Consider the following 57,671-nt stretch of genomic DNA (forward strand, 5'->3'; position numbering starts at 1 on the left):
CCCTTGTGCAAAATGCGCAAGGGTTTCTATGATTAAATATGTCGGTTATCGGCGGTACTTCGGGCGACTTCCGAAGCGATGATTGCTGTGTCTACCTTTCTTGGTTGAGAACATTTTACCAAGGCCAAAGCTGGAAGAACTTCTGCGTGCCGGCATGGCATAACCAACCTTCAGCACACCGAAGAAGTAACTATCGTTGTGTTTCGGGTCTCCTCTTTTGTCGCCGGGTTCGTAATAGGTTTCGGTTAAAGGATCATCCGTTCCGTCAATGGCAATGCGCTCTGCCGTGCGGTTAGCCAGTTCGGCAGCCGTCGAAGATAAAAGGCTGGGATCGACATACGTTGTGCTGATATCATCAAGGTAATCGGTAAATGTTTTTCTAAGTCCCAGTTCAACCCCTATGCGAAGATTTCGGTTGATGGTGCTGTAGTATCCGAGTCCCATGGGAATAATCATCGCAAAACGACTGTACTTGTCTCTGCCGTCTACAACACCCTGCCCTTCGGTTCCCAGTGGTTGCAGGGCATACCATATATTGTTGAGTTGTGCTTTGGGGTTGAAGTAGATTCCTCCCACACCCAGAAAAGTGTAAAAACTAACGTCAATTCGCGTGCGACCTCTTGTCTTGGTAAGCAAGTAACTGTGTCCGTAACGCTTGAATTTGAAGAAGGTGAATTCGCCTTGGGTGGAAACTTCAGTAATGCCGGTACGAAAGTGCAGGTTTCTGTACCGGCGTCCAAAGTTGGTTGAGTTGCTGTCGGCATTGGTAATTCTTCCGTACATCAAATTCATACTCATTCCGAATACCGGACTCATGCGAAAGCGAACATGCCCACCCACTTCATATCGGGTAGATTTAATTTTGAGATCGCCAATGAATCCTTGGCGGGCCTTTTCCTTTCCACCAATTTCGCCAAGGTAATTGCTCACACCAAGCGAGAAAGAATAATCCACCTGCTTTTGAGCAGATACAGTGAGATAACAGAAAGCAAGGAGGATTGCGGGCAAAAATTTTCTCATGGATGACATGTTTCGAGACAAAAGTAGGAATTTATGTCATTTATGTAGTTACCATTCCGAAGTTTCTTTAATTTGTATGCGGACATGTTGTACGAAGTTGTGATCGTTAGGGTTACGCCATGAATGAAGCTACAAACAGGTTGGTAAAATTGTTCGGAATCACATACCCTGTGGTTCAGGCCGGCATGATCTGGTGCAGTGGCTGGGAACTGGCTTCAGCAGTGAGCGCAGCAGGTGGATTGGGGTTGATCGGCGCAGGGTCGATGTACCCCGATGTTTTAGGCACGCATATCAGGAAATGCAGGGCATTTACACACCGGCCGTTCGGTGTGAATATCCCCCTGCTTTATCCGCAAATTTCCGATTTGATTGAGGTGGTTATTAAAGAAAAGGTCCCCATTGTTTTTACCTCAGCAGGAAACCCCGCAACATGGACTTCAAAACTAAAGGATTCAGGGATTACCGTGGTGCACGTGGTTGCCAACCTGAAATTCGCCCGAAAAGCGGTGGAAGCAGGTGTGGATGCGATTGTGGGTGAGGGATTCGAAGCTGGCGGTCACAATGGCCGCGAAGAAACAACCACCCTGTGTCTGATTCCCATGTTGAAGGAGGTTGTAGACATCCCTTTGATAGCTGCAGGTGGGATCGGTGGCGGGAGGGCCATGCTGGCGGCCATGGCGCTGGGAGCGGATGGCGTTCAGATCGGAAGCAGGTTCGTGGCATCTGCCGAATCATCTGCTCACCTGAACTTCAAGCAAAAGGTCGTGGATGCCGGAGATGGCGACACCAGACTTACATTGAAGGAACTGGCGCCGGTAAGGTTGTTGCGCAATAAATTTTTTGAAGACATTGAAGCCGCCTATCAGCGTGGTGCAGGTAAGGATGACCTGAAACAGCTGCTGGGTCAGCGCAGGTCAAAGAAAGGTATGTTTGAAGGTGAATTGGATGAAGGCGAATTGGAAATCGGTCAGGTATCGGCCCTCATCCATGATATACGTCCGGCAGCGGACATCCTCCATGGCCTGATCCGTGAATTCGATGAAGCCCGAAAAGAAATCAAACTTGATCCCAAGTATCAATTCTCATGATTGCATTTGAAAAGTTCAGACTTAACAACGGCCTGCGCATACTTGTGCATCCCGATCCAAGCACGCACCTGGCGGCAGTGAATATATTGTACGATGTGGGAGCCAGGGACGAAAACCCCGATCGTACCGGTTTTGCTCACCTTTTCGAACACCTGATGTTCGAGGGGTCGGAGAACATACGTCACTATGATCGCGCCCTCGAAGTGGCAGGAGGCACCAACAACGCTTTTACCAATAACGACATCACCAACTACTACCTGAGTCTCCCGGCAATGAACCTGGAAACCGCTTTCTGGCTGGAATCCGATCGCATGAAGGCTTTGCACTTTTCCGAGGAGAAACTTGCTGTGCAGAAGAACGTGGTGGTGGAAGAGTTCAAGCAACGTTATCTGAACCAGCCATATGCCGACGCCTGGCTACAGATTCGCCCGCTGGCATATACTTCGCACCCTTACCAATGGCCAACCATCGGAAAAAGCATTGCTCACATAGAGGATGCCACGTTGGATGAGGTGAAGTCCTTTTTCTACAAACACTACCGCCCACGCAATGCCATCATGGTGGTGGCAGGCGCCATTGAACCTGATGAGGTGTTCCGGTTAACTGAGAAATGGTTCGGTGATATCCCCTCAGGTGACCCATACGTGAGAAACCTTCCCCGGGAGCCGGCCCAGGATCAACGCCGCGAATTGGTGTTGGAAAGGGATGTGCCCTACGATGCGATTTACATGGCCTGGAAGATGCCTCCCCGAACGTCAGCTGGCTACTACCGCGGTGATCTGATTACCGATTTGCTTTCATCCGGACATTCTTCGCGTTTGTATGTGACACTTGTTCGCGAGAAGAAGTTGTTCTCCGATATTCAGGCATACACAACGGGTGAGATGGACGGTGGCCTGCTGATGATTTCCGGAAAGTTGAAACAGGATGTTTCCATTGAGCAGGGTGAGAAGGCCATCTGGGAAGTGTTGAATGGTTTGAAGTTGGCACCGGTGGATGCAGCTGCACTCGACCGGGTGAAAAACCGGGTTGAATCCATTTTTAGCTTTGGGCAGATGGATGTTGTCAACAGGGCCATGGAACTGGCATTGTTCGAATGGATGGGTGACGGCGCATACCTCAACCAGGAATTGAAAAAATATTTTGACGTTACCCCCGAACAAATCCGGGAAGAGGCAGAAAGCCTGTTGACGGAACATACGGTATCGGTGATTCATTACAAATCAAAACAGACATCATGAGCATAGACAGAACAACGATGCCCTCATTCACCGAAGTGAAAGGGATCGAACTGCTACCTATGGAGCGGCCGGGAGATGTAGGTGCATGGCCCGTGTATGCGCTCAATGCCGGTTTACAGGACGTGGTGCGCATTGACCTGGCGTTTTATCTGACCGGCGGAAGTCGCGCTGCTTTCATGGCCGATCGTGCGGCCAATGCCATGCTCAGAGATGGTACAAAGTCGCGCAGTTTTCTGGAGATGGCTGAAATACTTGATGGTTATGGCAGTCACCTCGGATTGCACACGGAAGGCAACCATGCCTTTGTAACGTTGTATGCACTGAACCGCAACCTGGCTCATGTGATCCCCGTGCTGCGTGACCTGGTGATGAATGCAACCTATCCGCAGGACCCGTTTGATGTTTACAGAAGTAACCAGGTGCAAACCATTCGGGTGAACCAGAAGAAGGTGGCCAAATGTGCACGGGAAAGGTTCCTTGATCAGCTATTCGGTGATCAGCATATGTATGGGTTCACGCCCGTGGAAGAAGATGTAAATGCCTTGAAAAGAGAAGATGTGCTGAAGGCACATGCACGCGTGTATGGCGCCCTTGGGCATTACGCTTTTGTCGCAGGTAAGCTTCCGGATACGCTGGGAGAACAGATGCGTGAACTGTTGGCCGACATACGGGTGGCAGAAAAAATGCCTGACCTGTCCGTACCCGCAGGAGCAGATCAACCTGACCGGGTGTTTATTCCTGTGGAAGGGTCTGTGCAGGCGGCCATACGAATCGGGAAACGAACGGTAAGCAAAATTCATCCCGATTATCCGGGCTTGCAGGTGTTGAACACCATCCTGGGAGGGTATTTCGGATCCAGGCTGATGACCAATATACGGGAAGATAAAGGTTATACCTACGGCATTAGTTCCGGTGTGGCATCCCTGCCCGATGCCGGTTATTTTTTCATTGCTACCGAAGTGGGAGGGGAAGTGTGCGGAAAAGCGATCAGGGAAATCAACCATGAACTGGATCGGCTTCGAACGGAACCAATCCCCGCAGAAGAACTGGATCTTGTTCGCAATTACCTGTTGGGTTCTTTGATGCGCAGTGCCGATGGACCTTTCGGGCAGGCGGATATGTACAAGGGGTTGCTGCATTATGGCCTGGATATCCGTTACCTGGAAAACCTTGTGGAAACGATTCGCGTTATTACGCCACAACAATTGCGTGATCTGGCGTTGAAATATCTGGATCCTTCAACCATGCACCAGGTGGTGGCCGGACCTGAAGGATGCATGGATTAAACCGTTTGAAACAGTGGATTCAAATAGCGTTGTGCCTGCTGGTCATGCCCCTGGCATCAACAGCACAAACACAGGAGGCTGTGCTTCACTGTATATCGGTGAATGCGAGCGGCTCGGCAACTCTTACGTGGACAGCACCCACCGATACATGCAGTGGTTTCGACCGGTATGATGTGTACGGTGCCGCTGCGCAAACCGGACCGTATTCGTTGCTGGCGCAAATCAATGATCCGGTACAGCTGAGTTATACTGATGGTGGAGCAAATGCCCAGAACGGATCCAGGTTTTATTATGTGCAAACGGTTTCCGCCTGTGGTTCCTTTTTATCGGATACCCTCAGTAGCATGTATCTGAAACTTAGCAATACCGGCGGATCCATTGCCGGTCTCAGCTGGAATGAGGTTCGTGTTCCGCTGCCCGTTACCGCCGTATTGCCATATCGGATATACCGGGAATATCCTCCGGGAAACTGGATGCTGGTTGGTACCTCTTCATCTCCTTCATTTAAAGATACGATCTCCATTTGCAACGCACAGGTCAACTACCGGGTTGAGTTGTCGGACAACAGCGGTTGTATATCTGTTTCTTCCGTTGACGGCGATGTTTTCAAAGACGTAAGCAGTCCGTCAATCCGGCAGCTGGATTCAGTCAGCGTGGATACATTAACCGGGAACCCAATATTGGGTTGGATCGGGAGTACGGAAAAAGACGCCGCCGGCTACCTCATCTATCAGTTTAAGGACGGATACTGGCAGCCGGTGGATACCATCTGGAGTGCAGATTCCACCTTTTACATGTTGAACGATACCACCTCCGGGTCTACACGGTTCAGGATTGCTGCCTTTGATAGTTGTTTCAATGTAAGTCCGTTCGGGGATGAACACCGGACCATGTACCTGTCGGCAACCTATGACCCCTGTGCACGAACCGCTTTGCTTGAATGGAATCCGTATATCAGTTGGAAAGACAGCGTCTCCCGTTATGACCTGTATGTAATGGCGGATGGTGGGGCGGCCTCGTTCCTCGCTTCGGTAACGGGAACGCAATATCTGGACACCGGACTTACGGCCTATTCCAACTATTGCTACCTCGTGCGCGCCGTGAGTGGAACCGGTACGAAAACGTCCACATCCAACAAGGCTTGTGTAACAGCCAATTCACCGCTTCAGCCGATGTTCGGCTATGTCACTACCGCTTCTGTGAATGGAAGTCAGGTGGATGTGAGGTTTTATGTGGATACAGCGGCAAGCGTGCAAGCATACCGTGTTTTGAGGTCTGACAGTCCTGGCGGAACATACACGACCGTTGCAACATTGCCCGTGACCACATCTCCGCTGATGACATACAGTGATGCGGATGTTGATGTGGCATCGGAAAGATACGCATACAAGCTTGAAGTGATCGACAGTTGCGGTATGTCGGCACTGACCTCCTCCAATTACGGTTACCCCATTCTGTGCAGTGTTGTGTCCGACTACAACTTTACAAACATGGTGAGTTGGACGGCATATGAGGATTGGCCCTCGGGCGTCGTAACGTATGGCATTTACCGTTCGGATGCGTTCAATGTGATTCCGGTACTGGTTGCTACGGTTGCAGGCGGAACATACAGCTATGCAGATGATGTGTCTGCATTGTATACCGGAGACGGGGCGTTCTGCTATACAATCGTGGCACAACCTGCAGCGGGTTATCCATGGCCTGTGGCTGATTCAAGTATGTCCAATACCGTGTGTGCCTACCAACTGCCGCGGTTGTTTATTCCGAATGCATTTACACCGAACAACGATCAGGTGAATGATGTGTTTTCGCCGGTCAGCATTTTCATTGACCCCCTGGAATATTCATTCATCGCTTTGAACCGGTGGGGGTTTGTGGTGTATGAAACCGATGACCCCAAGGCAGGGTGGGACGGTACTTACAAGGGGCATGACCAGCCCGTGGGTGTATATGTCTATTATGTGCGTATCAAGACCGTTGACGGACGGGCTTTCGAAAAACGCGGTACATTCAACCTAATCAGGTAGGTTGCTGCATTATTTTCTGACCAGTCTTTCGCGTACCACCTCCTCCAGTGTTTTGTGTTCGATTTTACTTTCGATCCAGGCCAGAAGATCAAAATAATCCAGGATGGTGCGTTCGTAGGGATTGGTCAGGTTCTCTTTCATTTGCTTGAACAATGCAGGCCATAACTTGTCGCGTTGGTCTTCATGTTCAGCAAGTTTTTCCAGGTATTTCAATAGGATAATCTCGGTGTTGAATAGCTTTTTCTTTCGTTTGAGGTAACTCTTTGTTGAGCGGATGTTGTGGTCCAGGATCATTTCATTGCCCTGTTCATAGTGGAAGATAAGGTTCAGGATTCGTGTGAAACACAAAATATCTTCCCTTAGTTTCTGCGACAGGATGTGATTGATCCAATGCAAGGTTTGCTTGCGGTTTCCCGCCTGCCAGTAAAAGAATGCAAGAAAGAACCCGATCACCAGTTCCTGTTCTTTGCTGAGCGGACGCTGTTTGGTGGAAAGGGCAGAGCTGACTTCCTGTACCAGGGTTGCTCCCTTCTCAAACTGTCCGGTAAGTCTGAAATAGTTCAATTCCAGACGAACACACAGTGAATAGGTTCGCACCTCCATGTCGCGTGTGAGTTTTCTGAGACCGGGCAAATAGGCCTTCAACTGACCCAGGGTGTGATGGGCCTCATCAAACCGTTTCAACCGCAAACACGCGATGATGAAATAACTGAGGGCATTCACGTGTACGCGCACATCCTGTACCAACAGCTGGGGATAGGAAGTGACGAACTGAAGAAGTTTTCGGGAGTATTCATAGTCCTTTTCCAGGTTGCCATGGGCATAATAATAATCCGACCACGCCATGTAGTAATAGACTCCTGCTTCGTAGCTCCAGCCGGGGCGTTCTTTCTGGAGGATGTCTTTCCGGATGATCTCATCCAGGCGTTGCAGTTCTTCCTTGCTTCGTGCAACACCCCGCTGATCAATAAAGGTTGTCAACCGGTAAAAGATGATTTTCAGGCTTACCACCTGTTGCAATTCGCCAATGATCCTGTTTTCCTCGGTGATGGTTTCGTCCAGGTTTTCCAGGTCGAACCGCGCCCGGGTGATCTTTTGCTCCCACGCCAGTACATCCAGGAGCAGGGTGTTCTTCTCATAGGTGTACGCTATTTTTTTGGCTTTCTGCACCAGCTTTTCACATTGTTTGTAGAGCCCTTTTTCAAACAGGATCTCGATGCTCTGCATGAGGTTGTACAACTCGTTGTTCTTGCTTCCGTCGGCGTGGTATGCCCTGAGGCTTTTGAGGATCAGGTGGTAGAGGTAATTCTTTTCGGAGGAAAGATGTTTCAACAGGGTCTTGCCTTTGAGCTTACCCCGGAGTCCGGATTCGCTGTACACAGTCATCCTGTCAATCGCATCGAACAGCAAAAGGTAGTTGCTGTCTTTGGTCCCATGCAGTTGAGAAAACCGTTTGAAGTATCGCTTCTCGGTTTGAGATAAGTGCTGGATGAGCAGGTGAAGGGGATCTGGACTCTTCATTTTAAAACCAATAATGCCTTAAATGTTTTTGGTGCAAAAAATTGATGATCAGGAAATAATGTCATTTAAAGCACCGGATGCACACGTGTTAGAAATCCAAAAATCGATATTTTTTTCATCATTCCTCACTGGTGCGCCCATTATTTTTAACCAGTAGCGTTCGTGTAGCGTCCTGAGAACCCAACTTCCTATCAGACATGAAACATACCTCCCTGAGTGGTAAGTTCTGGTATAGGTACATTTTTACCGCTGTGTTGTTTTTTACAACAGCCTGGTCGGCTCATGCACAGTTGACCGTGGTAGGCGGGTTGACTGCAAACAATATCAAGGATCTTCTTTTCGGTCCCGACGTGACCGTATCCAACTTCACCGTTAATTGTCCGAACGGTGCATACGGCTCGTTCGATGGAACCGCATCCAACATCGGCTTGACCGGAGGTATCCTTCTTACCACCGGTTCCATTACACTGGCCCGGGGACCCAATAACCAGGGGGATGCAGGAAGAGACAACAACGGACCGGGCGACAAAGACCTGGATGACCTGGTGAATGGTGGAACACCCTGTACCGTCGGTGGCGCCTGCACCCAACCCGGTTGCACAGGTACCATGACAAGCAACGGAACCTGTACCTGTACCCAATGTGCCAACGGGAATGAAAGTTTTGACGCGTGTTCCATCGAAATGGATATCGTTCCGACCTGTGATCAGATTCAGATTCATTATGTGTTCGGATCCGAAGAGTATCCCGAATATGTGAACTCAAACGTGAGCGATGCGTTTGCCTTTTTGATTTCAGGTCCCGGGATTACCGGCACTCAGAACATCGCATTGGTGCCGGGTACCAACCTGAACGTGGAAATCGATAACATCAATGCCAATACCAACAACCAGTATTATGTGAACAACACCAACGGTGCTACGGTTCAGTATGATGGATTTACGAAAGTTCTTACCGCCACCATGAAGGTAGTTCCGTGTGAAACCTACCACCTGAAAGTGGTCATTGCCGACTATGGCGACGGGATCTATGACTCCGGCGTATTCCTGGAGAAGGGAGGTATCAACTGCGGTACACCTACGCTCACCGTTACCGCAACCGATGCCGTTGAATGCTGCACCGACGGATCATTTACCTTTACATTGGATCAGGCGCAGGCGAAGGCACTCACCATTAACTATACCTTGAAGGGTACCGCAACGGACGGTGTAGACTTTACCGGATTGTCAGGCACGGTGAACTTTCCGGTTGGGCAAACAACCGTGACCGTTCCTGTGTCCGCTATTTGTGACCAGCTGGTGGAAGGACAGGAAACCATCGAGCTGTTCATCGGTCAGGCCATCTGCGGAGGTAGCCTGGATGCATCAGCCACGTTAACAATCAGTGACGGACCCGCTGTGGATGCAGGCCCCGACCAGGTGATCTGCACCAACAGTGCCAACCTGAACGCCACCGGCACGGGGTCATTCATATGGTCACCCACCAACGGCCTGTCGTGCACCACTTGCCCGAACCCCGTGGCCACACCCGCCACCACCACCACATATCATGTGACCCTGACCGACGGCAATGGTTGTTCGGTGGAAGACAGCGTATCGGTGATCGTCAGCTGCGGGCCGACCGTCACCGCCACCGGCGATGAAATTTGCAACGGTGATTGCGGAACTGTGGAAGCATCTGCTCTGGGCGGTGCTTTGCCCTATACCATCACCTGGAACCCGAGTCCGGGTACCGGTGCCGGACCGCATTCCGTATGTCCCGCCGCTACCACGAGATATTACGTGACAGTTACCGATGCGGATGGCAACTCCGATACCGCTTCCGCGCTTGTGATTGTCAATGAACTGCCGGTGCTTACTACCACTACCGTCGATCCGTTGTGCAATGGCATGTGCAATGGTTCCGCTACGGTGAATGCAAGCGGGAATGGCGGTTTCTCTTACGCCTGGGATGATCCGGCATCGCAAACCGCAGGCACCGCTACGGGACTGTGTGTGGGAACATACAACGTAACCGTTACCGATGCGAAGGGTTGTGTGTCTACCACAAATGCGACCCTCGCTGCACCCAACGCACTCACACTTTCCACCAGTCAGGTGGATGTGACCTGCAACGGGTATTGTGACGGAAGTGCAACGGTATCTGCCGGTGGCGGAAGTCCGGGTTACCAATATGTATGGAATGATCCCGCCACACAAACGGCTGCTATGGCAACGGGTCTTTGCGCAGGCCACTACACGGTGAGCGTATCCGATCAGAACGGATGCCAGGACACCATCGGGGTTGTTATCACAGAGCCTGCCGGTGTTACCGCCACCGTGACACACACCGATATTTCCTGCAATGGTGCTTGCGATGGAACCGCTACCGTTACGGCAAGCGGTGGTTCGGGAACCCTGACGTATGCATGGAGTGATGCAGCGTCGCAGGGTGGTGCCGTAGCTACTGGTCTTTGCGCCGGAAGCTATACGGTAAGTGTCACAGATGCGGCTTCGTGTCTAAAGACGTTGATGGTAACGGTAACTGAACCCACGGCTTTGGTGGTGACTGAAACCCACCAGGACATCGGGTGCTGGGGAGGTGCGGATGGAGGTATTGATCTGACGGTATCCGGTGGCACCCCGAACTACGGGTATCAGTGGGACAATGGTTCTGGCGTACAGGACCCGACCGGTCTGACGGCCGGCAGCTATTGTGTGACCGTCACCGATGCAAACGGATGCAGTGAGACTTTATGTGTGACATTAATCGAACCGGATGCAATCGTGCTGGATACAGCTTCTTCTCCTGCCTCCTGTGGCAATGACATCGGAACGGCTTCCGTTCAGGTCGTCACAGGAGGAACCCCACCCTTCACATACACATGGGATGATGCAGGCAAGAGTACCACGTCAACGGTGACAGGCCTTGCATCAGGCACCTATTGTGTGACGGTTACCGACGCCAACGGGTGTTCGGATCAGACCTGTGTGTTTGTGAATGACATTTCGGTGTACCCGGTGATCTGCTTCACCGATAGCCTCACGGGTTGCGTACCCCTGGTGGCAACATTCACCAATTGCACTTCCGGGGGAGGAACGTGTTACTGGGATTTCGGTGATGGAACCACATCCACCGACTGCAATCCCGAACATACATTTTCGGAACCGGGATGTTATGATATCACATTGTCAGTTACGTCTCCTGAAGGATGTACATCTTCCCTGACCAAAAACTGTTACGTGGAAGGTTATCCATGGCCATCCGCCGATTTCACCGCCGATCCATGGGAGGTGAACATCTTCTATCCGGTGATAGACTTCACCGACAAATCAACCGACGCGGTGAGCTGGCGTTGGGAGTTTGGTGATGGAGATACCAGTCTTTCCCGGAATCCCACCCACGTGTTCAGCGATACGGGGTGTTACGACGTTCGACTTGTGCTTGAAAACCAGTACGGTTGCTGGGATGAAGTCATTCGTACGGTTTGTGTAAAAGATATTCATGCCATTTATTTCCCCAACGTATTCACACCGAACAAAGATGGTAAGAATGACATCTTCATGCCGAAGTATTACAATGTTTGTGAACTTGAAATGTTCATTTTTGATCGGTGGGGAAACCTGGTGTTCAAGACAACAGGTATGGATGGATGGGATGGAAAGATCAACGGAAATGACGCCCAGGAAGACGTGTTTGTATGGCTGGCAAAGGGTACATTCTGTGATGGGGAAGATTTCAAACGAATCGGCCACGTCACATTGGTTCGTTAAACACAGACAGGAATCATGAACAAGAACTTTTTGACCTGCTTGCTGACCGGTCTCCTGGTTTCACTGGCGGGAGTTGCAAGTGCGCAGTTGAGTGCTGCTTTGGTGCAGCAGAAAATCTGTACGAAGTGGAGCTTTGATCGGGCTGTGATTCATGAGTCTGGCGTGCCTGTTGAATCACCGCAGGGAGATCAGGCAAACACCCTCGTGTTTCAAAAGGATGGTACGTATTTGCAAACGGCCAATGGCAACGTCATGGAGGGAACGTGGGAGTTCAATGAAGAGGCCAGCAGGCTTTTTCTGAAGGTACTTCGTTACAACGGCCGAGATATTCCGCAAGGGGAGGCGCGAACGTATCAATGGATCCTGGTTAAGCTGGATCAAGGGAAGATGGAACTGGTGAGGGAGGCACGGCAAAATCTGATCAGGGAAATCTACCGCACCCAATAAAAAAATCCGGGCTAGATGGCCCGGATTTTTTGTTCTCCATTCATTTCTACGTCGACGTCGGTGATGATGTCTCGGCTTCTGTTTTCATAGCGTTTTTCACATGTAATGCATTCGAGTCCGTCGCGGGTCATCTTCCATTGATGTCCGACCATTTTCCTGTCGTATGTATCGGTTGTATTGTCTACGTCGTAGAGGATTCGGTCCATGCGTTGACTCAGGTCGATGACCATGCCTTCGGGAATCCATACAATCACTTCAGCCTGCTGCACACGCCATGGTGTTTCCCGGCTGAAGGTGAAGAACGGGTCGAACAGGATCAGTGAATCACGGATGGAGAAGGCATAACGGATGTCGTCGGTATGCATTTCCGCTTCTCCCCGGGTTCTTCCGTGTGCCGATTTGATTATTTCCACGGAAACACTATCGGTCATGCTTCGGCGGATGTCAAGCCGAAGGGCGCCCATGTATACTTTTCCGTCGCCGATTTCCACAAACTCCAGGTAATCGGGATGGTAACGGTCGTAGGTTGTGGTTTTGAAATGATCGCGGTTTACATCCAGGTAAAGGGTGTCTCCGTGTGTGGCAACGGGAATCATTTCCCTGGAATCGGTTTCGTGTTTGAACTCAAGTGAAGTTCTTGAGATCAGCACCAGTCCCATGATCACGCCGGCAGCCCATAAGGCGGAAAGAATCAACCCCATTCCGCGGGTACCGGTGCGCACACCGAAAAGCAGTCGTACTCCTGCCAGGAGCAGTCCCATGATGGGTATGCATACGACCAGGATCAGGCTGATGATGCCAATCGGGAATTGCCAAGATGCCGGCAGGAAAGTGCGTTGGATATCGATCCATTCCATTCCTTCGATGCCACACCGGACGTCATCGCTGTGCCATCCGAAGAAAACATCCGAACCGAACAGGGATGCGATAAAGAAGATCAGCAGGAAGATGCCGAAGAAGGTCAGCACAACACCGATGAACTTTCCTCCGAGGCGCAGTACGCCCAATATCAGTTGACCGATGGCGGAGAAGAAGCGCTCAAAAAAATTTCCGGACCTGTCTTTGTCGGCCTGTCGTTCATGCTTGCCATCCGAACCCTGGAAGCGTTTCTTCAGGTTGTCCATTTCATCACGGATGGTTTTTTCAATGTTGCTGATGTTGACCTTTTCTCCTTTCATTTCAAGCTTTTCTGCGGTGGTAGAAGCTTCCGGAACGATCATCCAAAGGAGGATGTAGAAGAGGAAACCAGAACCGAATAGCAGGAAGGAGGCGGCAAATGCCAGGCGGAACCAAAGCGGATCCAGGTCGAAATAGGCACCGATCCCGCTGCAAACCCCACCCAGTACTTTGTCGTCGGGGTCGCGGAAGAGTCGCCGTGCTTTCCTGCGTCGATAGCTGTGACCTTCGTCGGTTGCACCATGAGCCTCGGTGCCTTCTTCTTCATGTTGTGCGAAGTCTTCAGGTTTTCCCATCACCCTGATCATTTCCTCCACGTCGGATTTTACGATCACTTCCTTCCGGTCTTTGACCTTTCCCTGGAAGATTTCGGCAATGCGGGATTCGATGTCGGCCATGATCTCGTCGCGGCCTTCGGCTTCTCTGAAATACCCGCGGATCTTATCCAGGTATTTCTGCAGGATGTCATAGGCTTCTTCTTCAATGTGAAAAATGATCCCTGCAATGTTGATCGTGACGGTTTTATTCATGGTTCTTGTTTTTGGAAGTGGTGGAATGAACGGCCTGTTCAAGTTCTTCCCAGGTGGTGTTGAGTTCTTTCAGGAATTGCTTGCCTACAGGTGTCAGGGCATAATATTTTCGGGGCGGACCGGAGGAAGATTCTTCCCAGCGGTAGCTGAGCAGTCCGGCATTCTTGAGCCGGGTCAGCAAAGGGTAGAGGGTACCTTCCACCACAATCAGTTTGGATTGTTTCAGTCGCTCGATGATGTCGGAGGCATAAGCATCCGTGTCGTTGAGTAGTGAGAGGATACAGAACTCGAGAATCCCTTTGCGCATCTGCGCCTTGGTGTTTTCGATGTTGATCATGGGACAAATGTAGATCAAAATATAGTACTATGCAATACATAGTACCTTAAAAAATGTTAACGGGAGGGCACCTATACCCTCAGAACACTTGGCTATTTGTCTGTGGTTTCTAGCGGGATGGGCACAAAAAAAGCCGCACTAGGCGGCTGGATGTTTTTAGTAATGACTATGGCTTTAGCCATTCGTCATCTGGGCGGGCGATCAGTCTGGCGTTGTTTATAGCCATATCCAAAGTCAAACACGTTCTTCCATTGTAGTATGACCCGTTCTTATAGATGGCGAGAGCTAAATCAGCTGTAGAAGGATTCGTCAGACACAAAGGAAGTAACAGTTGAATTTGGCCTTCTGGAACAAATTGCCCCCTATAGTATTGCGGAATGGCAGTCTTGTAGTTACGCATCACACGTTTCTTGGCATGTTCAATTGCGCCAGTAAGCGTGTTTATTATTTGATGCTTGGGAAGCTTTTTGATGTCCTCGGGGAATCTATCAATATTATTAGGATCATCAACTATGTGATCAATGTTAATCCTTAATTCTAATCCGAAGTCGTAAAACAGTTCTGATATGTCATCAAAATAGGTGGCTCTTTCAGGAAGCTTTGAGAATCTAGCTAAGTTTGAATCACTTTCCTTACAAAATTCAACAAAGAACCGGCCAGAACCGTCCTGTGTTTCCTTAAACAGTATGAATATTTCCTGATAATTAGGTGTTATTAGCCCTGTGTTAAAACATGAATATCTTTCATATTCAGCTATTTTTCCTTGTTCCTTGATTCGCATAAATGTGTGAATCAAGTAATTGCGAAGAATAGGAAATTGTTTTTGACACGGTGTCTTGGCATAGTCCCAATTTTCTGGGATTGCTGTTGATTGAAGCTTGTTCAATGTGTCATCAATCTTGCCAAGAGAAGCATATTGAAAAAGTGGGTTTTGGGTCTTTGTCTGAGTCTGCATGTTTAAAAGTTTTAGTTTATAGCACGAAAGCCCGCTACAAAAATGCAGCGGGCTAAGTGAAATCTCTGTATGTTCTTTATCGTTTTTTTTAAGCTGTCTTTGGGTAAATCAATGGTGGTTTAATCTTGAAATGTTCTTTTGTGTGTTTGTTTAAGCTATCGCTTTTTACTTGTTCATGTACGCAAAGGTATTATAAAAGTTTCCATTAAAACAAGCGGAATGATGAAAAATTGTGACAGGACACAAAGTTTAACAATCATGCCTTGCATATATGTAGTTGTTTGTCTGTGCGATGCTATTTATTTTTACCTCGACATAAAAAGCGTAGCTGCTCCGCTACTGAAACGACCAAATTACCATTATCACAGGAGACAGCTAAGCCCACGCATAGCGTTGGCTTGGTGTGTGTTTTGTGATAGGGCCTTGGTCGGCCTCAGTAGCAGACACCTTCAGGTTCCACGCTTTTTTTATGGTTCAATTTCCGTTAAGGGACCTACGGTAAATCTTGTGTGCCACATGAAAAAGGGTATTTTGATTATCGGGTGTATACTGATGGTCTTCTTGATCTTTACCAATCCATCTTTAAAAGACTTCAAGGACTATCTGCCATCAGAAATAACGGCTTCCCCCAAAAGAGCAATAGAGTATCATTCTAAATACAGCAATTGGCTTATATTCTCCAAGTTCGAGTACAGATGTATGAAGTGTATGCCAAATATGGGAACGGATATCCCTCCCCCAAGTTCGTTCAGATATCACCCAATGACATCAAGATATCTTGGCATTGCGGGAAATTTCTACAAGATTAAATAGCTTTGGGGATACCCAAAAGAAATCATTGATGACCACAGCCCAACTAGCACCCTATTTGGATCACATTTGCGAATTCATCCTTGAGGATGGAGAGATGTTGCACGGCACCATAGAGCAACATCAGGATGAATACGTGTTCTATTCAAAAGACGAAAAGAGGCCCATTTCCCCGGAGCAAATAACGAGTGCTGAAGTTGTTGTTAGGATGGACAACCCGGATCACCGGGAGGACTTTAACCAAGCCATACGCCAATCCATCAACCAGCCACCCTCAAAAGAAGATGATTAAACATTTCTCTTCCTAGTTCACGTTGGTTGTAGCGATAAGCGCATTCATCAATGTATCGCTGTAAGTATTCCCTGGATACAAAGATGTGTGTCCCCTTTACCATTCGCTTTAATTGGCTCCAGAATCCCTCAATTGTGTTCGTTGTGGCCCATCCATCACGGTATTGCTTTATCATGTGACTTACTGCCTTGTGTTCATATCCGAGGTCGCACAATCGCTTGTAGGCTTTGTTTTCGTCAGTCGATACCTTGGCGCTTTTGTCCACACTTTTTGTGATAATTGGCACAAGTGTTTCCTTTTTGGCATCTGGCACCACAACAGCCCATACATGCCCACGTCGTTCTACCATTCCAAACACAGTTGACTTTCTGTTAAAGTCCCTCCATCTGTATGGATACTTTTCCCATTTACTTCCATAGTCACTTGTCCGGGGAGTGCCACCCACCCAACTTTCATCCATTTCAACAAAACCGGTTAGTTTGTCCTTGTCTTTCCCGCTCATAAGCTTGCGTATCTGATGGGTCATACGCAGGGCTGTCTTGTATGTACAGCCTAAGAGTCGTTCAACCTCTTTGGACGCAACACCGTTTCGGGTGCTGGTCATTAAGAACATAACAAAAAACCAATCCTTTAAAGGTGTCGTGGATTTGTGGAATATGGTTCCGGCAGTTGGGTAGATTTGGTGGTAACAGTATCGACAATGGTAGCACTTTCGTGTTTTTACCCGAACATATTCGGCTTTGTGTTCACATTTTGGGCATTCCTTCATATGCCCGTACCTAATCTTGAACAGTTCAGCTAAACACGCGTTATCATTGGGAAACCGCTCACGAAACTGTTTGATTGTGAATTTTTCCATATCTTTGAGTGTTAAGTAAATGAGCCGGCGGACGGGATCGAACCGTCAATTCTTGGGGTGACAATTCCAGAATTAAACCTAATCACCGGCTACAAAATCAGTCCTCAGTTGCCGCTGAGGACTTTTTTATTTCCCATACAGTTCCTTTCTCATTTTGTCCTTTAAATGCTCTTCTTTGGGTATCATCTTCTTTTGGTCAAAGAATGACGGAGGCCCATAGTATTGCTTGTGGTTGTTGATTACGCTGTTTAGTTCTCCCTTTCCTTTCCTTGCTGACAACCTTGCCGATACAGAACTTTTAAGCTTGACGGCATCTATACCGGGTTCGTGAGCAATGATAAATGACATGATTTGCGTGTAGGATCCCACCTTATTGGTGGCATTAAAGTAGAAGTCGATCTTGTCGTCAAGCTTCCATTCCTTTTCATAGTCACCCCGTACAAAAGTTGGATCGTCATCCGTGCTAAGGGGGCTACTGTTAGGATCGTCTTTCACCTGTTCCCAAATCTCGTCCAGTTCTTCCAGCTCGTCTTTCAGGTCTTGAATGTTTTTCTTTATCACGTTGCGACGATAGGCTACATATTTGAGATAGTCATTCAGTTGCTTCCCGGTTAGTTTAAGTTGTTTCATGGTGGAGTATAATAGAATATATAGATAAAGATAGACAAATATATAAATCATAGCCTATATATCAAACCGTAAAATTGCTTCAATATTCCAACTGCCAGAATATCAACCTAATAAAAATCGTAAGTGTCTTGAGGGGATAGGTGCCAACGGGAGAGATGGGAGACGTTAGATAGTAGACAATAGGCAAGGGGAAGCGGGCTGGTACGCGCATGATTGGGGGACGGATAGAGAGGGCCTGACCTCGCGTGACATGGGCTTTGCCGGCCGATTGCGCAGAGCGTCGGGGCGCACGAATCCCCGCCCCAGCCTAAGTTAGGAAATACGCAAACGCGGTAGGAGCGAACATGATGTTCGGTCTTACTCCTGAAAGAAAGTACAGTGATTTGTTCGGGATGTGAACCTAATGATAGGTTGGGTGTGGGACCACAGACCGGCCCGATTCGTTATTGGTAATTATTCCTCATCGTCATCTTCCATGTCCGACTCAGGAACAATGTGTTGGGTAAGGTTTTCTTCCCGTTCAATGGTGACCTTGATCTGCAACATGTAGAATTGGAATTCATCGTTCACCCGATCGAAATCGTATTCGAGCTGGTGACCCGAACGCAGGGCGATGTCCACCAAGGCCAGGTCGGAATATCCTTTTTCGTAAAATTCTTTGTTGGTGAGTGCATCCAGGTGGAGTGATTTCAGGCTTTGTTTGTCGAGCCGGTTCACCTGGTTGAATTTTTCCCGGAGTCGTTTGGCGCGCCCGTTGCTGACGAGGTTGCCGGTGGTGATGTAGAGAAAGTCTTCGCGAATTCCCATCATAATGATGGGCAGGTGAAGGTTCTTGGTAGCATGGATGCGTTTGGATGAGAGGCCTTGCTTGTAGAGGCTTTCGAGGACTTCCACCATGATGGCATACACCTTTTTCTGGACAGCCTGTTTGATCCGGAGACTGTCCAGGTTGGTCTTGCTCATGTGCAGCAAGCTGTTGATGATTCCCCGGTTCAATTTCCCCTCATACACCAATGTCAGTTTCTTTTCTGACATGATACGGTGCAGGTCCGATATGTACCTAATCTGCGTGTTCATCTGAGAACATCCGTTTGAGAAATAATGCTAGTCCTGTGACATGTCTACGCACCTTGTTAACCCAGGGTTACGGGATACGTAGTTACGCTTAGCCTTAGAGCCAGCAGAGATCCAGAATGACGGAAGCGGCGAAAACCACGCTGGCTATGCCATTGGCGGTGAAGAATGCCAGGTCGACCCTGCTTAAGTCATTGGGTTTGACCAAGCGGTGCTGATAGATCAGCAAGCCAATGAAAAGGGCACATCCGGTCCAATAGCCTATGCCCATGTTTCCCATCCATCCTGCCATAAGCACGCAGGCAGCGGATCCGGTGTGAAGCATCTCCGACAGGCGGAGTGCACCTTTGCTTCCGAGCCAGACCGGTATGGATTTCAAGTGATGAGTGCGGTCAAAAGATTCATCCTGGAGGGCATAGATGATATCGAAGCCACTGACCCAGAACAACACGGCGAAAGAGAACATCAGCGGCATCCAGGCAAATACACCGGTGACTGCCAGATAAGCGCCAATGGGGGCAAGTGCCAGGCCGATACCAAGGATCAGGTGGCACAGTGCGGTGAATCGTTTGGTCAGGCTATAACCAAGGATCACAGCCAGTGCTACCGGCGACAACGCCAGGCAGAGCGGGTTGATGAAGCCGGTGGTTACAATGAACAGCAATGCGTTGATCAGGGTAAAAGCCAGTGCCCCGTTGGCACCTATCACACCTGAAGGGATCTCCCTGACTGCTGTCCGGGGATTTTGTGCATCGAAACGCCGGTCGGCATATCGGTTGAATGCCATGGCTGCACTCCGGGCAAAAACCATACACAGTAGTACTTTCAGCAACAGCCATCCGTCAATGCCTGCGCCCCGTTCCAGGATACCCAACGTAAAACCGATCATCGCAAATGGAAGGGCGAAAATCGTGTGACTGAATTTCACCAGAGAAAGATATTGTTTGACAGTTGCCATGTATTGCAAAAGTAGGTATTTGAAAAGACAATGCAGCGTAGGTCGGAGTGTGTTATATTTGTAGATGCACCGGCTCATTACATTTCTGATCATTGCTTGCACGGCATGGGGCACGCAGGCACAAAATGTCAGTTTAAAGGATGGTCTGTACCAGACGTTCGAGGATTTCAGGCATGCACGATGTATTCCGCTTGAACGAATTATTTCCAGCAGTCCGCAGGATGATCTCCAGTTTCTGAACAAAGAAATGACCCGTAAGTTCATTAAGTACAAGGATGACCGGGACTCGGTGCGGGAAGTGAAAAGCTCTTCCATGTGGGGATATGTGTCCAACGGTTCCCTCTTTGTGAACCACAACAGTGCTTTTAACCGTGTTCCTGTTGTGGGTAGCCTCGCCCATTTCACAGCTATTGTGGAAACCTACCAGGGGCCGGCAAATCCGTACCACACGGTAGGGGAACCCATGTATACAAGGGAAATGCGTCAATATGTCCTGAAACTGGCAGATGGCATGATATTGGAGTTTACGCCGGGCAACATGATACACATGATGCAGGATGATCCGGCCATGTTGGAATCTTTCTCCCAGCTGAAACGCAGTCAGCAACGGAAGTTGATGTTCATGTACCTTAGGCAGTACAATGAAGCGCATCCATGGGAAGGCCAGCAACCGCAATAGAACATCCGGCGTCATCGATCCGAACCGATGCGAATGAATCCGGTCCAAAAAATAAAGCTTAAGTACAGCATCCTGTTCCCGGCATTGTTGCTGGGCATGATGTGGGCCTCCTGGCTTATCGTGGATGCTTCGGGCATGGATGCGTCCAGGTTCGGAACCTTACCGCGGAGCTTTCAAGGATTGATCGGTATTCTCACGGGCCCCTTCATCCATGATCCTGAAAACCTGGATCACATCCTGTCGAACAGTTTGCCCATGCTGGTTCTTGGAGCTTTTACCTATTATTTTTACCGGCGTGTGGCGATCCGCGTGTTTCTCTGGATTTATCTGGCCCACGGGTTGCTGCTATGGTGCTTTGCCCGACCTGTGGTGCATATCGGAGCGAGCGGCCTGATCTATGGCTTGGCCACGTTCCTGTTCGCCAGCGGTATTTTTAGGCGCGACCGAAGTTCGGTGGCGGTGGCATTGGTTGTGACCTTTTTGTATGGAGGTATGATGTGGGGCATTTTTCCCATGCCGAACCATGTTTCCTGGGAAGCCCACCTGTTCGGTGCGGTATCCGGAGTGATGACAGCTGCTATGTATTGGAAAGTGGATTTACCGCCACCACCGGTATACGACTACGAACTGGAGGAGGAAGAGCCTGAAACGGATGAGGAGGCCCATGCGCAAGACAACCACGATGGTCATCATCCGCCCAAACCCGGAATTACGGTGCATGTTCATTACCTGCCAAAGACCCACCACCCACACAGACCTCACGATGCACTTTGAAAAACGTGTTCAGTGGATCAGGGTGTACCTGACCGAAGAAGCCGCACAGAGAAAGATTCCCCTGAACAGTTCACAAACCGTAACGGCAGGGGGGTGGTCTTTTTGCATGGCGCGTACCGAGGAAGGTATCTTTGCGCTTGGCCCTCGCTGTCCGCACCAAGGATTCAAATGGGGCGGAGCTTCCTGCCAGGATGGATTCATTGTATGCCCATTGCACAGGTTCGGTTTTAACCTCAAGAATGGAAAAGGGCAAGGGATGCACGTGGAGACATTCCCGGTTGAAGTCAGGAAAGATGGGGTTTTTGTAGGCGTTGAGAGGCGTGTGTTTGTTTGGTGATATAGGTATATATACGCGGTATTATAGGCAATTCTTTCCGATTTCTTAATGCTAAATGTTTGATTGAATGATTTAGCTTTGAGACTTTAAAAAGAACCTACAGTCTACCCCCGAAAATCACATGTGTCTTACCGGATTCACCTCTGCCACTCCTTGGAAAAGTTCTCTATGGAGTATCCTTCTCCTGCTGATTCTTTCATTTGCCAACATATCCGGTGTTCATGCCAGGGTAAGTGCCGACAGCCTGCGGGCATTGTCAATCGGAGGCTTGAAAGCATTTCTCGCCACCGAACAATCAGATACCTCCCTTGCCAATGCCTACTGGGAACTGACGGATCTGTATAAGAAGGTCAACCGCGACAGCGCCATGTATTGGGTGGAAGAAGGACTCCGGCGTACCAGGGAAGCGGGCAACAGGTTATGGGAAGGAAACCTGCTGATGGAAAAGGCACGTATTTACCATTGGTATGATGAATTCGAAACATCCAATGCCATTTACCGGGAATCCCTTCCGATTTTCATGGAGATGAATCGCTATGGCCGCATAGCAGCGGTGTACAACGGCATTTTCGTGAATCACATCGATGCCGGCATCCATCACGATTCTGTGGATACGTATTTCTTCAAACTGATCGCGCTGAAAGATTCCCTCGGGGATGCCAAGCTCATCGGTAAGGCGCACTACAATTACAGCATTCAACAATTCCAGGAAGGTAAATATCACCTGGCTGTGGACCACCTCATGCAGGCCATTGAGATTTACAAGGAGGTAGGGTATGACAAAGGTGTACTGATGTCAAAAAGCAACCTGGCCCAGATCCAGTTCGGATTGAAAAACATCGACAAGGCAATTGAGCTGAACAAGGAAGTGGGAGTTGAGTTTAAGAAAATGGGTGATGAGGTGCGGTATGCCGGCGCATTGCAGAACCTGGGAGCGTGCTATGAAGCCCTGCACAGGTATGATCAGGCTGTTCAATGTTTCAGGGAAGCCATTGCCCTGAATAATAAGAACAACTTCCAGCGTAATAACCTGCAGGCGTATGAAGGCCTCGCCGCTCACATGTATGCGTTGGATAAACCCGACTCCTCCCTGTATTTCGCAGGCCTGGCACTGGCATTGGAAAAGGAAAACTATCCGGCCTATTCACAGGCCGCAAACCTGACCATGGCACAGGCATACGTAGCAAAAGGAAATTATCCTCTGGCGGAACGGTATGCACTGGGTTATTTGAAATACAACCGTGAAAAAGGCGCCGATGAGTATACTTCCAACAGCTACAAAGTGCTGGCCCGGTTATATGAAAAATGGGGCAAGCACAAAGAGGCCAACACCTATTATGCATTGAACGAGGAACTGCGCGACTCCATGTTCAAAAAACAATACACCCAACAGGTGGCCGACATGGAAGCCTGGTACTGGAGCGCCCAAAAGCGGAACGACCTCACCCTGGCAAAAAAGAACGAGGCGCTTAAGTCGCAGGAAGCCAACCAGGCCGTAATACAGAAGGAGCTTTATGCCAGTCAGCGCAACGGACTTTTCGTGTTGTTCATTTTGCTGGGAACATCCGGCGTGCTTGTTTACCGGGTGAACCTGCAAAGGAAAAAGAGCCAGTACATGAAGCAGGTGAGTGAAATGGAATTGAAGGCGGTCCGTGCGCAGATGAATCCGCACACCGTGTTCAATGTGATGTCGGCCATTCAGGCACTGATTCTCAAAGGTGACCTTCAGAAAGCGCACCAGGGAATGGGTAAATTCGGGCAGCTCACCCGAAGAATTCTTGAAAACTCCGAGAAACAACTGATTCCGATAGAGGATGAAATCATGGCGCTTCAGAGTTATATTGAGATCGAATCACTCCGTTTCCCGATCCAATATAAGATTGAAGTGGATCCCGAACTCGACCAGGAAATGGTGGAGATCCCTTCCATGATTCTTCAACCGTATGTGGAAAATGCCATCAAGCATGGCATTGCCAACAAAGACCGGGGCGTGGCCGGCAAACTGAACATCCGCCTCGCCAAAGAAACCAATGGCATATTCTGTACGGTGGAGGACGACGGTGTGGGACGGGATGAGGCGGAATCCAAAAAGAACGTGCGCGACCAGCACTATTCCATGGGTACGCGACTGATCAGGGAACGGCTTGACCTGCTCGGCAAGGGCATGTCCGGCCGGGCCTCTGTGGATATCCTTGATGTGAAAAACGAGAACGGAAAGGTGGTGGGTACACGGGTTGAGCTGCACATTCCGGTTGCTTTTGGTGAGAACTGATGCGATTTTAAAAATAACCGGAGCAGTTGTATGGAAAAGTGAACCGACCCGGACCTTAGGAGTGTTCCCCTCCACAAAACTTTTTCTGCTATGAGAAAAATAGGTATGAGCGTTTTGGTTATCGGAGCCTTGTGTTGGTTCGGATGCCACAAGACCGAAGGCAAGGTCAAAGCCGTTGTGCATGATACCGGTCAGGTTGCCGCCGATGGCTGCGGATGGATGATTGAGCTGGAAGGAGAAGCGGCGTGGTATCACCCGACGCAGCTTGACAGCAAATACCAGAAAGACAACCTGGATGTATGGATCGAATTCGAACTCCAAACCGATACGTTCAGGTGCGGTTTGGCGGCCACCCCATATTCGGTTATTGAGATCGAAGATATTTTCAAGCGCTGATGTTTCGGACAGGTTTTAGTTCCACATAGAAACCACTTGTTTTAGACGGTGGTTCTGCCTGTATTGTTTTTGCCACAAAGGCACGAAGACACAAGGAAATTTACCTGTAAATGGTAGTGCATCTTAGTGTTTTCGTGCCTTTGTGGCATGGCTTTGCCTGCATCTGAACAAAGTCAATTATTCGGCAGGCGGATTCCTTACCGTTTCCCGGCCTTTTTCTTTTTGGGTTTGGGCTCGGGCAGTTCGGCCACGGTGAGCCGGGTGAGTTCGCTCAGCCATTCACGGTCTTCCAGTTTGTCTTTGATCAGGAAACTGTTTTTGGCGCCGGGGTAGGCAGGAGCTTCCACCGGTTTGCCGATGAATTTTCTACCGGCTTCGGTGGGTTTGATGAACAGAAGGTTGTCGCAGATGAGGCCGAAGATTTTGTTGCCGGCATAGATGCCATAATCTCCGAACATTTTTTTAGCCGTTACACCGGCGGGGTGATTGATCTGGTCGGTGATGAAGTCGACAAAGGTGGGGTCGGATGCCATGTTTTTTTGTTTCAGTTCGCTAAGGTACGCAAGTGAAACCTGCAAGTCAAAGTACCCACTACAACGCCGCGAACCCCGGCAAAATAGCCGGGGTTGAAGCGGTATGCACCTGCCGGGGAGTTACTGTGTGGCGACGGGCATTTGTTTGTTTCCGTGTTCCGATCATGAGCGACACATGGTGCATAGGAGCGGAAAACCCCACCTTCACCAGGTTATGGCGGGCAAGCCGACGGCAGTTGGGGCGTGCGATGAACGGTCCGCTACAAAAAAACATCCTTCATCAGGCGGCCACCCGTTTCCGGATGATCTCCTGGATGATGCTGCCGATGCGGTTGTTGGAGCTCAGGTTCTTGTCAACATAATCGTAGAGCCCTTTCTTCATCAGCTCCACCGCATTCACCACCTGGTTTTGTTCTGATACCATGATGACGCTGCAGTGCTTGCAGTAGTCGCGCACCACGGCCAGTACTTCCGGTCCGTTGAGGGTGTCCTGTCCGGGGTCGTCTGACAGGTAGTAGTCGAGCAGCAGGATGTCGAGGTCTTTTTCCACGTTCTCCAAAAGTTCTTCGCCGCTATGGTAAGAACGGATATCGAAGTTAAGCCCGGGGTAGCGGTTTTGCATGCCCTTGCAAACGGTTTGAAGATAGCGGGAGAGGATGGCGTTGTAGTACCTGTTGTCTTCGGTTACGGCGATTTTGATTTTCTTGATCGTGCTCATGGTTTTTCGGGTTTTGGTGTACCGTGGCAGGTGCCAAATCTGTTCCGAAAAAAACCGGGTGCTGACGTTCAGGGGGTTGTGAAGATGCCGCTTGTTTTTGCTTGTCAATTTGAAAAGGGGCGTTTCAAATTGACATAGGATCAGGTGATATCGGTGGTGTGTATCTATATCCTGGAAATCCGTGATCTGGGATAATTTGTTTTGCCACGAAGTCACGAAGGCGCAAAGATGCATGGGGTGCCTTCAAGTGTTATTTCCCGGTGAACCTTTGCTTTGTGGCATTCTTTATTGGAAGTCCTTGCCTTCCGCCTGAAAAACGTATTTACGCCTGGTCTTTTTCTTTCAGCATGCGGTAAATGGTAGACGGACTGATGTCGAGCTTTTCCGCAACGGTTTGGATGTTGCGGTCGTACTTCTGCATGTAGCGCGCCACCACGCGGCGGTTGATTTCGCGGAGGGTGAGGTCTGCATCGGGGAGTGTATCTCCGAACATTTCGTTGGTGCCGAAGATGATGTCTTCGGGGCGGATCTCATTTCCGTCGGCCATCACCACGGCCAGTTCAATCATGGATTTTAGTTCCCGGATGTTGCCCGGGTAGGTATAGCCGGTGAGTTTGGTGCGTGCTTCTTCGGAGAGGGTTTTCCGCTCCCAGTTGTTTTCTTTGCAGGCGAGGGTGATGAAGTGTTTGGCGAGCATGAGGATGTCGGTGCTTCGTTCCCTGAGCGGAGGCAATTCGATGGAGAGTCCGAACAATCGGAAATATAGGTCCTCCCGGAAGCGGCCGGCCTTGACTTCCTGCTGGAGGTTTTTGTGGGTGGCCACGATGATCCGGCAATCGGTGCGGATGGGTTTGTTGCTACCGATGCGTACGATTTCTTTTTCCTGGATGGCGCGGAGCAGTTTGGCCTGGAAGGCGGCGTCCATGTCGCCGATCTCATCGAGAAAGAGTGTGCCTCCGTTGGCTTCCTCGAACTTGCCGATGCGTCGGAAAGAGGCGCCGGTGAAGGCGCCTTTCTCGTGTCCGAAGAATTCACTTTCCACCAGTTCTGCGGGGATGGCGGATGCATTCACGGCCACGAACGGTTTGTCTTTTCGATCGGAATTGTAGTGTATGGCTTTTGCCACCAGTTCTTTGCCGGTGCCGGTTTCGCCGGTTACGGTTACCGTGATGTTGCTGGCGGATGCCTTTTCGATGAGGCGGAAGATGGGTTGGATGCGCGGACTGTTGCCGATGATGGACGACTGGAAATCGTATTTGTGTTGTACCTCTTGTTGTAGCTCCGACACCTGGGCTTTAAGGGAGGCGTTGTTGCGGATGTGGTTAACGGTATTGAGCAGCCGGTCGCGGATGTTTTTTTCTTTCACCAGGTAATCGTAAGCGCCCGCCTTGAGGAGTGACACGGCGGTTTCGATACTTTCCTGTTCGGAAATGATGATCACCTCGATGTCTTTGTTGTAGTCCTTTATTTTTTTCAGGAGCTCGTCGCCTTCCATGTCGGGCAGGCGGTAGTCGAGCGACACCACGTCTGGGTTCTGGCTGAGGTGTTTCAGGAATTCCTTTCCCGTATGAAAGCCCTGCACTTCAAAATCGGGATTCAGGGAAAGGTTGTGAACCAACAGCTTGTTGTACCAGTCGTTGTCTTCGATCACGAAAATGCGGAATGGTTTGTTGTTCATACGGGGGAAAGTTGAAAAGATAAAGATACCGAATCACGATGATCCGGGCTTGCCGGTTCGTTTTTCGATTTCTTTTTCCAACAGTGGAATGATGGTGCCGGCTTCTGCGTCGAGCCGGCTGATGAGTCCGGGGATCAGGTTTATGTCCGTTTTGTCGCGTGCTTTTGATTCGATGTCTTTGATGAGGTCGAGCATGTCCGTGAGTTCCATGTGGCGGCAGGGTGCGGAAATTTTGTGGGCTACATTGGCAACCATCTTCCAGTTGTTTTTTGCGGCTGCCTGTTTGATCTGTTGAATCCCTTCCCGGGTGCTTTGGTTGAACACGCCGATCATGTCTGCTACGAATGTTTCGTTTCCGGATGCTGCGTCATACAGTTCCCGGAGGTTGTACTTTTTGGTTGCATTTTGTTCGGGTGATGCGGGAGGAGCATCGGAGGTTTTTCCGGCCTGTATGTTTTCGTTGGGAATGATGTGCAGGTGATCAAGCAGCTTCCGGTACAGTTCTTTTTCTTTAAAGGGTTTGGCGAGGAAATCATTCATTCCGGCTTCACGGCACAGGCGCATATCTTCCTGTGATGTAACGGCGGTGAGGGCGATGATGGGCACGGAGGCTTTGTCGCCTTCCAGTTGTGTGCGGATCATTTTGGTGGCTTCAATGCCGTCCATTTCCGGCATGCGTATATCCATCAATACGATGTCATAGTGGCGTTGCCGGAGTTCGTTCACCGCAGCTTGCCCGTCTTGTACTTCGGTAAAGCGCACGTTCCACTTTTTGAGGATGGTTGCAAGCAGGATGCGGTTGTAGGCTTCGTCATCGGCAAAGAGCACGTTGATGTTGCTCAGGTGTTCGTAGGGAACGGGGGCTTCGCCTTCCTGAGGGAGATCGCTTTCATTTCCGATGCCATAGGGAAGGGTCATTGTGATGGTGGTACCTTTCCCGGGTAAGCTGTCCACCTGTATGTCGCCGCCCTGGATCTCCACCAGCTTTCGGGTGATGGTGAGGCCGAGTCCGGTTCCGCCGTATTTCCTGGAGGTGTGTGTTTCCGCCTGTTCGAATTCCCGGAACACTTTTTCGAGGTGTTCTTTGTTGATGCCGATCCCCGTATCTGTCACCTTGAGTTCAAGGTATAGATTGGTGTTGCCGGAGAGGACGGGTTTTGCGTGGATGCGGATGTTCCCTTGCTCGGTAAACTTGATGGCATTTCCGACGATGTTCAGGAGGATTTGCTTGAGTCTGACCGGGTCACCTAGCAGGATTTGGGGAACGCTGTTTTCCAATTCCCAGGTCAGGTCCAGGTTTTTTTTGATAGCCTGGGGTTTCATGAGCAGTGTGATCTCTTCGATCAGTTTCCCGGGGTTGAACCCGATGTATTCCAGCTCCAGTTTTCCGGCTTCCAGTTTGGAATAATCCAGGATTTCGTTGATGATGCGTAAGAGGTGATCGGCTGATTTTTTGACCATGTCCAGCTGTTCTTTCTGTTCGGGCCGGAGGTTGGATTGCAGCACCTGTTCGGTGAACCCAACAATCGCATTCATGGGTGTGCGGATCTCATGGCTCATGGTGGCCATGAAGTTTTCACGGGCTTTCGCCAGCTGTTCAGCATCCGCCTTGGCTTCTTTGAGGATCTTGCGGTAAGCGTTGTTTTTCCGGGTGTAGTTGATGATCACAAAGCCCACAAGCAACAGCATAATTGATGCGGCAGCGCAGAAGGCGGCGATCATGCGGTTGGTTTGAATGGCCTGTGCTTCGGCTTCTCCGGTTTCTTCTTCGATGCGTTGTATCTCCTGGTCTTCCAGTTGAAGGATGAGGGTTTGTATGTGGTCGTTTACCAGTTTGCTTTGTCGGGTGAATGCAAGTTGTTTGGCTTTCATTTCCTGCGACCTTTTCAGCTCGAATTGTTGAATGCGTGCAATTTCATGTTGCATCTCTTCGATGGGGACTGGCAGTGGCTGGGCTGTGTCGGCCGGCTTTCGGCTGTTGAATATCTTGTTGAAGATATTGCTGACGGAATTTTCTTTCTCTTCTGCAGTTGATGCTTTTTTGTTCGGACCGGTTTTTAGTTTTTCCGAAATCTTTTTAAGGGCAAGGTCTACCTGGTCTCGCTCCTGCATGTTGAGGATGCTGTCCAGGATCAGGAACTTCTTTTCAATGAGTTTGCTCACGCTGTCGATCGTGGATCTTTGAAACCGGTCTTTTGCACTCAGATCATAGAGCTTGTCAATTTTTTCATCAATGGATGTGACGGCATGATAGTAAGGTATCAGATACCGTGGTTCCTTGATGATGGAATAGGACTGTACACTGCTTTCAGCGTTTGAAATGTCCGAGAGAATGTCCTTTAAAAGGATCTGTGTGATATCCGGTTTGGCTGCATCGTTCAGCGAGTTGACGATGCCGGATATGCTTTTGTATGCGAAGATGCCTGAGGCGCCTACGATCAATACGGTGATGACAATGGCAACGATCACCTTGATTTCGAACGTAAATTGTTTTTCCATATGCGACGTATTCGTTCATCCGACCGTGAACCGGGTATGGCAGGATCACCGGGTAGGTTGCGAAAGGTGTGCCGAGAAGTTCATCCTGATAAAGCTTTGTTGAAGATCAGATGCTTAGCTATTGTTCCAACGAAAAAGGGTGTCTGTGATTTTCGCAAAATGCAACAAACTTTTGCAAAATGAAACGGGATTGATGTTCGGTTCACCCCTTTAAAGAATCCATCTTTTGAGCAGGTGGCTTTGTTAAAAAGAGGGCAAAGTCCTTCGGTTAAAAGCATGCCACCAAGACGCTAAGCCACAAAGGTTCATTGCACGAACTTTTTTTTGTTTTCCTTGGCGCCTTTGTGCCTGCGTGGTAAAATACCAGGCGTAACATTGAAAACTTAATCGCCGTCTTGGACGGTAGGTTTCTAAGTTGATAAAAAAAAGCCCTGTAGCAAGTGATATGCTACAGGGCCAGGCATGGGGAAGACGCAATCCCTCTTACTTGTTCGTAATGATGTTGCCCTGGATGGACCAGGCGAAATCCACCCGAACGCGGTTGTTGAAGTAACCCGTGTCGTTCAGGTCTACATACTGGTCGGTTGAATAACCGAGGGCAGCGCTACCGGTATCAGCCGTGGCAAATACGTGGCAGCTCATGCAGTTGGTTTGCACGCCGTAGATGAAGTTCTTGTTGAGTTTACTGGGATTGCTTGCAAATACATTCGGACCGAAACCTGCTTCGAGGAAAGGATTGAAGCCAATCACGGCGGTCACACCTTTGTTGGTTCCTCCGGTGATGGGTTGGTTGGGCCATACCATGTTGTAGGCGGTAGACACGGCGTAGTGCCTGGCGGCGCCTTTGATGTAACTGTTTTGCAAGGTAGCGGCAAACGAGGAACTGGGGGCAAAGGGAGTTCCCGGGTTGGGTGCCCAATAGTAGGTTTGCCAGGTCCAGTTGCTGATCTCCTTTGAAGTAACGTGCATGGCTACGAGCATGGCCAGATCACCGGCGTCTGCCACCACACCTTGGGTTTGCTGTTGTTGGTTCAGGTAGGCAGCCATGGTGCTGTCAACGGTGAAGTAGAGGAAGTCGGTCAGGTTGCAGGTGGATGCTTCCGTGCGGGGTTCGTCTTGTTTCACTGGCGTCAGCGGTTTGCCGGGTGTTTGTCCGTTGTTCACATCCACAAACACGTAGCTGTCCCATGTATCGTTTGCCGGGTCGAAAGCACGTGGTGGGTTGGGGGTGCCTGGCCATGCCGGCATGCGGATGTAACCGTCGCTTCTCTTGCCCACGTAATAGGTGGGTTTGATGGTGATGGCGTCAGACGGAAATGCAGGGATGGCGCCGATGGCCCCGGGTCTCTTGTAGCTGTCGAGCACCGACTGTTTCAGGATCTGGTTGGTGAGGGCGTAGTTGGCTGCGGCCGGACTGTAAGCTACCGTTACCCAGAAATTGTTGCCTTTGCCGGCAGACGTATCGGTGCCTCCGCCGAACCGTGCACGTGCAATGGCGGCATGCACAAACTGGTTGGGCTTGGCGAGCGGGGTGCGGGCTACCTTACCCCGGCTGGTTTTTGTGTTGCTCTGGGTCATGTCTTTGATCTCGGAGATGCCCAGCCATGTTTCGTACACCAGCAAGGAATCACCCTTGTACACTTCACCCGAGTTGGCTGTGAGCCCGGCCCAGATGTTCCATGCGTGGTTGTAAATGCTGGTGGTGTCGCGGTTGTTCAGCCAAGTATAAATGGTGTTGGAATCTGTCGGGAACTGGAAGCTCCCGAAGGTTTTCAGGTTAACGGACTGGATGGTGTCCACCGCTGGCGGCTCTTTTGTTTCGGTGTCGTCTTTCGGTTGTTGGTTGCAATTGACAAGCATGATGCTGGCAGCGATGCCGCCCAGTACAAGGCCTATCATGGTGGTTTTGGTGCGCATAACGGGTGTTTTCATTTTGATGCTACGTAGATGCATAAGACATTCCGCCCGACCCGGGCATGCACAGGCATGACGCGGACCGGATCCGGTTATTCTGAACAGAACGCCTTGCGGTGTTCTGCTTCCACACGAAAGTTATACTGGGTGATTCCTCCGTACAGAAATCTGGGCAAGTGTAGAGATTCCTCCGGTGATCTCAAAGGAGGCGGAATGAAATGTTGATAAGTTGTTAATCAATCAAGGCTCTGCAGCTCAAACGAAGGGAATACGCCTACGGTGAAACGTTTATCGGGAGGAGGGTAACCCATAAATCATCCTTGATTTTCCCGACCCTGTTCTGCCGATATACAATTGATAGGGCATCGGTGTCTTGACTTCCCTTCCTGTCAGGTCGAACAGTTTTTCTATTAACTCGGGCCTATCATCCTGTGCCTCCTCAATCCCGTTCACCGGACACGTGCCCACCAGGTCATCCACCTGAAACGGCATGGATCCAATCATCCCGATTCCATAAGGTACCCACACCATGTATGTGCCGGTATCGGTTACGGTGATGGATTGTGTGGTGGAGCCATCTGACCATAAATAGGAAGCTGCCGTTGGTGCCGTCAGTACCAGGTCACCCACCGGGCGATCACAACTGATCTCCGGCCTGGGTAGGGTAAAATCGAGATCCTGGGCGAAGCTTCTGTAGGCTGCCACCGAGTCGCGGAAGTATACATTCACCATGGGTTGATCATTGGCGTCAATCAAAGTGAAAGATGGTGCGGGCCGATAGATGAGGCCCCAGTTGATCAGGTGGAGGTCGTCGCTTCGGTGTTGGTGGCTGCCCATCGCCATGGTGTATGTGGATGGTTGATGGGTGTATGACCATGCTTCCGCGTATTCCATTTTGGCGGTGTCCAGGGTATACTCAACGGCGTGGGACGGACCGGAAGGATTGTTGTTGTTAAACATCGAATAGCGACCGTTGCCAAGCTTGCGGATGTGGTGCTGCCCGCTGAACGGCGTACCCGATGTCAGCGTAAAGTCGGACATGCTGCCGCCCCATCTCCACATGATGGCGCCGGTGGTTCGGTTCACCTTATAGATGGTACTGGTGTGCCGTCCCGACAAAAGGAAATTCCCGTCGTCATCCATCTCAATCGCATTGAAGTGCAGGTAGTCGAAAGCATTGGGGTTGTAGTTGAAGCCGTCGATGAATTCGGTCGGGTGGATGTGGTCGGTGCTCGTCCAGGAGAAGAGCAGCTGGTTGTTCTCGTCAAACTCATACAGGGTGTTGGCAATCACATTTTCGTTGGCCAGTCCCTGTTGTCCGTTGAATGTGTAGGCACTCAGATCCATGACCGTGTCTTTCACCCCGAACACGATCTTGTGGTGGTTGGATGTGAGCGTATACTCATGTCCGTCGAATGTGATACCCGTAGGTGCAGCCAGTGTATCTACCGGGTTCAGGCTGGTATCCATTTCGATGAAGCGCACACCTTGCGGTCCGGATTGATAGTAAACAAAGCGCTGGAATTCGGGGTGGTACTCAAAACCGCTCCGGACGGTATTGTCGGATGCGAACCAGGCCAGGTATCCGTCGGCATCGAGGATGGCCATGTCGCGGTTACCGGTTTTCCCATTCAGCATCGAAGTGGTGGTGAGAAAGTAGCCGCTGTATCCGGATGACAGCTGTTCGAATTCGTATGCCGGAAATCCTACCGGTACGGGACGGTTGAAGTTTTGCGCGTGTACCGCTCCGCAGAGCAGGGTGATCAGCAACGGAAGTTGAGGACGGAGACGGTTTTTCATCAACACATTATAAAGCCGATAGCGGGAATGTCTCTTTTACCCTCACACCGCGTTCGGTCATTTGCAGGGTGCAGCACTCGTTTTCGGGGTCGTGTTCGAGGAAGAGCACGTATTCATTTTCTACTGCCTCACGCAGGAATTTTTCTTTTTCATCCAATGTGATCAGCGGGCGCACATCATAGCTCATCACATAAGAAAGGGGGATGTGTCCGACCGAAGGCAGCAGGTCGGCCATGTACACGAGGGTGCGACCTTTGTATGGGATCTTAGGAACCATCATCGCTTCGGTGTGCCCGTATGCTTTCAGTACGGAGAGTCCCTTTATTACCTCACTTCCGTCGTTCACGAATTTCAGTTGTCCGCTTTCCTGGATGGGGAGGATGTTTTCTTTCAGGAAGGATGCCTTCTCTCGGGCATTCGGATGTACGGCCCATTCCCAGTGATCCTTTTCCGACCAGTAAACGGCATTGCGGAATGCCGGTTCGTAGCCTTCTCCGGAAGCGCGTTTTTTGATGCTGCCACCGCAGTGGTCGAAATGGAGATGGGTGAGGAACACGTCGGTCACATCATCAAAACCGAACCCCGCACTTCGCATGGTTTTTTCCAACGTGTCATCTCCGTGCAGGAAATAGTAACCGAAAAACTTCTCGCTTTGTTTGTCGCCCATGCCATTGTCGATCAGCATCAGGCGGTCGCCCTCTTCAACCAGCAGGCAGCGCATGGCCCAGCTGCACATGTTGTTCTCATCGGCCGGGTTGGTTTTGTTCCAAATGCTTTTTGGTACTACACCGAACATGGCTCCTCCGTCTAACTTGAAATTACCGGCGTTCACAGGATATACATTCATTGCTTCAAAGTTTGTTGAACGAAAGTAACAATTATTCCACGAGGGAATTTGTGTATATTCAAACCCGGTAAATAAAAGGCGATGGACACGAAGGCACAAAGACACAAAGTGTGTTGAGGTGATCGGTAAATATCTTCGTGTCGGTGCGCCTTCGTGGCGAACTTTTTGAAAAACTGAAAGGAAGATGAGGGTTCATTTTATTGCCATCGGAGGCAGTGCCATGCACAACCTGGCGTTGGCCATGCATGCATCCGGTCATGACGTCACCGGATCGGATGATGAGATCTTTGAGCCTTCGCTCAGTCGCCTGCGCAATGCGGGCATCCTGCCCGACAAGATGGGGTGGGATGCAAGCCGCATCACGTCTGACCTGGACGCGGTAATCCTGGGTATGCATGCGCGCAACGACAACCAGGAATTGATCCGGGCGCGTGAGCTCGGACTCAGTATTCAGTCCTACCCCGAATTCATTTACTCGGTTTCACAAAACAAGAAACGTGTGGTGATCGGCGGCAGCCACGGCAAGACCACGGTCACCAGCATGATCATGCATGTGCTCAAAAGTTGCCAGGTGGATTTCGACTACCTGGTGGGTGCACAGCTGGAAGGCTTCGAACGCATGGTGCGCATCAGCGATGCACCGCTGATTGTGATCGAGGGGGATGAATACTTGTCGTCGCCACTGGATCTGCGACCGAAGTTCCATTGGTACAGGCCGCACGTGGCCATTGTTACTGGCATTGCGTGGGACCACATCAATGTATTTCCAACGTGGGAGAACTACCTCGAACAGTTTGATATTTTCCTATCACTCATTGAAGACAACGGTGTGCTCGTTTACAACAGCGACGATACCAACCTGGTGGCGCTGGCGGAAAAGCAGAAAGGACGCATCACCCTGGAGCCTTATGCCACGCCCCCGCATGTGATCCGCAACGGGGTCACCGCCTTGCAAGTGAATGGGCACGAAACATTGTTGCAAGTGTTCGGAAAACATAACCTGCAGAACCTGGCAGGTGCGATGCATGTGTGCATGCACCTGGGCATTTCGAAAGCGGATTTTCTTTCCGCTATTTCCACGTTTCAGGGTGCGGCGAAGCGACTGGAAAAAATAGCGGAGACGCAGGATGCAGTCGTATTCAAAGATTTCGCACATGCTCCGTCCAAACTGAAAGCGGCATTGTCTGCCGTAAGGGAACAGTTCCCGGAGCGCAGCCTGACCGCGGTGATGGAGTTGCATACGTTCAGCAGCCTGAACAAAGCGTTCTTGTCGCAGTATGCGGGATGCATGGATCCGGCTGACAGGGCCATCGTGTATTTCAACCCGCACACCATCGAGCACAAACGATTGGAGCCGATCAGTACCGAGCAGGTGAAGGAGGCTTTCGGTAAACCCGACCTGGAGGTGTTTACGGATGCGAAGGAACTGGTGCGTGAACTCAAAGACTTTGCCTGGCAAAACAGCGCGTTGCTATTGATGACGTCGGGCAATTTCGAGGGGGTGGATCTGAATGCGTTCGGAAGGGAGTTGCTGGAGAGAAGTTTGTAGTTTGCTTCGCCCTCCGTAGCTTCAGCGGAGGAGGGTGGTTTCCGGTTGGTAGTTGGATAGCATACGAGATCCAACTTGAGACTCCTCACTTGAGACTTACTTCCGGGGTGTACCAATCCCCGCCCCTCCCTGCCGGAAAGAGAGTGGGATGCATTGTCCATTTGCTTTCTATTAAAAAGCGTTGCTTATAAGCAACATCCCCTTTAAACTTCTTGCTGGGCAAGCATTCCGTAGTAACAAGTTAAATACCGGTATTGTTCCCGCAGGTCTCAACACAGCTTTTTGGTAAAACGGGGCTTCTCCAGACCCCGTTGCTGGTATTACTCAGAGAAGGAACACTTCCCACAACCGTATTTGCTGTTCATGTCCACCCTTCTTTGTCTTGCAGCCAGTTTGTGTGCGTGGAAAAGCGTGAGGTCGGGTCCGGTGCAGGTATAAGCTTCCAGCGGTGTGAGTCCTTTTATTGCGCTGTGCGGCCGCGCCATGGCAAAATCCTCCACGTTGAGTTTCAGGTTAAGATCCAGCTGTTGGGTATCAGGATGAGCCTGGTGATTGAGATAGTAACACTTGAGTGTTTTGTTGAAAGCCTCGGCCATGGAATTGGAGAAGGCCACATCTTTTAGTGCCCGTATGCGATGAATAGGAATGTGCACCACCTCTTTGATGAATACCTCCACATTGGTGTTGATGTTTTCGGGACCGCCATCGACGACCAGGTTGATGGTTTGAAGATTGGGATGATATTCCATGGCCTTTTGCAAAGCCATACGAAAAGTCATGCTGCGGATGGCTCCTGAGAGTTGAGTGCTGAGGTGAACACACAATGGGAACCGGGAGAAATTGTCCACCACGGTATAGATGTAATGTTTCAGTCCATCCCCGGATTTGAAATAGGTCACATCGGCATGCCAGTATTGGTTGGGTTTGGATGCGCGGATGCCCTGACCATACTTGTGGGATCGTTTGGGTTTCAACCGGCGGATGTTCAACATGGCCGCATACTTATACCATGTGCTTTTAGCCATTGAAACAGACTGGGTTCTCAGCGCATGGTAGTAAACCGAGACCGAAGGCCAGAACCGCAAGCGATTGTCGCTTAACAACTCCTTCATCACTTCCACTTCACTTCCAAGCAACTGGTTGGGATGCACCTTGCGGCAAAGGTTGATCAGGGAATCCGAACACCGCACCCTTACCTGCGTGATCCAGTTGCGCAAAGTAGAAGTGGCGACACCGAGCAACCGCGCACAATCATCCACTGAAATCGTATCTCCAACCCGTTGCACAGCCTCCACGACCTTTTCTCGATGCATGTGCAGTGTATGATGAAAGTGCCTGGCATGCACAAAAATACTTCTGAAGGTGAGTGCCAGACGCAGATAGGCCTGCATCATCTTGCGATCGAAATCATTTTGTGCAGCCTGTCGGGTGATGGTCATCACCTGATCGGAGAAGCGGAACAGATCGTTTCCGAAGTATCGGTCAAAATCCAGGTTACGATACCGGGACACCTGGCTGCGGCTGAGTTGGGCAAGATATTGCGCAGGGAGTATGCCTTGATGGACCAGGAACTTGGTGCAAGTGTGGATGGGGCGGCGTTGGAACCGATCGGTAAAAGCATGCATGAAAGCCGAATGTGTTGATTCGGTGCAAGCTTAAAGATATTCTGAATATAACGTAGGGGTTACTTTTTGAGCAAAATTTCAAGAAGAAGCTTAAGCTCTTTGTCAGTGATTGTACTTTGATCAGATTTGTCGTAGATATCAAGAAGATACACGGTTTGGTTCACAATCCTGACATAGGAAATGAGCCGTGCGCCCCCTGATTTTCCCTTGCCCTTTGAGGCAATAGCAAACCGAATCTTATAGCAATCTTTACCCAGAGGGGTTCCCTGAATGGGATGTTTCGAGAGGGAGTTGATCAGCAGTGAGAGATCATTTCTGATCGTCTTGTATTTCTTTGCCAGCTTTTTGAGCTTGCGTTCGAAAGGTTCGGTGGCGATTACTTCAAAGCTCATCAAGCAAGTCTTTGGCAGACTTTAACTTTTTCTTTCCTTGCTCATGAAGTTCTGCATCGCTAAGTGCTTCAGCCAAATCCTGAATGGTTTGGCCCTTGTGTTTGTCCTTGATTTCTTTCACCACTTTGACGTAATCAAGGCTTTTGAGCAATTCCATAAAGAAAGCACCCCTGTTGTCTTTAATGTCAAGAATCACCTTCATAGAAAGAGTTTTGGATTTAAACAAAGTTAACGAAAATTGAGGTGAATCGTTACCTGCTGCATTTTGATTGGTACACCTATCTTCAAAGGCGACCTGCTCAGGTCGCCTTTTTTGTTTCGCAAAATCAAAGCCATCAAGCAGGCCCGTGGGGCGGCAGGCAGAGGTACCCCGGACGCAGCCGGGTCCCCCAAAGACAGATGTTACCGCTTCACAAAACTTTGATCATGGGAACGTAGCGTATGCTACAGAATAACCGGACGAAGGTGCAACCTTCGCCCAACAGCCCGTTGTCCGAGGTTCGTTTTTAGAATTCCGAGATGCACCTTCGTCATTCGTAATCCGTCATTCGTAATCCGTCATTCGCAATTGGTAATTAGCTGGTCAATGCCCGATTGCTCACTCTTGTCCTATGCCAACTTGAGACTCCTAACTTGAGACTCGCCACTCATTCAACTTTCTTCCCCCAAAACTGCACCACGCCCCACAACACGCCCAGTCCGAGCAGCATGGAGAATGCCGGGTGAAGTCCGAGTCCGGATGGCAGCGTACCGAACAGCAGGGAGGTGGCGCCCACCACCATTGCGTACGGCAGCTGTGTGCGCACGTGATCGATGTGGTTGCAACTGGAGGCCAGGGATGACAGGATCGTGGTGTCGCTGATGGGTGAACAGTGGTCGCCCAGCACGGCGCCGGCCAATACACAGGCCGTTACGTTGTGAAAGATAGGCAGCGTGGCAGCCATGTCGTAACCGTGTGCCTGGCATACAGACCATGTGGCGGCCAGCACCAGCGGGTACAGGATGGCCATGGTACCCCATGAACTTCCGGTGGAGAACGCAATTACGCAGGCCATCAGGAAGGTGAGCGACGGCAGGATGGTCGGCGGAATGCCGCTCGACAGCAGGCTGCCCGTAATGAAATCAGCCGTATGCATGTCGCTGGTGACCGCGGCAAGCGACCACGCCAGCAACAGGGTGAGGATGGCATGGAACATCGACTTGAAGCCGTTCACCATGGAAGTGATGCAGGTCTCCAGGTTCATGAGTCTTTGGCCGAGTGACAACAGCATGGCCGTCGCGGCGGAAGAGAGAGACGACCACAACAGCGCTGCATATGAATCCGCATTGCCGATCAGCACACCCAGCTTCTGAAAGAAGTTTCCGGGCGGACTTTCCATCATGTCCATCGATGCGAAAATGCGTCCCAGGTTTTTGGGTCCCACCTGAATGCCCTCATCAAGCAAGGCATCATAAGTGGCGTTCATGCCGGTGTATAGCAACCCGATGATGGCGCCTCCGACCAGCACAAGGATGGGAACCACTGCATTCAGCGCCGAATGCTTGATCCCTTCCAGCGGCTCGAACTGACCCATCTCGGCAGAGGTCAGGCTGCGGCTTTTGTCGCTTTCCACTTCCCCGTGGTGTACCGCGCGTTTCTCCGCCTTTAACATGGGGCCGAAGTCGCGGTTGCGTAAGATCAGGAACAACATGAAGACAAGCGTAAATACCGGGTAAAAGGAATATTGCAAGGATGAAAAGAAGATGGAATAACTGCTTTCCTTGATGCCGGTGCCCACGGTGCCGGATGAAATGTAACTCAGCTCGGCACCGATCCATGTGGTGATGAAGGCCACCGCCGCAACCGGTGCCGCGGTGCTGTCAACCAGGTAGCTGAGTTTCTCCCTCGATATCTTCAGCTTGTCGGTGATCGGGCGCATGGTGTTGCCCACCACCAGCGAGTTGGCGTAGTCGTCAAAGAACACCGCTACCCCGAGGAACCAGGTAACGAACTGGCCCGATTTACGCGTGGAGGCATACTTCGACAACCGGTTCACAACGCCCTGCATGCCCCCGTTTTTGGAGATGATGCCCACCATGCCACCGATGGTCAGCGAGAAAATGATGATGGCCGCATGTTCTTCATTGCTGAGCCCGCGGATGAGGTATGTATCAATCACCGCCAGGAAGCCGGAGAAGATGCCCATGATGCCCTTGGTGTAAAAGCCCAGTACGGAAGCACCGAACAGGATGCCTACGAAAAGCGAAGAGATGACCTCACGGAAGATGAGCGCCATCACAATGGCCAGCAGGGGTGGGAGGATCGATAGCCACAGCGGCATCGGATGAACGGGTTGCTGGTAATGATATGCACCGATCGAAAGGGACAGCTCTTCATCGTCGGAGGAAAAAACATGTGTTACAACCGCCTTTCCATCATCTGACATGTCCACATCATGCGTTTGGTCGCCGATGGTCACACGCAGCTGACCGTACTCCATCAGGTCGGGATGACCCAGGTCTTTGGCGTGGATCTCGATGGAGGTCTCCATGTCGGCCACGATCAGGTCGGGAACGGTGACTTCGAATTGGTCGGCTTCAAAGTTCAATGCCCTGGCGGGTGTGATGCAATGGAACCATGCCATTGCCACCAGCAGGATGATGTGAATGGGTGAAAAGCGTTTCTGCATACCGGGATTAGAATATCACGACTACGGGGGCGAAGATACACTGTTCCCGGAAAGCACAAAAGATATTAAACAACAGACCTTGGACTTCTAATCGCAGTTATGCATACGCCCCCGTTCATTGTCCTTCCGCTTCGTTCCCGCGACGCCCCATTCGTCATTCGTCATTGGTAATTGTCATGGCAAGCCGCCCCCGTATCTCCAACCGCCAACTTGAGACTCGCGACTTGCCACTCGCAACTTCATGTGGCGTACCTACGGCACGCAGGAATCATCCATTGAACCGAACGCTACCCATGTGTTGCTCCTATGGAGCAAGCCACTTCGTATAGCTGGCCGCTACTTACGACTAAGGACTAAAGACTAAAGACTTACGACTATCTTTTCTTACCTTTGAAGAAAGCATCACGCCATGACTGATTACCATCATATCATCACCATTGATCCATCGATCAGATTCGGAAAACCCTGCATTAAGGGCACAAGAATTTCTGTCTATGATGTGCTGAGTTGGTTTGCATCAGGCATGTCTAAGGCAGATATCCTTTCGGATTATCCCGAACTTACCGAAGAACAAATTCAGGCATGTCTGGCGTATGCGGCCGATAGGGAGCACAAAATACGCGTGGCCTCGTGAAGCTTCTTTTCGATCAGACGGCATGTTTGGAAATCATTGCTTAAAACAGTTCCCCGAAAGCACAAAAGATATTGGATTATAGACGCTGCCTGCCTTTTGAATACATACCCATGTTCATTGCCATTTCGCTTCGTTCCCACGACGCCCCATTCCTAATTCCTAACTTCTAATTGCTAATTAAACAGTAAGCTGCTTTGTTTGCCGAACCGCCAACTTGAGACTTGCAACTTGAGACTTGCAACTTACTTTTCTTATCTTGCCCCCAGCTAACGTACAAAGTACCCGTCATGAAAAAGAACACTTTGAAATACCTGGCCGGCGCATTGTTGCTTACCATGGCTGCATGTCAACCCGGAGGAAACGATGACGACACAACGGCCAACGACAGCACCGCTGTAAGCCAGGCCGAAGAGATCACCTCCTATGGTGAAACCTGGGTTAGCGAAGGTCATGTGGAAGTGGCCATGTTCAAAGAATTGCTCGAGCTGGGCGGTGAAGACCAGAAGACACTGGATGTAGGTGGCTCGCTGCAACAGGCCGGTGCCAACATTGTACTTGACGGTGGCGACGGTGCAACCCTATCCATGGCCACCAAAGAGTTTTCCGTACCCGAAGCGTGGGTGGGCAAACAAGTGGTGGTGAAGGTGCAAGGTGATCGCCAGCCCGGCGGTGACGGCAGCGAGTTCAAGTTCACCGCGCTGGGCGTAATGCTTCAAAAGTAATTCCCGTTCAGGCCGGTTGCCCGGTGCTGCAGAACAAGCGCAGCGCTTCATATAGTTTCTCGGTGGGAAGTCCCATTACATTGGTGTATGAACCCTCCACTTTTCGGATGGCCACATGCCCGATCCATTCCTGCACCCCGTAAGCTCCGGCTTTGTCGTAAGGCTGGTACCGATCTACATAATCGGCAATCTCTTCTTCGGAAAGCGAACGGAAGTATACCCGCGTCAGGTCGTACAGTGTTTCGATGCGGTGCCGGTCACGCAGCGTTACCCCGGTGATCACCTCGTGCATTTTTCCTTCCAGGCGTTTCAGCATGGAAATGGCTTCTTCCCGGTCGGCCGGTTTACCCAGCACTTCACCTTCCAGCAGCACAATCGTATCTGCGGTTACCACTACGGTATCTGCCTTTTCATCTTCCAGTGGAACGGCTTCGGCTTTGATCCGGCTGAGGTGCATGGCGATGGCTTCGCGTTGGAGGGAAGGATCAAAAGACTCGTCCACATGCGTGGGTTCCACCCTGAACACCAGGTCCATTTCTTTCATCAGCTGTGACCGCCGGGGTGATGCTGATGCCAGGATGATCTCACAGTTTTGTTTCATATCGGATAGCTCAGGTTGTGCCAGATCACCAGCATGTAGAGAATACCACACAGCATGATTACCTTGGAAAGCGTACTGGCCCTGTGAAAACTTTTGGGCGTTTTGGCCTGGATGGTGATGAGGGCCAGGATGAGCAACGGTAGTTCAATCAGCAGCGCAAAGTAGGTGGCTGAGATGGCATCACCCGCTTCCTGTTGCAACCGCATCAGCATACCGATTGCTACCATGGTTGCTCCCAGCACCAGGGTGGTGAACACCTTGGTGAAAGGGATGCCTGCAAGGATGGGCAGGGTGTTGTAACCGGCAGAGAGATCGCCTTTGTAATCCTCCATGTCTTTGATCATCTCCCTGATCCATGTCAGCAGGAAAGCGAACAGGGTGTATCCCCAGACGAAATCGAAATTGAACCAGAATACCTCCAGGTTGCGGGCTTCATGAATGTATTCGTATACGCCGGTCAGCAGCGGAACCAGGGCAGACAGTAACGCCACCACCAGGTTGCCGATCACCGGCATCGACTTGAAGGCGCTGGAATAGAACCACAGCAAACCGGCAGCCAACACCTGCACCAGCATCAGGTTCCACATGTCCACTTCCCAGGCGATATAAAAAGCGATTACAAATGCCAGTCCGTTGAAGGCCATGTACAGGTTCATTACGGTTTCTTCGGAGTATACCTTGCCCACCATCGTCTTATTTCCCTTGTTCACCTGGTCGGCCTCCACGTCGTGGTAGTCGTTGATCATGTTTCCCGCAGCGGCGATGAGTACCACTGATAACACCAGCAGCCAGAAACTCAGTTCCCCCTGTTGCAGGGTGATGTCGTTCACAGCCAGCATCGGGCGCAGCAAACAATAGCGAACCATGGCCATGGTCAGCGCCATGATCAGCAGGTTGGGCCAGCGGATGAACTGCAGGAAGTTTTTCACGGCTACCAGTTCAGGGCGTCTTTGGTCAGGTGGTGAGAATCCGGATCGTACCATTTTCCCTGGATCTTCATGAGTTGTTCCAGGATGTCGCGGATGCAACCATGGCCACCCTTATGAGGAGACACGTACATGGAAATGGCCTTGATGTCTTCCGAGGCGTCAGCCGGACAGGTAGGCAGGCCTACTTGTTTCATGATCTCGTAGTCGGGTACATCATCGCCCATGTACAGCATGGTTTTCGGGTCGATGTCGTACATGTGGATGAATTCTTCGAATGCTTCGATCTTGCGGCTGCAACCCAGGTAAATGTCTTTCACCCCGAGATTTTTGAACCGTTCCCGCACCGCTTCCGATTTCCCGCCTGTAATCACGGCAATGTGGTAGCCCATCTTCACGGCATGTTGCAGTGCATAGCCGTCTTTCACATTCATGATGCGCAGCGGCTGCTCGCCCGGTAACAGGATCACGCTGTTGTCGGTGAACACACCGTCCACATCAAATGCCATCGCCTTCACATCGGCAAGTATTTCCTTATAGCTCTTTTCCAAGGTGCAGAAGTTTGTGCGAAAATAGCCAATCCGGCGGACTACCGGAATTCAACATTCAGTTCATCCACCCATACCTCACCTGCATCGCCGTTCAGGTTAACAAATACCTCAACCACCGCGTCGGGCGGAAATGTCTGTTCCGGGTGAACGCCAAATTGTTGCTGCTGCCAGTTGCCGGGAACGGTGCCGTCGCTGCAAAGCGGACCGTGAAAGGCATACAGTTCCTTTCCTGATCCTGTTACATATATATCCAGCGATGCGTTGTTTGGCTGCACACACAGGCTGGCAACCGAAACCGATATGGCCTGAAAGTCGCCGATTTCCGACACCGAACGTTTTAACCTCATGCTGTTGGTGAAGGGATAACGCACGCGATCGGCCCATGTGCCTTTGAAGCTGGTTGAGTCGTCGGCGTATTCCGGCCTGATGAAAGCATCAGGGAATTCAAAGTCCTGGTGGTATCGCACCACCTGCTCCCCGTTGTCAGCAAAAGCTTCACGTGTCCATGTTCTGTCGCGCATGGCCAGTTCCCAGTTCGCTACGCGACGGTAACCGAAGTGCCGGCTGTCTTTTTCTTCGATGGACTTCCGTATGTTCTCACCATAGGCCCATGTGGAAACTTTTGGTGCATATTCCAAAGCGAATCCGCCGTGCACCACCAGGTTAGCGGCCACCACCACTACGGCAGCCCTGGTCAGCAACTTTTTACGGAACCACTTCTGCCATGAAAAACAGGCATACCATACGATGAGCGGAAGCAGAAGGTAAAAGGTGAAGGATCCCGGAGAACGAATGGAAAACAGGTAGCTTACATACAGCAGGATCAATGCGCCCGCCGTGAGTCTGCGGGCTACCTTCCATTCCGGGCGGTTGTTGCGGAGAAAGAAGTTCACGATGTAAAAGCCACATTGCGCCAGTCCGGCAACAAACACGATGATGAGCAGCGGAGCCATCCACCAATGGTCACGGATCAGTTGCATTTCCCCTTCGGCACCGCCCATGATGAAAAACCTGATCTCGTAAGAAGCGAATCCCATGCAACGGAACACCAGGTCGAAAAAGCGGCCCAGGTTCTTCGTTTGAAATACCACGTTGTTGCCCACACCGCCGCTGCCCATGTCGCTGTACCGGATCAGGGTCGGATAAAGGGTAGACAGGGAGATGAGCATACCGGCCAATCCGATCAGCGCCAGTCCGGAAGCGAATTTCCACCCGCGTTGTTTCCACATCTGAATAAAAAGTGGAAAAGCAAGACAGGGCATGAGCACCCACGACAGGTGCAGTTGCATGGCCCACCCGATGGCGAATCCGATAATAAAAAAAACCCAGCCGGGGCGAATGGATTTGCCGCCATATGCATACCCATCGAGCAACACGATCCAGAAAGGGATGGCCATCACCAGCAGGTAGGAAGGGTTGATGGGGGTGGTGCTGAAGTTGAGTGTCCAGGGTGAGAACCAAACCCACATCCAGATGAACCAGGCCGGAACGCCGGGAAACTTCCGCACCAGGTAGGCGCCCAGCAGGGTGAGGGAAGCAAAGGAAAGCAGGTTGAGGAATATGATCGGACTGGCAGGATGGGCCCACAGGTAAAACGGACCGCCGACAAGGAGGCCTTCCAGTGCGCCGGGAATCTGTGATTGGGTATGCACCACATCCGGTCCCCAATAAGGCCATACGCCGGTGGTGAAGTATTTCAGTCCGATCAGGTACGTGTGGTAGTAGTCCTCCCCTTTGATGGCCATCGACAGCCCGTAAAGCGTACGCGCCACCAACGCCAAAATGGCAACGATCCACCAAAGCGGATTGCGAAACGGATGGCCTTTGAACGGGTGTGACAAAACTGTAACGAATGATCTTCCTCCGCTGAAGCAATGGAGGACGCAGCTAACAACTAACAACTAACAACCATCAACCATCAACCATCAACCATCAACTAACTTCCCAATCGCTTCCTGATCGCCATGAACGTGCCTATGATCATCAATACGCTGCCCAGCCAGAGGATGTTGATGAACGGGAACACAATGGCTTTCATGATGATGAACTCCGCCCCTTTGTCTTCCTTTTCTTTCAGCTCCACCACGAACGCATCTTTCTGCGGGATGATTTCCTTGACGGTGAGTTTGATGCCCAGCGACGCTACTTCATCTTCAACATATCTGAAGTGGTCTCCGGAAATCAGGAATACGGGGTTCAGTGGGTGACTTTGTTTGTCCACGTCAATGGCATGGAACCGGATCACGGCCCCGATCTCGTTGTCGGCCAGGTGCAGGGCCTGCCGGTCGAGGTCGCGGCTGACGGTATCGAGCACGATCATGGCGCGTTGTGCGAAAAGTGTATCGCCATATGTCAGCGTGTCAATCGTCACCTTGTTGTTCTCACCCTTATCGGGTTGGGTGAATTCAGACAGGTCGGCATACTGCACGTGGGTGTAAATGTCTTTGAACAGGAAATGTTTGGTAGCGGGTTCGGCCACGTTCCCCATCATCCTGTTCATCTGTATCAACGGGCGCAGGGTGAAGGCCTCGCTCATGTGCCCGTCCGCCCCTGGTTTCAGGTATTGGATGTTGTAATAGATGTGTACGCCTTCCTTTTCCTTTCCGGTGTATGTGATGCGGTAGTCGCCCATTTTCAGGGTGTCGTTTTTCACCAGCATGATGTTCTCCTTGTTCGGAAGGTCTTTGGCGATCATGTCAAGGTTGTATGCCGAACTGTTCTGGGAGATGATGTTCTGCTTGGCATTCGAGATCAGCGCACCGATCAGGATCAGGCCGAACCCGAGGTGAGCGATGGATGCACCGGCATGGTCAAGTTTGCCCCTCAGGATGCGCAGCCAGTAGTCGGCATTGGCCACCACGGCAAATGTTGCGGTCACCATCAGTGCGATGTACTGGGGATGGTTGAAGCCCAGGGCCCATGACAACAGGATGCCACCGATCAGTCCGACGGCCAGCGAAGGCAACAACTTGTGAAGCCACTTCTTCAGGTCGGTGTGCTTGTAGTTCAGGAACTGGGTAAAACCGATCATCAGCGCAATCAGCACTGCAAAGGCGATTTGCCAGGAATTGTAATGAGCGATGGGGTCGGTGGGTGGTGCCTTGTCGGTGCCGAACACTTTGTTGATCACCGGCGTGGAAGTAGTGAAAATGATCTGGAACGCGGCGATCAGCAACACGAGGGAACCGATGAACATCCAGAACTCACGCGACCACAGGTGCTCTTCCTTGCCGGGATCTTTCAGGTGTTTGTACCGGCTGATGATCAGTGCCACGGCCAGCAGGGTGAAGAAGAACATGTACACCAGCAGTTGTCCGGACATGCCCAGGTCGGTGAAGGCATGCACGGAGGCATCGCCCAGGATGCCGCTTCGGGTGAGGAAGGTGGAATACAAAATCAGGAAGAAGGTCACGCATACCATCACCACGGTGGTAAACAGCGAACGTTGTTTGGATTTGTATATGAGCATCAGGTGCAGGGATGCCACGAGTGTCATCCACGGAACGAGCGATGCATTTTCCACGGGATCCCAGGCCCAGAACCCGCCGAAGCTGAGGGCTTCGTAGGCCCATGCCCCCCCCATCAGGATGCCGGTGCCGAGTACCAGCACGCCGAGCAGCGTCCACGGAAGGGCGGGTTTGATCCAGCCGCCGTAGTTGCGTATCCACAAACCTGAAATGGCAAAAGCGAAAGGCACCACGGTGAGTGCGAAACCCAGGAAGAGAGTAGGAGGGTGGATGGTCATCCAGTAGTTCTGGAGGAGCGGGTTGAGGCCGCGTCCGTCCAGGTGTTCGAGGTAGTTCGGTTGCGAAACGAAAGGCAGGTTCATCATCTCGCTGTGTTCGCGCAGGAGGATGAACGGGTTGCTGCCGACCTTGTATCCGAGTATGTATACACCCAGCAACATCGATCCGAGGAACACCTGCACAACCGACAGGATGGACATCACCGGCGCGCGGAACTCGTTCTTCATCCGCATCAGGAACAACCCGATCACGGCATGCCAGATGGTCCATAGAAGGAAGCTCCCTTCCTGGCCTTCCCAGAAACAGGACAACATGTACCTGATGGGAAGGGCGCTGGATGAGTGTTGCCACACGTAATGGTATTCGAACATGTGGTAGAAGATCATGGAGAACAAGGTCACCACGATGCCAACCACGCCCACCACGTGGGTCAGGAATGCAATGTTGGCCAGGCGTGACCACGAAGCGGCTTTGTCAGGGTCTTGCCTGTTATTTGTAGCAAAGAAGTAGGAAGCGGATGCCAGGAGTGCGGCGACGAATGCGAGGAAAACAAAGGACTTTCCGATGATTCCCGGTAATAAATGTTCGCCGTTGTATACGATCTCCTTCATGGTGTGAGGCGGTAAAGATACGTGCCGCCCCAGGATTTTCAAGCCCTGCTGTTAGATACTCTCTCCGGCGGCGGTGAACTCCTGCATTTCGCCCGGTTTACCGTTGTTGTATTTGGACGGGCACTTCATCAGGATCTTGGAAGCGGAGAATTCTTCCCCGTTCATTTTGCCGATGATCACCACCTGCTCTGAACGCTCGAAGTCCTGTGGCTTGGCGCCGTTGAAATTGACTTTACATTCTTTTCCTTCCTTGTCCACCAGGTAAAAGGAGAACAGGTTGGGGTCTACTTCCGGCTCGTAGATGAGTTCCTTTTCCTTGTTCAGTACGCCCACTACGTGAAAGTTGGTGCCGGGGTGTTCCTTGGCCACGCCGAAGTTTACGTAGGTGCCTGCATCCACCATGGTGCTCAGGATAGCGGCAATGGCCAGTGCGATCACGATGATGCCGATGATATGGGTCTTTTTCATGACGGCTGATTCGGGTTATGTTTTTCCAGCTTCGACACCTTGCGGTCAATGTTTACCAGGTAGATGGTGAGCCCCAGGAAAATAATCACGAGCACCGCCACTACAACGTATATCATGCCATCGGCACGCAACCTGTCGGCCATTTCCACCTGGCTGTTTTGAGCAGGAAGCAACGTAAGTGCCGAGAACAACCAGGCGAGGGTAAGCCAGAGTTTTTTCATCCGTTTGAATTGTTGGTGATGTTCCTCACACGGATCCGGATCGTTGTGATCCACCATGCGAAGAGTGTCCATCCGATGATGGCAGGGTAAAACACCATGCGCATCCTGCTGTCCAGGTCATAACTGTTGAAGCCGGGGTTGCCGCCCTTTCCGGGGTGCAGGGAATCCACATCGCCGACCTTGGGCAGAATGCCGATGAATACAACCATCATCGTATATGCAAAGATATTGTATACAGCTGAAATGCGTGCCTTTTTCTCCCTGTCTTCGATGGCATTCCGCAACACGGCGTAAGCCAGGTATGACAGCATGGTGATGGCGGCGCCGTTGAGCTGCGGGTCGTTGGTCCACCAGGCGCCCCAGGTAAAACGGGCCCAGAAACTTCCGGTGATCAGGCCCAGTGTGCCCAGTACCATGCCGGTGTTGGCGGCTTCTGCAGCTGTGGTGTCACGGCGAAGGCTGTTGCTGTTCAGGTGGCGGATGCTGTTGACAAGCGAGATCGTCATCATGATCATCATGGCGAACCACATCGTCACATGAAAGTACAGGTTGCGGATGGTTTCGTGAAGGATGTTCATGGCCGGTACCTCACCCAAAAAGCCCATCACAATGGTATATACTACCAGTACCACCGCGAGCGATTTCCACCAAATTCCCTTCATTTCTGTATCGGATTCTGTTTGATCATGCGTCGTCCGTTCGGCCACGGATCAATCATGCCAAAGGTAAGGAAATAATAAAAAGGAGAGCACCCAAACAATCACGTTCAGCAACAGCAGAATGCCCACATAGCCCATGTATTCGGAAGGCGGTGTGCCCAACAATGCAAACCTCGACGCCTTGATCAGCGTGATCAGCAACGGCATCAACAACGGAAAGCTGAGGATGGCCATCATGGCTGTGTTCTTTCCCGCCTTGGAGGCAATGGCCGATACCAGGGTGATCACACCCGACAGGCCCGTGCTGCCGGGAATCAGGATAAGCAGGTAACTAACGGGATCGTCCACCGGGTTGCCGAGGAAGAGCGACATGGCCATGTAGTTGACCAGTGAGATGGCAGCCAGCAACACCATGTTGTAAATGATTTTGGAGAGGATGATGGCCTGTGGACTGGCAACCGTGTAATAATAGAACTGGAGTCCGTGACTTTCCTGGATAAAACTTCTCGCCCCGGCATTGATGGCGCCGAACAGCACCATCACCCAGAAGAGTGCGTTCCAGGTGAAAATATCATCCAGGATGCGGAACGACAGGTAGCAGACGAAAACGGTGCTGACCGCATAGAGGAGCAACCCGGCCAGGGCCGAGCGCTGACGCCATTCGATCAGGAATTCCTTGGTGAGCAGCCACCGGATCTCTTTTACCATGCCCAAATGTAATCAACTTGAACAAACCCATTTCGCTATATTTGCATCAACAACCATGGAAAAACTCGACATTCTCGCTTTCGGCGCCCACCCCGACGACATCGAACTCGGATGCGGAGGTACCCTCATCTCCCAGGCGGCCATGGGGCGCAAGACCGGCGCGGTGGATCTCACCCGGGGTGAACTGGGTACACGGGGGAGTGCGGAACTGAGAATGGAAGAGGCCGCAGCTGCAGGTCGCATCATGGGACTGACAGCAAGGGAAAACCTCGGCCTGCGCGACGGGTTTTTCGGGATCGATGAAGAATCCCGCCTGGCCGTGATCCGCGCCATCAGAAAATTCCAACCCGACATTGTGCTGGCACCCGCCGTCACCGACCGCCACCCCGATCACGGGAGAGGCGCCCTGCTGGTTCGGGAAGCCGCTTTCCTGTCGGGCCTGCAGCGCATCCCTACCGACATCGATGGGGAAACACAACAAGCGTGGCGGCCGCGTGTGGTGTACCATTACCATCAATACTATACCAACGAGATCCATTTCGTGGTGGATATCTCCGCCCATTTCGAAAAGAAAATGGAAGCTGTGAAAGCTTACGGATCACAGTTCTATGACCCATCCTCCAAAGAACCTTCCACGCTGATCTCAACACCCGCCTTTCTGGACCACATCCGCAGCCGCGCCGTTGACATGGGTCACTACATCGGCGCCGAATACGGCGAGGCCTTCCTCGGCCACCGCTTTGTTGGGGTGGATGATATTGCGGTGTTGCGGTAAATCAAATTAGAAATTAGGGATGAGGAATTAGAAATGATTGCGTAATTGCGCTTCGCGGTCAGTAGCTCCCTACGGTCGCGCCAATGACCTCTGACCTCCATTGACCATTGACTATTGACTATTGATAATCCGGGAAGTTAGGCGAAGGTTGCACCTTCGTCATGTCCTTGCCACCGGCGTATTTGCAATCCGTGCCCTTATTCATACACATCCAGCAACGGACCATCCAGCCCCGTCCACTTGCATGCGGGCAGACCGGCCGACTTCAGTCCGTCGTTCGTCCATGTGTTGCAGGTGAAGAACAGGTTGTAGGTGCCGCAGCCTTCGAAGAATGCATCCTGTGTGCCGTAAGTGGTGGCGTGAATGGCGGTGGGTTGCTGATCCCGGAATCCGGATTGGATGTAGTTGATGAGTTGCCGGTACTGCTGTTCGTTCAGCCGGATGACCTTGCACCGCGGACCGGTTTCCGGTTGTGCATGATAGGTCACGTGCATGGCGGAAGTGCTGAGCCAGAACATGGCCTTGAATGCCACGGATGCCTTGAGGTCGGCCCAGGTGGGTGTTTCCAGGTAGAAACCTTTGTCGCCCCAGCCGAAGCCGAGGTAGGGCAGGGTGGTGTCAACGGTGGATGGGATGTCAGTCCCCAGCCATGCCGGCCAGTTCATGAGTGCGTGACAGGTGGGTACCACCAGGTCTGTATGCACGCCGTTGGAGAGCAGGTACACGGTGATGTCGCCTTTGATGATATCGGCATCTGTATTCACCCGCCATTTCGACAACAGCCAGCCGATGACCACGTACAGCAAAACCAATGCGGGTAGTATCAACAGGTACTTCATGATGTTTCGAATACGATGACTGAGAACTTTCATCTTAACAGAAAGATTCGGAAGTCAAAATGCCACCATACCGAGCGTACGTAATCGTCTTTTACCATAATGAATAAACGGAAACCGCCCGTTGAAATAAAGTCGGCGGCGATCATATTTGGATTTCTTTTCTTTCTCGGGAGTCGGTTGGCTATCACTGCCCGCGCATTCGGTTTTCTGAACCACATGTTCTTTGGCAGTCGGGATGGAATCCGGCGGCACCGTATCCCGTATCTCCTGCGGCCATGCACTTGCACTTGCTGTTGCACTTGCTCCTGCTCCTGACGTTTTGAAAAACAACAGCAACGATGAAAGCAGGGCGAACCGCTGTAGTCCTTTCGGGACTTTCAGTTCCGGTGCCCACCCGCCATAGAGCTGGTCTTCTCGATACTGTCCGCAGAAGGGTTGTTTCTCCATCTTCAATGCCTCTTTGAATTCCTTTTTCGACAGGTGAGTGAAGTCGATCACCTCCCGTTGGCAGGCGGCGCAAATGCGGCCTCTTTCGGAGGGCGTCATCTTTTCCCAGTCCTCATTGCATTGAAACGCGAGCTTTCCCATATGGTGTGTTTAACGGGAAAATACGGAAAAGAGTTAAGAGATGCTTGCTTCGCGCGCGTAAAAGAGGCTGCGCGGCCATTTGCTCCCTGCGGTCGCGTAATTTAGCTGCGCTGTCAATACGCTTCGCGGTCAGTTGTTTCCGCTGGTCACGTTAATGGTCAATGACATCGGTTCGCCTGCTCATTCCCGCCAATCAACGGAGAGGGTCATGATCAATGCCTGACTGCCAACTTGGGACTCGCGACTTGCGACTTGCGACTTGCGACTGGTCAGTTGTTTCCGCTGGTCACGTCAATGGTCAATTCCTAATTCCTGACTTCTAATTATTAATTACAAAAAAAGGGACCGCCACACGGGCAGTCCCTTTCACATCCTAACCTAAACAGATGTTCCTGATCTATCGAACGACCAGCTTTTGGCTCACGCTGAATCCGTCGGCTTCAACAGTGGCGAAATAGATGCCGCTGTTCATTTCCTTCCGGAGGATGGTGAGTCCGTGACGACCTGCGATCAGTTGGCCATAGTCCTGGCTCATGATCACCTGACCCAGTATGTTGGTCACGGTCAGTCTTACTTTAGCCGTTTTCTTCAGTTCAACTGTAACGGTGGTTTGATCTGAAAACGGGTTGGGGTAGCTGTTTGTGATGGCAAACACATTGTTTTCCTTTTCAACCACACCGGTGAAGTCCGATTCGGTTACGCAAAGGCCATCAATGTATTTGAAAGCAACTGCCTGCAGTGTGTTACCCACATCCGGAACGGCCATGTAGTTCACGGGAACACAGTAGTTACCGCTGCCATCGTCTTTTGCATAATAGGATACGTTGGCGAAGTTCACAACGCCGTCTGCATCCGTACCTGCGGTATAGTTATAAGTAGATGTTCCGGGGTATGTCGGGTGATCGTGCATCTTGGTTGTAAAACCGGTGGTCACATCATATCCCTGCATGAAGCAATCACGGAACAGGTTGGCATCGGGACCGAACGTGGTGGTGTCGGTGTCGAACCATACGAAGAACAGTTTGTTGCCGTCAGGTGTAACTGCAATTTGAGGACGTGGATCTTCGTCGATCACATTGGCTCCATTGCCGTAGCTGCCGCGGAATGTTTGGGGTTTGGCAACCAGCCTTTGTGCCCATGTGGTGCCACCGTCTGCTGAGTAGATATCAAACAGTCCCCAGTAGCCGGCACCTGTACTGATGGTCCAGGCGTTGCTGCCATGGCCCACTGCAACGAATACGTGCGGGTTCCCGTTCTTGTCCACTGCGAGGTCGTGGTCGAATGCAGTGGTGAAGATGGTGTAGGTGGTGTCGTTCAGCGGATTCAGGCTGTCACCGATACCCGGCAGGGTGCTGATGGGTACCTCGATCATGCTACCCCATGTGGCGCCACCGTCGGTGGATTTGTATAATGCCAGGTAGTAAGATGAGTCGGCTTCAAGGGAGAAGCTGGTGTGGGTGATCACAGAGATCCAGCCGGTATTGCCGTTGGGTGAGAAAGCAATGGCCGCATCAGTCGGAATCACATTGGTTGTGTCAACCGTCATGGATGTTACGTGGCTGATGGAATCGTGAACAGCTGTTACGTCTCCACCGCTGTATGTCAGTCGCGACAAGATCAGCTTGTTTTGGAAGATGTTGGTAAGGCTGTAATTCCTGTCACGATGAATCACGAACATTTCACCGCCATCACGGATGGCGTGCATGTCATCCGATACTTCGAAATTCCGTTCGGAATTCGAAGTGTCAACATGTGAAGTGATTGCGCCGGTACCTACGGTGTATGTGCCGTATGTGAAGTTACCCCAGGCTGTGGCTCCGTTGGTTCCACCGAGAACCGGAGCACCATATACCACCCGTGTGCTGTCGGGATCGGTGTTGCCATTCGGGTTGTAGACCACGTTCATTGGGTAACGGGCGTTCATAGCACCGCTGGGTGTATAGACCGGGCCCAGGTTGTTGTTCCAGGTGGCGCCGCCATCCTTGGATACGTCGGTCAGCAGGTAACCGCTACCGGGGGCCGCCGTGGTGGTTGCCGGGTCGGCGCGGTGGGTGAAGCTGATGGTTCCGGTTTCAGGGTCAAGCCAAAGATAACTGGATGCACCTGCAGCGCAAGTGTATGCATTGGCAGCATTTCCCATGTCCACAATGGTAATGGTGGCTGCTGTCTTATTGGCGGCATGCCGCATGAATGATTCCCGGTTGATGGGTGTTCCGGAGACATTGGAAGCACCTTCCTGTTCTGCCAGTGATTGTTTGGAAACCGCAGCTGACGACTGGCGGGGCGATTGGCTTTACGCAAAAGCACCCGTACAGCATACAACAGCTACGAAAAGTAATGGTTTTCTCATAGTCTAGAGGTTACGTTAAGAAATGGTCTGTTAAGCTTACTACGGCTACAAACATATAAAGTAGGAATTCTTGGCGCAAGTACTTTCTCACTTATCTGGAAATCCTGTTGAATTGCAATGGGTCTGCGATGGGAAATTTTTGTCAGCCAATGTAGATGCCGGCGAAGTAAGAGATGAGTAAAACGAACGTGTAGATGGCCAGTTTTCCGACAGCGGTATACGATGCAAAGAAAATATTAAGTCGGTAATGGTTGTATAGGATTAGTATCATCTTCTCTGCCGAATACGCGATCACCGTTCCCCATGCAATGCCCGCCATGCCCCAGGTTGGCATCAGCATCAGGCTGATGCCAACATTAAGGATAATCTCAATCAGCGCAACCTTTGGTATGATCTTATGCTTCCGCCTCCCGATCACCACAACCTGTGGAAAAGTAAGTCGGCTTACGGTGATCAACAGGTATACATTGAATACATCTGCGCTTGCCCCGAATCGTTCGCCGAATACAAACGGGAACAACCAATGACTGGTTAACATAAGTAGGATTGCCGATGGAAATACGATGTGCATCAACCGCACCGACCGCAGCTTGATGGCCTGTAGGGTTTCCTCTTCACCTTTCACTGCGAAGTTGGCAATCATGCTTTGGGAAAGAGCGGAGGCCAACAACAGTGCAACCGGAAATTCCCTGGCACCGTAACGAAAGACCGCAAAGCTTTCCTTGGCCATATATTCGGTTACCAACCATCCGTCAATATATTCTCCCATGCCTGCAACCAATGCGGCAATGCCCAGCGGGGCGGACATTTTAACGAATGCCGGTAAAAAGGAATAGTCATATCTGAATTGGGCGTACCTCCCGAGCAGAACCCATAGCCAGGTGTACCGGCAAACGGCTGCCAGCAAGAGACCATATAAACTATATGTGAAGGGCATGCCCATCCAGGCCGGGATCACCACCATGATGATTTGGATGAGAGCGGACGCAATTCCATATGCGATCATCTGCCATCCTTTCCCCAACAGCAAATACATGTATTCATTCAGGAATGCCGGTACGCCGATGCAGATGTACAATGCCACCCAGGGACCCAGTTGCGGTAAATTTCCCGCGCCGTGCCGCAGGTAACTCCAAACGATCAGGGCAGCCACCAGGGCGGTTGCCTGCAAAACGAGAAAGACCTGAAAGAACAGACGCGACTTGCCATGGCGGTTTACTTCGTTGGCGTGTCCCAACAGCGTTTGAACCATGCCATTTACCCAGAAGAACGTGATGGCGGAGGCGAAGAACAACACCTGCTCGTAGGAGGAAAGGGATTCAGGTGCCCAGGGGCTTCGGGCCAGCAATACACCCGATAGCAGCAATGCACCGTAGCGCACCACCTGGAAAACCTGCAGGGCCCTGCTTTGTATCAGTTTTTCTGCCATTCGGGAGTCACCTGTTTCAATGCGTTGTGAGCACGTATCCAATCCATAAACAACATACAACCGGCAAGTCCAAATATACACGCATTGAGCAAGGGTGGCATGACCCAATGCGCCGGAACCTGCCCCGGCCATCCGGTTTTAAACTGCAAAATATACATGATCGTGTGTGATACACCCTCCATGTTGCATACATAGGCAACCGAAAGAACTGCCATGGACCACCACCTGCCGGTCAGCATATAGGCCCCGGAGGCGAACCATACGGCAGGGTGTATGTATCGCTCATGCATCTGTGTGCAAAAGAAAAAAAAGAAAAAGTTGATCAGTGCGAGGGTGAGAAGGTAGAAAGGTAAAGAGGAGTAAGGGGGTAAAGAGGAAGAATGCAAGGGGGAGGAAGAACGGGGGCGGCTTCGCATCAACATAAATAGCTTCCATATCAGTAGTCCCGACAGGGTACAAAACAATGCCAGTCCCCATGTCTTGGCAGATAGCCCGCCCATCAGGATCTTGTCGGAGGTGGAATAGGGATCACCCGGTGTGATGATGTACCAGAGGTTGTAGGCATGCAATGACAGGTTGGGATAGAAGTCGACTCCGCGCGTCCAGGGGGTCAGGAATGCTTCTGTGAAATGCCCTTTGGTGATAAAAGGCAGCCAGATAAGGATGGGCAACACAACCAGGGATGTGAGATAGGGAACCCGAACCAGCCTTCGTAAAGGGTGCGTTGTAGCCAACAACACCAGCAACGGTGGAACAAAGATGGCCATCTGCAGTTTGCTGAAAACGGCCAGCAACATACACGGGAGCGCCCAACCCGCATGCGGTGTGAATGCCAATGCAATGGCTGCGGTGACAAAAAACAAGGGGATGGCATCATACTGTCCCCACAACAGTGTGTTGTACCAGAGTGCCAGGTTCAATGCAACGGGCATGAACCTCAAACGGGAAAAACGTGAATGCCTCAACCAGTTCCATAAAAGGAGGCATGTTGCGATGTCGAAGAGCACCACAACGTATTTGAAGGCATTGATTGTGGTTGGCGTGATTTGATCAGCGCTGTTGAAAAACAAGGTGAAGAATCGCAACAGGTAGAGGATGACCGGAGGGTAGTTGACATCCGTGCCATGGTAGATGCCGGCCATGCCCGAACCCATCAGG

The 57,671-nt window shown here is 51.0% G+C and carries 50 protein-coding genes (1 of these 50 cut by a window edge); 16 read left to right on the plus strand and 34 right to left on the minus strand.

Going from position 1 to position 57,671, the window contains the following annotated elements; genetic code table 11:
* Positions 1-45 precede the first annotated feature (45 nt).
* Positions 46-1,020, minus strand: coding sequence for a hypothetical protein (locus H6585_11065; protein ID MCB9448874.1), 975 nt, complete (start codon positions 1,018-1,020; stop codon positions 46-48).
* A 119-nt stretch (positions 1,021-1,139) separates the two neighbouring features.
* Here H6585_11065 and H6585_11070 point away from each other — a divergent pair, with 119 nt between their 5' ends.
* The 4 genes from H6585_11070 to H6585_11085 are packed head-to-tail and all read left to right on the plus strand — an operon-like array spanning position 1,140 to position 6,662.
* Positions 1,140-2,108 (plus strand): nitronate monooxygenase, encoded by a 969-nt coding sequence (locus H6585_11070; protein ID MCB9448875.1) that lies wholly within the window; start codon positions 1,140-1,142, stop codon positions 2,106-2,108.
* Positions 2,105-3,349 carry an insulinase family protein gene (locus H6585_11075; GenBank protein ID MCB9448876.1) on the plus strand — a complete coding sequence of 415 codons (1,245 nt, stop codon included), beginning with the start codon at positions 2,105-2,107 and terminating at the stop codon, positions 3,347-3,349. Before H6585_11070 ends, H6585_11075 begins: the two co-directional genes overlap by 4 nt.
* Positions 3,346-4,635, plus strand: coding sequence for an insulinase family protein (locus H6585_11080; GenBank protein ID MCB9448877.1), 1,290 nt, complete (start codon positions 3,346-3,348; stop codon positions 4,633-4,635). The genes H6585_11075 and H6585_11080 overlap by 4 nt, the downstream gene beginning before the upstream one ends.
* Before the next feature lie 5 nt (positions 4,636-4,640).
* Positions 4,641-6,662 (plus strand): gliding motility-associated C-terminal domain-containing protein, encoded by a 2,022-nt coding sequence (locus H6585_11085; protein ID MCB9448878.1) that lies wholly within the window; start codon positions 4,641-4,643, stop codon positions 6,660-6,662.
* A 9-nt stretch (positions 6,663-6,671) separates the two neighbouring features.
* On the opposite strand, the gene H6585_11090 is transcribed toward H6585_11085, so the two are convergent.
* Entirely contained in the window at positions 6,672-8,183 is a 1,512-nt protein-coding gene (locus H6585_11090) for a hypothetical protein (protein MCB9448879.1), read from the minus strand.
* 197 nt (positions 8,184-8,380) lie between these two features.
* Here H6585_11090 and H6585_11095 point away from each other — a divergent pair, with 197 nt between their 5' ends.
* Positions 8,381-11,935, plus strand: coding sequence for a choice-of-anchor L domain-containing protein (locus H6585_11095; protein ID MCB9448880.1), 3,555 nt, complete (start codon positions 8,381-8,383; stop codon positions 11,933-11,935).
* Positions 11,936-11,950: 15 nt separating this feature from the next.
* Positions 11,951-12,382: a hypothetical protein gene (locus H6585_11100; protein MCB9448881.1), complete on the plus strand. Its 432-nt coding sequence runs from the start codon at positions 11,951-11,953 to the stop codon at positions 12,380-12,382.
* 11 nt (positions 12,383-12,393) lie between these two features.
* On the opposite strand, the gene H6585_11105 is transcribed toward H6585_11100, so the two are convergent.
* The 3 genes from H6585_11105 to H6585_11115 form a co-directional block, all read right to left on the minus strand.
* Positions 12,394-14,088 (minus strand): PspC domain-containing protein, encoded by a 1,695-nt coding sequence (locus H6585_11105; protein ID MCB9448882.1) that lies wholly within the window; start codon positions 14,086-14,088, stop codon positions 12,394-12,396.
* Positions 14,081-14,422: a PadR family transcriptional regulator gene (locus H6585_11110; GenBank protein ID MCB9448883.1), complete on the minus strand. Its 342-nt coding sequence runs from the start codon at positions 14,420-14,422 to the stop codon at positions 14,081-14,083. Before H6585_11110 ends, H6585_11105 begins: the two co-directional genes overlap by 8 nt.
* A 169-nt stretch (positions 14,423-14,591) precedes the next feature.
* Positions 14,592-15,380, minus strand: a complete 789-nt coding sequence (locus H6585_11115) for a DUF3825 domain-containing protein (protein ID MCB9448884.1) — start codon at positions 15,378-15,380, stop codon at positions 14,592-14,594.
* A 778-nt stretch (positions 15,381-16,158) separates the two neighbouring features.
* Here H6585_11115 and H6585_11120 point away from each other — a divergent pair.
* A complete protein-coding gene (locus H6585_11120) occupies positions 16,159-16,482 on the plus strand; it encodes a hypothetical protein (GenBank protein ID MCB9448885.1) in 324 nt (107 codons plus the stop codon).
* On the opposite strand, the gene H6585_11125 is transcribed toward H6585_11120, so the two are convergent.
* From H6585_11125 to H6585_11140, 4 genes are all read right to left on the minus strand, one after another.
* The gene (locus H6585_11125) at positions 16,451-17,341 is read right to left on the minus strand and encodes an IS1595 family transposase (protein MCB9448886.1); all 891 of its coding nucleotides are present in this window, start codon (positions 17,339-17,341) and stop codon (positions 16,451-16,453) included. The two genes, H6585_11120 and H6585_11125, sit on opposite strands and share 32 nt — an antisense overlap.
* A 126-nt stretch (positions 17,342-17,467) precedes the next feature.
* A complete protein-coding gene (locus tag H6585_11130) occupies positions 17,468-17,971 on the minus strand; it encodes a hypothetical protein (protein MCB9448887.1) in 504 nt (167 codons plus the stop codon).
* A gap of 453 nt (positions 17,972-18,424) precedes the next feature.
* On the minus strand, positions 18,425-19,006 hold the full coding sequence (locus tag H6585_11135) for a hypothetical protein (protein ID MCB9448888.1): 582 nt from the start codon (positions 19,004-19,006) through the stop codon (positions 18,425-18,427).
* 136 nt (positions 19,007-19,142) lie between these two features.
* Entirely contained in the window at positions 19,143-20,003 is an 861-nt protein-coding gene (locus H6585_11140; protein MCB9448889.1) for a UbiA family prenyltransferase, read from the minus strand.
* Positions 20,004-20,067: 64 nt separating this feature from the next.
* Between H6585_11140 and H6585_11145 the strand changes: the two genes are divergently transcribed.
* The 5 genes from H6585_11145 (at position 20,068) to H6585_11165 (ending at position 24,461) form a co-directional block, all read left to right on the plus strand.
* On the plus strand, positions 20,068-20,682 hold the full coding sequence (locus H6585_11145; GenBank protein MCB9448890.1) for a hypothetical protein: 615 nt from the start codon (positions 20,068-20,070) through the stop codon (positions 20,680-20,682).
* A 33-nt stretch (positions 20,683-20,715) separates the two neighbouring features.
* Positions 20,716-21,456 (plus strand): rhomboid family intramembrane serine protease, encoded by a 741-nt coding sequence (locus H6585_11150; GenBank protein ID MCB9448891.1) that lies wholly within the window; start codon positions 20,716-20,718, stop codon positions 21,454-21,456.
* On the plus strand, positions 21,446-21,793 hold the full coding sequence (locus H6585_11155) for a Rieske 2Fe-2S domain-containing protein (GenBank protein MCB9448892.1): 348 nt from the start codon (positions 21,446-21,448) through the stop codon (positions 21,791-21,793). The genes H6585_11150 and H6585_11155 overlap by 11 nt, the downstream gene beginning before the upstream one ends.
* A 121-nt stretch (positions 21,794-21,914) precedes the next feature.
* A complete protein-coding gene (locus H6585_11160) occupies positions 21,915-24,065 on the plus strand; it encodes a histidine kinase (protein ID MCB9448893.1) in 2,151 nt (716 codons plus the stop codon).
* 90 nt (positions 24,066-24,155) lie between these two features.
* Positions 24,156-24,461 carry a hypothetical protein gene (locus tag H6585_11165; protein MCB9448894.1) on the plus strand — a complete coding sequence of 102 codons (306 nt, stop codon included), beginning with the start codon at positions 24,156-24,158 and terminating at the stop codon, positions 24,459-24,461.
* Positions 24,462-24,658: 197 nt separating this feature from the next.
* Here H6585_11165 and H6585_11170 read toward each other — a convergent pair whose 3' ends face one another.
* The 7 genes from H6585_11170 to H6585_11200 all read right to left on the minus strand — a co-directional run bounded on the left by H6585_11170 (position 24,659) and on the right by H6585_11200 (position 34,450).
* A complete protein-coding gene (locus tag H6585_11170; GenBank protein ID MCB9448895.1) occupies positions 24,659-24,994 on the minus strand; it encodes a TfoX/Sxy family protein in 336 nt (111 codons plus the stop codon).
* A 280-nt stretch (positions 24,995-25,274) separates the two neighbouring features.
* A complete protein-coding gene (locus tag H6585_11175; GenBank protein MCB9448896.1) occupies positions 25,275-25,712 on the minus strand; it encodes a response regulator in 438 nt (145 codons plus the stop codon).
* A gap of 322 nt (positions 25,713-26,034) precedes the next feature.
* The gene (locus H6585_11180) at positions 26,035-27,390 is read right to left on the minus strand and encodes a sigma-54-dependent Fis family transcriptional regulator (protein ID MCB9448897.1); all 1,356 of its coding nucleotides are present in this window, start codon (positions 27,388-27,390) and stop codon (positions 26,035-26,037) included.
* A 33-nt stretch (positions 27,391-27,423) separates the two neighbouring features.
* Positions 27,424-29,889 carry a response regulator gene (locus H6585_11185; GenBank protein ID MCB9448898.1) on the minus strand — a complete coding sequence of 822 codons (2,466 nt, stop codon included), beginning with the start codon at positions 29,887-29,889 and terminating at the stop codon, positions 27,424-27,426.
* Between the two features lie 483 nt (positions 29,890-30,372).
* Positions 30,373-31,806 (minus strand): hypothetical protein, encoded by a 1,434-nt coding sequence (locus tag H6585_11190; protein MCB9448899.1) that lies wholly within the window; start codon positions 31,804-31,806, stop codon positions 30,373-30,375.
* Between the two features lie 285 nt (positions 31,807-32,091).
* Entirely contained in the window at positions 32,092-33,603 is a 1,512-nt protein-coding gene (locus H6585_11195) for an aryl-sulfate sulfotransferase (GenBank protein MCB9448900.1), read from the minus strand.
* Between the two features lie 7 nt (positions 33,604-33,610).
* Positions 33,611-34,450, minus strand: a complete 840-nt coding sequence (locus H6585_11200) for an MBL fold metallo-hydrolase (protein MCB9448901.1) — start codon at positions 34,448-34,450, stop codon at positions 33,611-33,613.
* Between the two features lie 184 nt (positions 34,451-34,634).
* Between H6585_11200 and H6585_11205 the strand changes: the two genes are divergently transcribed.
* Positions 34,635-35,999, plus strand: coding sequence for a peptidoglycan synthetase (locus H6585_11205; GenBank protein ID MCB9448902.1), 1,365 nt, complete (start codon positions 34,635-34,637; stop codon positions 35,997-35,999).
* Between the two features lie 320 nt (positions 36,000-36,319).
* Here the strand turns inward: H6585_11205 and H6585_11210 are convergent, their stop codons facing one another.
* The 4 genes from H6585_11210 to H6585_11225 all read right to left on the minus strand — a co-directional run bounded on the left by H6585_11210 (position 36,320) and on the right by H6585_11225 (position 40,685).
* Positions 36,320-37,624 carry a DDE-type integrase/transposase/recombinase gene (locus H6585_11210; GenBank protein ID MCB9448903.1) on the minus strand — a complete coding sequence of 435 codons (1,305 nt, stop codon included), beginning with the start codon at positions 37,622-37,624 and terminating at the stop codon, positions 36,320-36,322.
* Between the two features lie 59 nt (positions 37,625-37,683).
* Positions 37,684-38,016: a type II toxin-antitoxin system RelE/ParE family toxin gene (locus H6585_11215; protein ID MCB9448904.1), complete on the minus strand. Its 333-nt coding sequence runs from the start codon at positions 38,014-38,016 to the stop codon at positions 37,684-37,686.
* Positions 38,006-38,218, minus strand: a complete 213-nt coding sequence (locus H6585_11220) for a hypothetical protein (GenBank protein ID MCB9448905.1) — start codon at positions 38,216-38,218, stop codon at positions 38,006-38,008. Before H6585_11220 ends, H6585_11215 begins: the two co-directional genes overlap by 11 nt.
* Before the next feature lie 445 nt (positions 38,219-38,663).
* Positions 38,664-40,685, minus strand: a complete 2,022-nt coding sequence (locus H6585_11225; protein MCB9448906.1) for a Na+/H+ antiporter NhaC family protein — start codon at positions 40,683-40,685, stop codon at positions 38,664-38,666.
* A gap of 409 nt (positions 40,686-41,094) precedes the next feature.
* On the opposite strand from H6585_11225, the gene H6585_11230 reads away from it, so the two are divergent.
* Both H6585_11230 and H6585_11235 read left to right on the plus strand, forming a co-directional pair.
* Positions 41,095-41,319, plus strand: coding sequence for a DUF433 domain-containing protein (locus H6585_11230; protein MCB9448907.1), 225 nt, complete (start codon positions 41,095-41,097; stop codon positions 41,317-41,319).
* A 287-nt stretch (positions 41,320-41,606) separates the two neighbouring features.
* Positions 41,607-42,041 carry a hypothetical protein gene (locus tag H6585_11235; GenBank protein ID MCB9448908.1) on the plus strand — a complete coding sequence of 145 codons (435 nt, stop codon included), beginning with the start codon at positions 41,607-41,609 and terminating at the stop codon, positions 42,039-42,041.
* Positions 42,042-42,048: 7 nt separating this feature from the next.
* Here H6585_11235 and maf read toward each other — a convergent pair whose 3' ends face one another.
* The 9 genes from maf to H6585_11280 form a co-directional block, all read right to left on the minus strand.
* The gene (gene maf / locus H6585_11240) at positions 42,049-42,642 is read right to left on the minus strand and encodes a septum formation protein Maf (GenBank protein MCB9448909.1); all 594 of its coding nucleotides are present in this window, start codon (positions 42,640-42,642) and stop codon (positions 42,049-42,051) included.
* Positions 42,639-43,625 carry a geranylgeranylglycerol-phosphate geranylgeranyltransferase gene (locus H6585_11245; GenBank protein MCB9448910.1) on the minus strand — a complete coding sequence of 329 codons (987 nt, stop codon included), beginning with the start codon at positions 43,623-43,625 and terminating at the stop codon, positions 42,639-42,641. Before H6585_11245 ends, maf begins: the two co-directional genes overlap by 4 nt.
* Positions 43,574-44,077 carry an HAD hydrolase family protein gene (locus H6585_11250; GenBank protein ID MCB9448911.1) on the minus strand — a complete coding sequence of 168 codons (504 nt, stop codon included), beginning with the start codon at positions 44,075-44,077 and terminating at the stop codon, positions 43,574-43,576. The genes H6585_11245 and H6585_11250 overlap by 52 nt, the downstream gene beginning before the upstream one ends.
* Positions 44,078-44,157: 80 nt before the next feature.
* A complete protein-coding gene (locus H6585_11255) occupies positions 44,158-45,960 on the minus strand; it encodes a hypothetical protein (GenBank protein MCB9448912.1) in 1,803 nt (600 codons plus the stop codon).
* 95 nt (positions 45,961-46,055) lie between these two features.
* Positions 46,056-48,476, minus strand: a complete 2,421-nt coding sequence (ccsA, locus tag H6585_11260) for a cytochrome c biogenesis protein CcsA (GenBank protein ID MCB9448913.1) — start codon at positions 48,474-48,476, stop codon at positions 46,056-46,058.
* A 51-nt stretch (positions 48,477-48,527) separates the two neighbouring features.
* Positions 48,528-48,944: a cytochrome c maturation protein CcmE gene (locus H6585_11265; GenBank protein ID MCB9448914.1), complete on the minus strand. Its 417-nt coding sequence runs from the start codon at positions 48,942-48,944 to the stop codon at positions 48,528-48,530.
* Positions 48,941-49,165 carry a CcmD family protein gene (locus H6585_11270; protein MCB9448915.1) on the minus strand — a complete coding sequence of 75 codons (225 nt, stop codon included), beginning with the start codon at positions 49,163-49,165 and terminating at the stop codon, positions 48,941-48,943. The genes H6585_11265 and H6585_11270 overlap by 4 nt, the downstream gene beginning before the upstream one ends.
* A complete protein-coding gene (ccsA, locus tag H6585_11275) occupies positions 49,162-49,827 on the minus strand; it encodes a cytochrome c biogenesis protein CcsA (protein MCB9448916.1) in 666 nt (221 codons plus the stop codon). The genes H6585_11270 and ccsA (H6585_11275) overlap by 4 nt, the downstream gene beginning before the upstream one ends.
* Before the next feature lie 48 nt (positions 49,828-49,875).
* The gene (locus tag H6585_11280; protein MCB9448917.1) at positions 49,876-50,532 is read right to left on the minus strand and encodes a heme exporter protein CcmB; all 657 of its coding nucleotides are present in this window, start codon (positions 50,530-50,532) and stop codon (positions 49,876-49,878) included.
* Positions 50,533-50,587: 55 nt separating this feature from the next.
* Here H6585_11280 and bshB1 point away from each other — a divergent pair, with 55 nt between their 5' ends.
* Positions 50,588-51,307: a bacillithiol biosynthesis deacetylase BshB1 gene (gene bshB1 / locus H6585_11285; protein ID MCB9448918.1), complete on the plus strand. Its 720-nt coding sequence runs from the start codon at positions 50,588-50,590 to the stop codon at positions 51,305-51,307.
* A gap of 197 nt (positions 51,308-51,504) precedes the next feature.
* Here bshB1 and H6585_11290 read toward each other — a convergent pair whose 3' ends face one another.
* The 5 genes from H6585_11290 to H6585_11310 all read right to left on the minus strand — a co-directional run.
* Positions 51,505-52,146 (minus strand): TIGR02117 family protein, encoded by a 642-nt coding sequence (locus H6585_11290; protein MCB9448919.1) that lies wholly within the window; start codon positions 52,144-52,146, stop codon positions 51,505-51,507.
* A gap of 54 nt (positions 52,147-52,200) precedes the next feature.
* Positions 52,201-52,734 carry a hypothetical protein gene (locus H6585_11295; protein ID MCB9448920.1) on the minus strand — a complete coding sequence of 178 codons (534 nt, stop codon included), beginning with the start codon at positions 52,732-52,734 and terminating at the stop codon, positions 52,201-52,203.
* Positions 52,735-53,131: 397 nt separating this feature from the next.
* The gene (locus H6585_11300; protein MCB9448921.1) at positions 53,132-54,922 is read right to left on the minus strand and encodes a T9SS type A sorting domain-containing protein; all 1,791 of its coding nucleotides are present in this window, start codon (positions 54,920-54,922) and stop codon (positions 53,132-53,134) included.
* A 304-nt stretch (positions 54,923-55,226) separates the two neighbouring features.
* Complete coding sequence (locus H6585_11305) at positions 55,227-56,513, minus strand: hypothetical protein (GenBank protein ID MCB9448922.1); 1,287 nt, start codon at positions 56,511-56,513, stop codon at positions 55,227-55,229.
* Positions 56,498-57,671, minus strand: the 3' portion of a protein-coding gene (locus tag H6585_11310; GenBank protein ID MCB9448923.1) for a hypothetical protein. It continues 95 nt past the right edge of the window; 1,174 of the gene's 1,269 nt are visible here — the last part of the coding sequence; the start codon falls outside the window, past its right edge; its stop codon occupies positions 56,498-56,500. Before H6585_11310 ends, H6585_11305 begins: the two co-directional genes overlap by 16 nt.

The organism is Flavobacteriales bacterium (assembly GCA_020635855.1).
Taxonomy (GTDB): Bacteria; Bacteroidota; Bacteroidia; order JACJYZ01; family JACJYZ01; genus JACJYZ01.

Coding starts and splice junctions, on each gene's coding strand:
- H6585_11065 (MCB9448874.1), bottom strand. CDS start 1,020: ATGAGAAAATTTTTGCCCGCAATCCTCCTTGCTTTCTGTTATCTCACT.
- H6585_11070 (MCB9448875.1), top strand. CDS start 1,140: ATGAATGAAGCTACAAACAGGTTGGTAAAATTGTTCGGAATCACATAC.
- H6585_11075 (MCB9448876.1), top strand. CDS start 2,105: ATGATTGCATTTGAAAAGTTCAGACTTAACAACGGCCTGCGCATACTT.
- H6585_11080 (MCB9448877.1), top strand. CDS start 3,346: ATGAGCATAGACAGAACAACGATGCCCTCATTCACCGAAGTGAAAGGG.
- H6585_11090 (MCB9448879.1), bottom strand. CDS start 8,183: ATGAAGAGTCCAGATCCCCTTCACCTGCTCATCCAGCACTTATCTCAA.
- H6585_11095 (MCB9448880.1), top strand. CDS start 8,381: ATGAAACATACCTCCCTGAGTGGTAAGTTCTGGTATAGGTACATTTTT.
- H6585_11100 (MCB9448881.1), top strand. CDS start 11,951: ATGAACAAGAACTTTTTGACCTGCTTGCTGACCGGTCTCCTGGTTTCA.
- H6585_11105 (MCB9448882.1), bottom strand. CDS start 14,088: ATGAATAAAACCGTCACGATCAACATTGCAGGGATCATTTTTCACATT.
- H6585_11115 (MCB9448884.1), bottom strand. CDS start 15,380: ATGCAGACTCAGACAAAGACCCAAAACCCACTTTTTCAATATGCTTCT.
- H6585_11125 (MCB9448886.1), bottom strand. CDS start 17,341: ATGGAAAAATTCACAATCAAACAGTTTCGTGAGCGGTTTCCCAATGAT.
- H6585_11130 (MCB9448887.1), bottom strand. CDS start 17,971: ATGAAACAACTTAAACTAACCGGGAAGCAACTGAATGACTATCTCAAA.
- H6585_11135 (MCB9448888.1), bottom strand. CDS start 19,006: ATGTCAGAAAAGAAACTGACATTGGTGTATGAGGGGAAATTGAACCGG.
- H6585_11140 (MCB9448889.1), bottom strand. CDS start 20,003: ATGGCAACTGTCAAACAATATCTTTCTCTGGTGAAATTCAGTCACACG.
- H6585_11145 (MCB9448890.1), top strand. CDS start 20,068: ATGCACCGGCTCATTACATTTCTGATCATTGCTTGCACGGCATGGGGC.
- H6585_11150 (MCB9448891.1), top strand. CDS start 20,716: ATGAATCCGGTCCAAAAAATAAAGCTTAAGTACAGCATCCTGTTCCCG.
- H6585_11155 (MCB9448892.1), top strand. CDS start 21,446: ATGCACTTTGAAAAACGTGTTCAGTGGATCAGGGTGTACCTGACCGAA.
- H6585_11160 (MCB9448893.1), top strand. CDS start 21,915: ATGTGTCTTACCGGATTCACCTCTGCCACTCCTTGGAAAAGTTCTCTA.
- H6585_11165 (MCB9448894.1), top strand. CDS start 24,156: ATGAGAAAAATAGGTATGAGCGTTTTGGTTATCGGAGCCTTGTGTTGG.
- H6585_11170 (MCB9448895.1), bottom strand. CDS start 24,994: ATGGCATCCGACCCCACCTTTGTCGACTTCATCACCGACCAGATCAAT.
- H6585_11175 (MCB9448896.1), bottom strand. CDS start 25,712: ATGAGCACGATCAAGAAAATCAAAATCGCCGTAACCGAAGACAACAGG.
- H6585_11180 (MCB9448897.1), bottom strand. CDS start 27,390: ATGAACAACAAACCATTCCGCATTTTCGTGATCGAAGACAACGACTGG.
- H6585_11185 (MCB9448898.1), bottom strand. CDS start 29,889: ATGGAAAAACAATTTACGTTCGAAATCAAGGTGATCGTTGCCATTGTC.
- H6585_11190 (MCB9448899.1), bottom strand. CDS start 31,806: ATGCGCACCAAAACCACCATGATAGGCCTTGTACTGGGCGGCATCGCT.
- H6585_11195 (MCB9448900.1), bottom strand. CDS start 33,603: ATGAAAAACCGTCTCCGTCCTCAACTTCCGTTGCTGATCACCCTGCTC.
- H6585_11200 (MCB9448901.1), bottom strand. CDS start 34,450: ATGAATGTATATCCTGTGAACGCCGGTAATTTCAAGTTAGACGGAGGA.
- H6585_11205 (MCB9448902.1), top strand. CDS start 34,635: ATGAGGGTTCATTTTATTGCCATCGGAGGCAGTGCCATGCACAACCTG.
- H6585_11210 (MCB9448903.1), bottom strand. CDS start 37,624: ATGCATGCTTTTACCGATCGGTTCCAACGCCGCCCCATCCACACTTGC.
- H6585_11215 (MCB9448904.1), bottom strand. CDS start 38,016: ATGAGCTTTGAAGTAATCGCCACCGAACCTTTCGAACGCAAGCTCAAA.
- H6585_11220 (MCB9448905.1), bottom strand. CDS start 38,218: ATGAAGGTGATTCTTGACATTAAAGACAACAGGGGTGCTTTCTTTATG.
- H6585_11225 (MCB9448906.1), bottom strand. CDS start 40,685: ATGCAGAAACGCTTTTCACCCATTCACATCATCCTGCTGGTGGCAATG.
- H6585_11230 (MCB9448907.1), top strand. CDS start 41,095: ATGACTGATTACCATCATATCATCACCATTGATCCATCGATCAGATTC.
- H6585_11235 (MCB9448908.1), top strand. CDS start 41,607: ATGAAAAAGAACACTTTGAAATACCTGGCCGGCGCATTGTTGCTTACC.
- maf (MCB9448909.1), bottom strand. CDS start 42,642: ATGAAACAAAACTGTGAGATCATCCTGGCATCAGCATCACCCCGGCGG.
- H6585_11245 (MCB9448910.1), bottom strand. CDS start 43,625: ATGGTACGATCCGGATTCTCACCACCTGACCAAAGACGCCCTGAACTG.
- H6585_11250 (MCB9448911.1), bottom strand. CDS start 44,077: ATGGCATTTGATGTGGACGGTGTGTTCACCGACAACAGCGTGATCCTG.
- ccsA (MCB9448913.1), bottom strand. CDS start 48,476: ATGAAGGAGATCGTATACAACGGCGAACATTTATTACCGGGAATCATC.
- H6585_11265 (MCB9448914.1), bottom strand. CDS start 48,944: ATGAAAAAGACCCATATCATCGGCATCATCGTGATCGCACTGGCCATT.
- H6585_11270 (MCB9448915.1), bottom strand. CDS start 49,165: ATGAAAAAACTCTGGCTTACCCTCGCCTGGTTGTTCTCGGCACTTACG.
- ccsA (MCB9448916.1), bottom strand. CDS start 49,827: ATGAAGGGAATTTGGTGGAAATCGCTCGCGGTGGTACTGGTAGTATAT.
- H6585_11280 (MCB9448917.1), bottom strand. CDS start 50,532: ATGGTAAAAGAGATCCGGTGGCTGCTCACCAAGGAATTCCTGATCGAA.
- bshB1 (MCB9448918.1), top strand. CDS start 50,588: ATGGAAAAACTCGACATTCTCGCTTTCGGCGCCCACCCCGACGACATC.
- H6585_11290 (MCB9448919.1), bottom strand. CDS start 52,146: ATGAAGTACCTGTTGATACTACCCGCATTGGTTTTGCTGTACGTGGTC.
- H6585_11295 (MCB9448920.1), bottom strand. CDS start 52,734: ATGGGAAAGCTCGCGTTTCAATGCAATGAGGACTGGGAAAAGATGACG.
- H6585_11300 (MCB9448921.1), bottom strand. CDS start 54,922: ATGCGGCATGCCGCCAATAAGACAGCAGCCACCATTACCATTGTGGAC.
- H6585_11305 (MCB9448922.1), bottom strand. CDS start 56,513: ATGGCAGAAAAACTGATACAAAGCAGGGCCCTGCAGGTTTTCCAGGTG.